This window comes from Amedibacillus sp. YH-ame6, assembly GCF_053848845.1.
Window position 1 is genome coordinate 1 of the sequence record NZ_JBSPEZ010000022.1, and the last position, 46,531, is coordinate 46,531.

47 protein-coding genes and 1 pseudogene are annotated in these 46,531 nt (G+C 35.2%); 37 read left to right on the top strand and 11 right to left on the bottom strand.

Features of this window, described 5'->3' with window-relative positions; translation table 11 throughout:
- Window positions 1-307: 307 nt before the first annotated feature.
- Window positions 308-1,585, top strand: a complete 1,278-nt coding sequence (locus ACWG0P_RS12750; protein ID WP_455802037.1) for an ISL3 family transposase — start codon at window positions 308-310, stop codon at window positions 1,583-1,585.
- A gap of 497 nt (window positions 1,586-2,082) precedes the next feature.
- Here ACWG0P_RS12750 and ACWG0P_RS12755 read toward each other — a convergent pair whose 3' ends face one another.
- The gene (locus ACWG0P_RS12755) at window positions 2,083-2,883 is read right to left on the bottom strand and encodes a hypothetical protein (protein WP_455802038.1); all 801 of its coding nucleotides are present in this window, start codon (window positions 2,881-2,883) and stop codon (window positions 2,083-2,085) included.
- 109 nt (window positions 2,884-2,992) lie between these two features.
- On the opposite strand from ACWG0P_RS12755, the gene ACWG0P_RS12760 reads away from it, so the two are divergent.
- From ACWG0P_RS12760 to ACWG0P_RS12780, 5 genes are all read left to right on the top strand, one after another.
- Window positions 2,993-3,958, top strand: a complete 966-nt coding sequence (locus ACWG0P_RS12760; RefSeq protein WP_455802039.1) for a P1 family peptidase — start codon at window positions 2,993-2,995, stop codon at window positions 3,956-3,958.
- Between the two features lie 191 nt (window positions 3,959-4,149).
- On the top strand, window positions 4,150-4,773 hold the full coding sequence (locus ACWG0P_RS12765) for an ECF transporter S component (RefSeq protein WP_455802040.1): 624 nt from the start codon (window positions 4,150-4,152) through the stop codon (window positions 4,771-4,773).
- 104 nt (window positions 4,774-4,877) lie between these two features.
- A complete protein-coding gene (locus ACWG0P_RS12770; RefSeq protein ID WP_455802041.1) occupies window positions 4,878-5,432 on the top strand; it encodes a DUF1836 domain-containing protein in 555 nt (184 codons plus the stop codon).
- A gap of 64 nt (window positions 5,433-5,496) precedes the next feature.
- The gene (locus ACWG0P_RS12775) at window positions 5,497-6,120 is read left to right on the top strand and encodes an ABC transporter ATP-binding protein (protein WP_455802042.1); all 624 of its coding nucleotides are present in this window, start codon (window positions 5,497-5,499) and stop codon (window positions 6,118-6,120) included.
- Window positions 6,117-6,890, top strand: a complete 774-nt coding sequence (locus ACWG0P_RS12780) for an ABC transporter permease (protein ID WP_455802043.1) — start codon at window positions 6,117-6,119, stop codon at window positions 6,888-6,890. The genes ACWG0P_RS12775 and ACWG0P_RS12780 overlap by 4 nt, the downstream gene beginning before the upstream one ends.
- Here ACWG0P_RS12780 and ACWG0P_RS12785 read toward each other — a convergent pair.
- Window positions 6,887-7,165: a hypothetical protein gene (locus tag ACWG0P_RS12785; RefSeq protein ID WP_455802044.1), complete on the bottom strand. Its 279-nt coding sequence runs from the start codon at window positions 7,163-7,165 to the stop codon at window positions 6,887-6,889. The genes ACWG0P_RS12780 and ACWG0P_RS12785 overlap by 4 nt on opposite strands.
- A gap of 168 nt (window positions 7,166-7,333) precedes the next feature.
- Between ACWG0P_RS12785 and ACWG0P_RS12790 the strand changes: the two genes are divergently transcribed.
- The 6 genes and pseudogenes from ACWG0P_RS12790 (at window position 7,334) to ACWG0P_RS12815 (ending at window position 14,656) form a co-directional block, all read left to right on the top strand.
- The gene (locus ACWG0P_RS12790) at window positions 7,334-8,047 is read left to right on the top strand and encodes a TMEM164 family acyltransferase (protein ID WP_455802045.1); all 714 of its coding nucleotides are present in this window, start codon (window positions 7,334-7,336) and stop codon (window positions 8,045-8,047) included.
- 239 nt (window positions 8,048-8,286) lie between these two features.
- Window positions 8,287-10,734: a hypothetical protein gene (locus ACWG0P_RS12795; RefSeq protein ID WP_455802046.1), complete on the top strand. Its 2,448-nt coding sequence runs from the start codon at window positions 8,287-8,289 to the stop codon at window positions 10,732-10,734.
- A 21-nt stretch (window positions 10,735-10,755) separates the two neighbouring features.
- The gene (locus ACWG0P_RS12800; RefSeq protein ID WP_455802047.1) at window positions 10,756-11,961 is read left to right on the top strand and encodes an RsmF rRNA methyltransferase first C-terminal domain-containing protein; all 1,206 of its coding nucleotides are present in this window, start codon (window positions 10,756-10,758) and stop codon (window positions 11,959-11,961) included.
- A 21-nt stretch (window positions 11,962-11,982) separates the two neighbouring features.
- Window positions 11,983-12,090 (top strand): annotated as a pseudogene (locus ACWG0P_RS12805) (methyltransferase RsmF C-terminal domain-like protein); the annotation flags it as partial.
- Window positions 12,091-12,148: 58 nt separating this feature from the next.
- Complete coding sequence (locus ACWG0P_RS12810; protein WP_455802048.1) at window positions 12,149-13,900, top strand: ABC-F family ATP-binding cassette domain-containing protein; 1,752 nt, start codon at window positions 12,149-12,151, stop codon at window positions 13,898-13,900.
- Window positions 13,901-13,987: 87 nt separating this feature from the next.
- The gene (locus ACWG0P_RS12815; RefSeq protein WP_455802049.1) at window positions 13,988-14,656 is read left to right on the top strand and encodes a uracil-DNA glycosylase; all 669 of its coding nucleotides are present in this window, start codon (window positions 13,988-13,990) and stop codon (window positions 14,654-14,656) included.
- 37 nt (window positions 14,657-14,693) lie between these two features.
- Here ACWG0P_RS12815 and ACWG0P_RS12820 read toward each other — a convergent pair whose 3' ends face one another.
- On the bottom strand, window positions 14,694-15,890 hold the full coding sequence (locus ACWG0P_RS12820; protein ID WP_455802050.1) for an MFS transporter: 1,197 nt from the start codon (window positions 15,888-15,890) through the stop codon (window positions 14,694-14,696).
- Window positions 15,891-16,350: 460 nt separating this feature from the next.
- Between ACWG0P_RS12820 and ACWG0P_RS12825 the strand changes: the two genes are divergently transcribed.
- Window positions 16,351-17,226 (top strand): helix-turn-helix domain-containing protein, encoded by an 876-nt coding sequence (locus tag ACWG0P_RS12825; RefSeq protein WP_455802051.1) that lies wholly within the window; start codon window positions 16,351-16,353, stop codon window positions 17,224-17,226.
- 53 nt (window positions 17,227-17,279) lie between these two features.
- Here the strand turns inward: ACWG0P_RS12825 and ACWG0P_RS12830 are convergent, their stop codons facing one another.
- Genes ACWG0P_RS12830 through ACWG0P_RS12840 form a run of 3 tightly spaced genes read right to left on the bottom strand, consistent with a single transcriptional unit; the run spans window position 17,280 to window position 22,097 of the window.
- On the bottom strand, window positions 17,280-18,578 hold the full coding sequence (locus ACWG0P_RS12830; RefSeq protein ID WP_455802052.1) for a 2-hydroxyglutaryl-CoA dehydratase: 1,299 nt from the start codon (window positions 18,576-18,578) through the stop codon (window positions 17,280-17,282).
- Complete coding sequence (locus ACWG0P_RS12835) at window positions 18,575-21,514, bottom strand: acyl-CoA dehydratase activase-related protein (RefSeq protein WP_455802053.1); 2,940 nt, start codon at window positions 21,512-21,514, stop codon at window positions 18,575-18,577. The genes ACWG0P_RS12830 and ACWG0P_RS12835 overlap by 4 nt, the downstream gene beginning before the upstream one ends.
- The gene (locus ACWG0P_RS12840; protein ID WP_455802054.1) at window positions 21,504-22,097 is read right to left on the bottom strand and encodes a TetR/AcrR family transcriptional regulator; all 594 of its coding nucleotides are present in this window, start codon (window positions 22,095-22,097) and stop codon (window positions 21,504-21,506) included. Before ACWG0P_RS12840 ends, ACWG0P_RS12835 begins: the two co-directional genes overlap by 11 nt.
- 228 nt (window positions 22,098-22,325) lie before the next feature.
- On the opposite strand from ACWG0P_RS12840, the gene ACWG0P_RS12845 reads away from it, so the two are divergent.
- From ACWG0P_RS12845 to ACWG0P_RS12860, 4 genes are all read left to right on the top strand, one after another.
- Window positions 22,326-22,946: a DUF4004 family protein gene (locus tag ACWG0P_RS12845; RefSeq protein ID WP_455802055.1), complete on the top strand. Its 621-nt coding sequence runs from the start codon at window positions 22,326-22,328 to the stop codon at window positions 22,944-22,946.
- A 12-nt stretch (window positions 22,947-22,958) separates the two neighbouring features.
- Window positions 22,959-23,324, top strand: a complete 366-nt coding sequence (locus tag ACWG0P_RS12850) for a LiaF transmembrane domain-containing protein (protein WP_455802056.1) — start codon at window positions 22,959-22,961, stop codon at window positions 23,322-23,324.
- Window positions 23,308-23,934 carry a polymer-forming cytoskeletal protein gene (locus ACWG0P_RS12855; protein WP_455802057.1) on the top strand — a complete coding sequence of 209 codons (627 nt, stop codon included), beginning with the start codon at window positions 23,308-23,310 and terminating at the stop codon, window positions 23,932-23,934. The genes ACWG0P_RS12850 and ACWG0P_RS12855 overlap by 17 nt, the downstream gene beginning before the upstream one ends.
- A 75-nt stretch (window positions 23,935-24,009) precedes the next feature.
- Window positions 24,010-24,876: a YitT family protein gene (locus tag ACWG0P_RS12860; RefSeq protein WP_455802058.1), complete on the top strand. Its 867-nt coding sequence runs from the start codon at window positions 24,010-24,012 to the stop codon at window positions 24,874-24,876.
- Window positions 24,877-24,901: 25 nt separating this feature from the next.
- Here the strand turns inward: ACWG0P_RS12860 and ACWG0P_RS12865 are convergent, their stop codons facing one another.
- The 3 genes from ACWG0P_RS12865 to coaBC all read right to left on the bottom strand — a co-directional run bounded on the left by ACWG0P_RS12865 (window position 24,902) and on the right by coaBC (window position 27,690).
- Complete coding sequence (locus ACWG0P_RS12865; RefSeq protein WP_455802059.1) at window positions 24,902-25,588, bottom strand: hypothetical protein; 687 nt, start codon at window positions 25,586-25,588, stop codon at window positions 24,902-24,904.
- A 111-nt stretch (window positions 25,589-25,699) separates the two neighbouring features.
- Window positions 25,700-26,485: a type III pantothenate kinase gene (locus ACWG0P_RS12870; protein WP_455790246.1), complete on the bottom strand. Its 786-nt coding sequence runs from the start codon at window positions 26,483-26,485 to the stop codon at window positions 25,700-25,702.
- Window positions 26,479-27,690 (bottom strand): bifunctional phosphopantothenoylcysteine decarboxylase/phosphopantothenate--cysteine ligase CoaBC, encoded by a 1,212-nt coding sequence (coaBC, locus tag ACWG0P_RS12875; protein WP_455802060.1) that lies wholly within the window; start codon window positions 27,688-27,690, stop codon window positions 26,479-26,481. The genes ACWG0P_RS12870 and coaBC overlap by 7 nt, the downstream gene beginning before the upstream one ends.
- A 180-nt stretch (window positions 27,691-27,870) precedes the next feature.
- On the opposite strand from coaBC, the gene ACWG0P_RS12880 reads away from it, so the two are divergent.
- The 5 genes from ACWG0P_RS12880 (at window position 27,871) to ACWG0P_RS12900 (ending at window position 31,745) form a co-directional block, all read left to right on the top strand.
- Window positions 27,871-29,394 carry an NAD(P)H-hydrate dehydratase gene (locus ACWG0P_RS12880; protein WP_455802061.1) on the top strand — a complete coding sequence of 508 codons (1,524 nt, stop codon included), beginning with the start codon at window positions 27,871-27,873 and terminating at the stop codon, window positions 29,392-29,394.
- Between the two features lie 15 nt (window positions 29,395-29,409).
- Window positions 29,410-30,078, top strand: coding sequence for a suppressor of fused domain protein (locus tag ACWG0P_RS12885; protein WP_455802062.1), 669 nt, complete (start codon window positions 29,410-29,412; stop codon window positions 30,076-30,078).
- A 64-nt stretch (window positions 30,079-30,142) separates the two neighbouring features.
- The gene (locus ACWG0P_RS12890; RefSeq protein WP_455802063.1) at window positions 30,143-30,625 is read left to right on the top strand and encodes a hypothetical protein; all 483 of its coding nucleotides are present in this window, start codon (window positions 30,143-30,145) and stop codon (window positions 30,623-30,625) included.
- 23 nt (window positions 30,626-30,648) lie between these two features.
- Window positions 30,649-31,140 carry a hypothetical protein gene (locus ACWG0P_RS12895; protein ID WP_455802064.1) on the top strand — a complete coding sequence of 164 codons (492 nt, stop codon included), beginning with the start codon at window positions 30,649-30,651 and terminating at the stop codon, window positions 31,138-31,140.
- Window positions 31,137-31,745: a hypothetical protein gene (locus tag ACWG0P_RS12900; protein ID WP_455802065.1), complete on the top strand. Its 609-nt coding sequence runs from the start codon at window positions 31,137-31,139 to the stop codon at window positions 31,743-31,745. The genes ACWG0P_RS12895 and ACWG0P_RS12900 overlap by 4 nt, the downstream gene beginning before the upstream one ends.
- A 57-nt stretch (window positions 31,746-31,802) precedes the next feature.
- On the opposite strand, the gene hflX is transcribed toward ACWG0P_RS12900, so the two are convergent.
- Together hflX and ACWG0P_RS12910 are read right to left on the bottom strand one after the other, a co-directional pair.
- Window positions 31,803-33,056, bottom strand: coding sequence for a GTPase HflX (gene hflX / locus ACWG0P_RS12905; protein WP_455802066.1), 1,254 nt, complete (start codon window positions 33,054-33,056; stop codon window positions 31,803-31,805).
- Between the two features lie 448 nt (window positions 33,057-33,504).
- Window positions 33,505-34,062, bottom strand: coding sequence for a biotin transporter BioY (locus ACWG0P_RS12910; protein WP_455802067.1), 558 nt, complete (start codon window positions 34,060-34,062; stop codon window positions 33,505-33,507).
- 332 nt (window positions 34,063-34,394) lie between these two features.
- Between ACWG0P_RS12910 and ACWG0P_RS12915 the strand changes: the two genes are divergently transcribed.
- From ACWG0P_RS12915 to ACWG0P_RS12985, 15 genes are read left to right on the top strand one after another with little or no spacing between them, the layout of a single operon-like run.
- Window positions 34,395-34,619, top strand: a complete 225-nt coding sequence (locus ACWG0P_RS12915; protein ID WP_455802068.1) for an acyl carrier protein — start codon at window positions 34,395-34,397, stop codon at window positions 34,617-34,619.
- 55 nt (window positions 34,620-34,674) lie between these two features.
- Window positions 34,675-35,130 (top strand): acetyl-CoA carboxylase biotin carboxyl carrier protein, encoded by a 456-nt coding sequence (accB, locus tag ACWG0P_RS12920; RefSeq protein ID WP_455802069.1) that lies wholly within the window; start codon window positions 34,675-34,677, stop codon window positions 35,128-35,130.
- Window positions 35,123-36,490 carry an acetyl-CoA carboxylase biotin carboxylase subunit gene (gene accC / locus ACWG0P_RS12925; RefSeq protein WP_455802070.1) on the top strand — a complete coding sequence of 456 codons (1,368 nt, stop codon included), beginning with the start codon at window positions 35,123-35,125 and terminating at the stop codon, window positions 36,488-36,490. The genes accB and accC overlap by 8 nt, the downstream gene beginning before the upstream one ends.
- The gene (gene accD, locus ACWG0P_RS12930; RefSeq protein ID WP_455792887.1) at window positions 36,474-37,343 is read left to right on the top strand and encodes an acetyl-CoA carboxylase, carboxyltransferase subunit beta; all 870 of its coding nucleotides are present in this window, start codon (window positions 36,474-36,476) and stop codon (window positions 37,341-37,343) included. The genes accC and accD overlap by 17 nt, the downstream gene beginning before the upstream one ends.
- Window positions 37,340-38,275 (top strand): acetyl-CoA carboxylase carboxyltransferase subunit alpha, encoded by a 936-nt coding sequence (locus tag ACWG0P_RS12935; protein WP_455802071.1) that lies wholly within the window; start codon window positions 37,340-37,342, stop codon window positions 38,273-38,275. Before accD ends, ACWG0P_RS12935 begins: the two co-directional genes overlap by 4 nt.
- Window positions 38,232-39,236, top strand: coding sequence for a beta-ketoacyl-ACP synthase III (locus tag ACWG0P_RS12940; RefSeq protein WP_455802072.1), 1,005 nt, complete (start codon window positions 38,232-38,234; stop codon window positions 39,234-39,236). The genes ACWG0P_RS12935 and ACWG0P_RS12940 overlap by 44 nt, the downstream gene beginning before the upstream one ends.
- Window positions 39,237-39,249: 13 nt before the next feature.
- A complete protein-coding gene (locus ACWG0P_RS12945; RefSeq protein WP_455802073.1) occupies window positions 39,250-40,203 on the top strand; it encodes a DUF561 domain-containing protein in 954 nt (317 codons plus the stop codon).
- A complete protein-coding gene (locus ACWG0P_RS12950) occupies window positions 40,193-41,248 on the top strand; it encodes an NAD(P)H-dependent flavin oxidoreductase (protein WP_455802074.1) in 1,056 nt (351 codons plus the stop codon). The genes ACWG0P_RS12945 and ACWG0P_RS12950 overlap by 11 nt, the downstream gene beginning before the upstream one ends.
- A 10-nt stretch (window positions 41,249-41,258) precedes the next feature.
- On the top strand, window positions 41,259-42,185 hold the full coding sequence (gene fabD / locus ACWG0P_RS12955; protein ID WP_455802075.1) for an ACP S-malonyltransferase: 927 nt from the start codon (window positions 41,259-41,261) through the stop codon (window positions 42,183-42,185).
- A 5-nt stretch (window positions 42,186-42,190) separates the two neighbouring features.
- On the top strand, window positions 42,191-42,922 hold the full coding sequence (gene fabG, locus ACWG0P_RS12960) for a 3-oxoacyl-[acyl-carrier-protein] reductase (protein ID WP_455792878.1): 732 nt from the start codon (window positions 42,191-42,193) through the stop codon (window positions 42,920-42,922).
- Between the two features lies 1 nt (window position 42,923).
- Complete coding sequence (fabF, locus tag ACWG0P_RS12965; RefSeq protein ID WP_455802076.1) at window positions 42,924-44,162, top strand: beta-ketoacyl-ACP synthase II; 1,239 nt, start codon at window positions 42,924-42,926, stop codon at window positions 44,160-44,162.
- 3 nt (window positions 44,163-44,165) lie between these two features.
- Window positions 44,166-44,594: a 3-hydroxyacyl-ACP dehydratase FabZ gene (gene fabZ / locus ACWG0P_RS12970; RefSeq protein ID WP_455802077.1), complete on the top strand. Its 429-nt coding sequence runs from the start codon at window positions 44,166-44,168 to the stop codon at window positions 44,592-44,594.
- Complete coding sequence (locus tag ACWG0P_RS12975; protein ID WP_455802078.1) at window positions 44,584-45,249, top strand: biotin--[acetyl-CoA-carboxylase] ligase; 666 nt, start codon at window positions 44,584-44,586, stop codon at window positions 45,247-45,249. Before fabZ ends, ACWG0P_RS12975 begins: the two co-directional genes overlap by 11 nt.
- A 12-nt stretch (window positions 45,250-45,261) precedes the next feature.
- Window positions 45,262-45,603 (top strand): holo-ACP synthase, encoded by a 342-nt coding sequence (acpS, locus tag ACWG0P_RS12980; RefSeq protein ID WP_455792871.1) that lies wholly within the window; start codon window positions 45,262-45,264, stop codon window positions 45,601-45,603.
- 5 nt (window positions 45,604-45,608) lie between these two features.
- A complete protein-coding gene (locus tag ACWG0P_RS12985; protein WP_455802079.1) occupies window positions 45,609-46,304 on the top strand; it encodes a lysophospholipid acyltransferase family protein in 696 nt (231 codons plus the stop codon).
- Window positions 46,305-46,531: the final 227 nt, after the last annotated feature.

Here is a 46,531-nt window from a genome sequence, read left to right on the forward strand (position 1 = left end):
GAAAGCGCTCAGTATAAAAAGCAAATGGAAGTACGCAATAAATGTTACGAGAGGAGTTCATTTAATCCGTGATGCGAGTAAAAGAAAAGGTGGAATACCACCTAATCTGGATGAATTAATTCGGCGTATATAAATACTTGTGTGTTTGAGTGTGTCCTATAAACAATCATGTTGATAATATATTCAGTGGCTTCCATATAAATTATTATGTGGATAGCCTTTTATTTTTCATGTGGTTTCTATTCAAAAAAAGCCCTTTCTTTTATAATTGATTTTGCCGATCATTTAAAAAGAAAGGAGGGCGTATATGCCCAATACTAAGTTTATCACAGACATACTCAATTTAGAAGAATCACTCATTGATAAATGCGATTCTTTTAAATCTGATGACGGAACAATTACTTTCATTATCAAGTTACGTAACACAACGTTTGCTTGTCCATTATGTGGGAGTGAATCTATTGTCTCGAATGGATTCTATAAAAAGAAACTAAATCATTCTACTTTGAAAAATAGGAAGTGTTTCATACTTTACTATGCACATCGTTTCAAATGTAGGGATTGTTCTTCCTCTTTCTCAGAATTAAATCCATTTGCTTCGCTAAACTCCAACATGACTACGGAAACTATTATAAACGTTCTAATTGACTTAAAGAGTATTCGTTCTACTTATTCTTCAGTTGCCCAAAGACATGATCTTTCTTGTACTCAAGTTCTACATATTTTTGACGCTTACGTTTCTATCGAACGAAAAAAGCTTCCCAAGATTCTTTCAATGGATGAGTTCTATTTTCCTTCATCCAACTATGATTCCCTTTATGCCTGTTTGCTACTTGACTTTGAATCTGGTGTTGTTGTAGATGTTCTTCCAGATCGTACTAAAAACTATCTACATCATTACTTTCAAGCATTTGATAAGAGTGAGCTTTCTAGTGTTGAATACGTTTCTATCGACATGTATGAACCATATAAAATCATTGCTACGTATTATTTAAAAAATGCTATTATTGGTGTAGACTCTTTTCATGTCATTAAACACATTACTGAACAGTTTAATAAAATCAGACTACGTGTTAGAAGAAATACTAAAGACGATGAACTTGTCTATCTCTTATCAAAATTTCGAAATATTTTATTTCGTAAGAATATCAATTTAGATAATGAGGCCAAATACAATAAACGATTATGCCGCTACTTGAACTTACGCCAAATCTTAAATCTAATCTTTGATAAATCTCCAGAAATAAAAATTGCATATGATCTTATGCAAAATTATTTATATTTCAATGAGTCGGCTGCTTTCTCAGATGCAGAAGCTTGGCTTGATGGTATAATTAATCAATTTATAGAATCTCAAATTCCTGAATTTGAAGAAATCCATATGATGTTGCAAAATTGGAAACAGGAAATTCTAAATTCATTTATAAAAAATGAAGGCAAACGTATTTCTAATGGACCGATTGAAGCAAAAAACCGATTAATAAAGGTATTAGTTTTCAATGCAAATGGATTTACTAATTTTACACGTTTTAGAAATAGAATCATGTATTGTCTTAACAAAAATGATACATTCAAATTAAAATAATCAAGTATTATTTGATCGGCACAAAGGCGCGCAATCTTATGACTACACGCCTTTTTAAACACATAATTTTTCATAGCAATTCCACACTATTTTTTAAAGACTAAACACTTAAACATTTATAGTCTTTCCACACATTTTTTATAGCATATCCTCACAATTTTTTATAGACCCTTAATTCGTAGTGAGCTTTTGCCAATACGTCCTGACCGACATGTTGAGCGAAAGATGAAAACTAAGAGCTACATACGATTTAATTATCGCTTCTCGTAACGACATTTGTATTATAGCACATATTTGAAAAAAAGTTCATCATCAGAACTTCTTTTCATTGTATCTAATTCTAATTAACTAACTAAAACTATTCATCGTTTTACATTTTTCATGATTTGATGTAACCCTATGTTCTATTAACTTAATGGCATTGTCAAAATGGCATGTTTTTTTACGATCCTCTTATGTAGAACTCTTATGAAGCAAAGTAATTCGATTTCTTTTCATTATTTTATAAACATGACTACGTTCGTATATGGTAAATAATACACACGAATTAGTTTAGGTTTGTTCTCTACAAAAGGCTGTGCAGGTTCATAATCAAGTTTGAAGGAAACTTCATTACCATTTGTATCGAATCCATCTAAATTGTAATAAAATTTAGAACGGAAAGAATTTCCTCTATATATTTTATAGGATGTAAGTGTAAGTTCTCTAGGATGTTGCAAATATTGAGAATCCATAATTGCGCGATAGGAATTATAAATCCCACCCCATCCAAGTGCCAACGTGAGAATCCAAGCACCTAACATAATTATGCTGTAGGAGTCAGCCATCTTTACTTTATGAGTACGACAATATGTATAAAACTTACGCATTAGGAAGAAAATTCCTACCCAAATACAAATACCCAGTAATACTGTAAATGTACTTCTTTCCTCCATGACTATGAATGCTAGTCCAAAAAGTGCTAGATAAAACACGATTATATGTACAATGCAATGTAGTAGTACACGAAATAACCATTGTCTTTGTTTTTTCTTATTACGCTTACTAAGTTTTTTGTTTCTATTAAAAAAAGGGAAGTCCATAATGGTGATAAAGCATAAAAAAGGAAGTATCAATGCGCATACAGAGAATAAGATAACTGCCAAACTAATGACCATTCGATACCCATGTTCGCCCATTTTATCCCCAGGAAATAAAGATAGGATACCTCCTATAAATCCAACCATACAAAGGATACACCATCCACCAATTAGTATGCAAAGGAAACGATTTGGATTGGTTGCTTTTTCTACTAGCATATATGTATTCCTCCTGTGTATGTATAGTATAACAGATTTGTATGTTCTGGTACGTTTTCTCTGTATTTTGTGTATTGTTTACGATACAATTAGAGGAGAGGTGATCATTGTGAAAGAAATAAAGATTACAGATATAAAGGGAATACAGATTGGACAAGCGCAAGATAACATTGGGGGAAGTGGATGCAGTGTTGTGTTATGTAAAGATGGTGCTGTTGCGGGTGTGGATGTAAGAGGGGGCGGTCCAGCAACAAGAGAAACGGATTTATTGAATCCTATTAATATGGTAGAGAAAATCCATGCAGTGATGTTGTCTGGAGGAAGTGCTTTTGGGTTAGATGCGGCAAGTGGTGCTATGCAATATTTAGAGGAGCATAAATGTGGGTTTGATATGAAAGTAGCATATATTCCTATTGTATGTGGAGCGTCTTTGTTCGATCTTTCTGTAGGAGATCCAAAGTGTCGCCCCGATAAAGCTATGGGGTATCAAGCTTGTGTGAATAGTGAACAAAACATTGTACGAGAAGGAAATTATGGAGCAGGAACTGGTGCAAGTGTTGGAAAAGTCATGGGATTTGATCATGCGATGAAAAGTGGACAAGGCAGTTGTGGAATACAAGTTGGAAATGTACAAGTGGCAGCACTTGTTGCGGTAAATGCATGTGGTAATGTTGTGGATTATCAAAGTAATGAACAATTGGCTGGGATTTATGACGCAACTAATAAACAGATTCTCCCTGCAGAAGAAGTTATTTATGCACAAATTGAACAAATGGCGTCTATCACAAATACCAATACTACCATTGGTGTAATCGTGACAAATGCCATACTTAATAAAGCACAATGTACAAAGATTGCTGGAATTGCGCATAATGGATATGCACGTTCGATTCATCCTGTACATACGATGAGTGATGGAGATACTATCTTTGTAGTTAGTACAGGAGAAGTAGAGGCAAATCTTGATGCAATTGGTGTGATGGCATGTGATGTAATGGCAAAGGCTGTCAATCGTGCAGTAAAAGAAACAACAGGGGCGTACGGGCTATTATCGTATCAAGATTTATATAAGTAAGTGAATGAAATCGCTTACTTTATTTTTTTGCTCAAAAAATATATTCATTAGGAAAAAACTGTAATATAATGATACCGTCCGAGTAAGAAGAAGATGTTTTAAAGTGATCGATCGACGCTTATAAAAACGGGACGCTTACGATAGACACCAAGAAAGACATCGCATCCTAAGTGAGCGATAGTGGAGGAAAAATGAAAACAAAGAAAACGCAGTACATGTCTTTTATGGCACTTTTTTTAGCCATACAGGTAGTATTGGTGGTAACACCACTTGGCTATCTAGCAATTGGACCATTGAGTTTAACAACGATGCACATTCCTGTCATCATTGCGGCAATCTTATTTGGTAAGAAAGCTGGAGCACAACTTGGTTTTGTATTTGGATTAACCAGTGTTATTAACGCAACATTACGTCCTGGAATTACATCCTTTGTATTCTCACCATTTATAACCGTTGGAACTATGAGTGGAAATTGGACAAGCTTGTTAATCGCATTTGTCCCTAGAATTCTGTTAGGTTTTCTAGCAGGATGGATGTTTGAAATATTACAAAAGAAAAAAGTTAACGATCATGTAAGTGTAGTAGCAGGAGCATTAACAGGCGCAATTACCAATACGGTACTTGTATTATTAGGAATCTATGTGTTCTTTGGGGCACCCTATGCACAAGCGGTAGGGATTTCTTATACGGCTTTAGTAGGTGTATTATTGGGAGTTGTTACTACCAATGGAATTGCCGAAGCAATACTTGGTGCATTATCTTGTTTACTCGTATGTAATGCATTGAAACCATTCATGAAAAAATATAAACGATAAGACTGTTCGCAGTCTTTTTTTGTGCTTGTTGTATGCGTGAATTTCCTTGAGGTAATCTTCATAATATTATATACTAATATTAGAAACCGAAAGAAGTTGAGAACATGACGAGTTTAAAGAAGGATCTTGAGATATGGAGTGATACACTCCTAGAGTTTCATTTGCCACGATGGGAAGAATTACCAAGCTTTGATTTATATTTGGATCAGGTAATTACGTTGATAGAAGGATATGTACATAGCTTGTTCGATGATAAAGAAGACACGATTTTAACGAGCGCAATGATCAATAACTATGTAAAGCTTAAACTTATACCAAAAGCAGAAAAGAAACGTTATAATAAAATACATCTTGCGTATTTAATTGCAATCACCTTATTGAAACAAGTATTAACGATTACAGAAGTAAAGGAAGGAATTGAATATCAATCTAATATTAATGGATTGAAAGAGGCCTTTAATCTATTTTGTGAGGAACAAGAAGCAGCGATGAAAGCAGTTGCGATACATTTGAAAAATGGAGAAGGAACTCTCATGTTAGAGGGAATTACATTACAAAATACGGCAATTAAAATGGCAACTATGTCTTTTGCGGGAAAATTGGTTGCGGAAAAAATGGTCCATTTACAAAATTGTTATCATCAAAAAGAAGAGAAGTAAAATTATGACTTGTATATACGTTCTTGTGATGATATCATGAGTTCGTATTTTTAGGAGAAGAGAAATGGAAATTTTACGAATGCAACAGGTGATGTTTGCTAATCGAATCAAATATCCAAATATCAATATAAAAGAACATGAAATAGCTTTTATAAGTGGAGATAGTGGTTGTGGAAAGACAACGTTATTTAAATTGTTGAATGGCACTGTGAAACAAAGCAGTGGAGATATTTATTATCGTGATAAAAACTTACATACTATGGACAAGATACAGTTGAGAAGAGATGTACTTATGGTTTCTCAAGTACCGTACTTATTTTCAGATACGATTGTAGATAACTTTAAGCAATTCCATGACTATCATGAAAGTGAATGCCCAAAGGAAGAAGAAATAAAAGAATACTTAGAGATTTGTTGTTTCAAAGGAACCTTAGACACCTGTTGTGATACGATGTCTGGTGGAGAACGTCAACGCATATTTCAAAGCATTGCCTTAAGTTTAAAACCAAAGGTATTATTGTTGGATGAACCTACTTCTGCTTTACAAGCAGAGTTATCAATAGAAGTCATGCACAATATTGTACACTACGTACAAGAACATAACATGACATTGGTAGTAATCAGTCATGATGCGTCCTTAATCAAAACCTTCGCGCAAAATCATATAGAATTGAGGGCATGTAAATGAGAACGGCAGCGCAGATTAATATCGCAAACTTCTTCTTAATTTATGTCTTATTACTTATTGTGTTAGGTATTATGAAGAAGTGTAAAATCCAACAAAGTAAATTGCTATTGTTGGGTAGTATACGAATGAGTATACAGTTGATGCTTGCGGGTTTTGTTTTGATGTATATATTCGAACACGATCATCCTATATTTACATTTTTGTACATTGTGGTGATGGTAGGGTTTGCGATACATCGCGTACTCTCAAGAAATCCACAATTGAACAAGCGTTTTAAAATCATTATTGCACTATCTTTGGCATGTTCAGGATTGGGTGTTGTCATATTTTTTATTACTTGTATTATACAAGAAAATTTATGGGATCCTCAATATGCAATCCCATTGAGTGGAATGATCTTCGGTAATGTCATGACAGGACTAAATTTAGGTTTAAAAACCTTTAGCGAGTCGCTAAAGGCAAATACAAAACAAGTGGAAGCTTTATTGAATTTTGGCGCAAGACCTCAAGCAATTATGCAACCTTTTGTCGCACAAGCCTTAGAAACTGCACTTTTACCTACACTTAATTCTATGATTGGTATGGGGATAGTTTCTTTACCAGGTATGATGACTGGACAAATATTATCAGGAACACTTCCTACAACAGCTATCCTATATCAAATCGCAATTATGATCGCGATTTGTACGGTAGTATGTTTATCTGTCTTTTGCTCCTTATATTATGGACATAAAACAATGTTTAATGAAGATGAACAAATTGAGTTTTAATGATGATTGTGCAAACTATGAGGAGCGGCTGTTCGTGCATACTCCTCTATAATTACTTTAATAGTTTGAAAACGAGAAAAATTTGGATCTTGTTTTAGAATATCTTCGATTGCAGATAAACGCTTATTTCCATCACTGCATACATAACCATCTTGGTGCATTCGTACACGAATTGGAAAATTCAATCCAATACGTTTTAAACTTTCCAACAAAGCAGGAGAATACTCTTGCTTTTTATATGTGATTTCATCCATTCTGATATGATCGATTCTCATAAAGATACCTCTTTTTCCTAATGCTCGTTTAATTATAACAGATAGATAGGACATAGCTCAAGTTCTATTAAAAGACGGAGTTCAAGAAATAAAAAAGCATATTATGTAAAAATATGGTAAACTAATTGTGGTGATGGCATGAAGGACTTTTTTACATTTTACGAAAACATGAAGGAACTAAAGAATGCATTTTTATCATTCTCACTTTATCATGTTCTATATTTAGGATTGGTTGTAGCTTTGATAGTTTTTTTATATCGCTTTTATAATCATCAAAACGAAGAGAAAAAGCATAAATTCTTAACGTATATGGCATGCTATTTTTTAATTGAGGAAGCCATATATACAATGTGGTTAGTGTTCAACTGCACCCATGATGTCTGGATTCAGATTTTACCACTTGAATTGTGTTCTTTATGTGCATACATGAATGCACTTGCAATATTTACGAAAAAGGAATCTTTGCGCTTCTTTGGAGGTGTAGTTGGTTTGGTAGCAGGTTGTGTTGCGATGATATACCCTGCAAATATTTCTGAATTATATCCAGCCTTCTCTTATCGTGTAATCAATTTCTATTGTTTGCATGGTTCCTTTGTTTTATTTGCGCTCATACAATTAAAGGATCAAAGACTATTGTCCTACGTACATTTAAAAAAGAATACGATTCTTATATGTAGTATGTTTACCATTGCATTCTTTGTAAATGTTGGCTTAAAAACCCAATTTATGTTTGTTGGCGCTCCTCCAAAAATCAGTTTTATTTATGCTTTATATAAAATGACTGGAATTGTATTATTTCTACCCGTTGTCTTAATTGTGTTAGTGCTATTACAGTTTATCGTACTTTTTATACTCCGAAAGCTTTATCGAGTATCCACATAGGGTATTAGAAAAGCTTTTTTTGTTGAGTAAACGATTTTGTTTGGTTATATGCAAATAATCTATATAGAACTTCCTCATACAAGAGTGAAAAATATATAGCTTTGATTGTGTTTATCTTCTACAACACCCGGAAACATGGTAAAATAAGCAAGTAGATTTCTAACATCTTTCTTACAATCGCATCGATTGGATTGACAAAGATAATCATTAAGATTAGCCTTATGGTAAGGAGTGATGCTATGCTTAAAGTAGAAGGTTTGTACATTCACGATGAAAAACAACGTACGCTGTTGAAAGGTGCATCTTTTTCGCTACCAAATCAAGGTATCGTATGTATCCATACAGACTCAACTTCTTTGCACCATGCATTGGCACAAGTATTATCTGGCATTCAACAACCTGAAGGGGGTACACTTCACTATAACAATCAATCTATGCAAAGCTTCAGTGAAGAAGAAAGAAGTGTTTATCGCTCCACTTTTGTAAGTTCACTCTTTCATAATTTTCAAATATTAAAAGACAAAAGTGTTTATTATAATGTAACAATGGGGTTAGAATATCCTAGTGATAAGATGGAACAAGAACTTATAAACTGGGGACTGTATGATAAACAAAATATCCTTGCGGAAGATTTAACAACCAAAGAACAATGGAAAATGGTGTTGCTTCGATGTGTACTTCGACAACCGATGATGTTGGTGTTTGATACACAGAGTTGTCCTTTGTCATCTCAGGAATTAGAATCCTTTTATCCATTACTTGAAGAAGTAAGAAGTCAAATGCTTGTCATTGTGATTGGAGATCAGCGTTGTTATCCTTTTAGTAATCGTATTATAGAAATAGAACATGGTTATATTCTTTCTGATTCTATTGCTAAGGAAGAGGATTTTATACAAATCAATCATAATCGGGATATATTTCAATTAACCCGTTCAAATATTACAGATTTACAAGAACGTATGCATACCTTTATTCGTTGGAAACTTCGTTGTGTATCCGTGTTGGGAATTGTAGCTTTTATTTGTCTTTCTACCGCAATCTTTTCTACTACATTAAATATCATTGATATTCAAACACGACTAATGAAAGAAAAAGGTTCTAGTATTGTGGCAGTGGAAAAAGTCGCAAAATCCAACGATAATATTATAAAGAATAATTTTTATGCGACTTTGAATCAAGACGATATATCAGTCTTAAAAGAAAAATTAGGAGATCAATTAGTTCTTGGCTATTATCCAGTGGATCCTAAAGCATCTATGTTTTTTGCCTATGGTACCACCATTGATACAAGTGTTAAAAATATTTTAGATGAGTATACCATCATAGAGGCAGATAGTCCCTCCAATATTGGGTTAAAGAAAATTGTAGGTCGTTATCCAGAAAACTATAACGAGATTGCCTTATCCTCTTCACAAGCGTATACCATATTAAAAGATTATCTAGGAACATCTTTCCAAAATAGTGAAGAACAAATGGAAGAGATGTTACAATGTAGCGTTTCTTGGTATGGCAATACAATGGATATCACAGGCATATTTCCTTCACAACATGAAGATAATATGAATATGGAATTGGATATGAAAGGATATAATGGAGAGATAGAAACAGGAACTATGATGCAAGATAGTTTTTATGTGAAAAAGGGATTCATTTCTAATTATCGTATCCTTCAAGATCAAGTATTTCAAAAATCATATAAGCGATTGATTTATGGTAATCGTGAATTAAGTGAATTTCAACATATCCTAACCGTAGAACATAATATGTATTATTATGATGGTAAGGAAGTTGTAAATAATCATGATGTTAGTGAAGATGAAGTTATATTGGATTTTGATATGGCTTTAGATATGGGATATCGCAGTCAATATTTATACTTACTCTCCCAGGAGAATGTAACATTTGAAGAGAAGGTACAAGGATTTCAAACGTTCGCGAATGAATGGATCGGAAAAAAGATAAATATGCAAGCATACACAGTAAACAATAATCCCATTAGCACCAATATTATGAGTGTTAATAAAAAAATCAAGGGCTTTGTAATTCCAGTGAGTTATGATTATGTAGAGGAATATGCGAATAATCGCCAAATGGGAACTGCCTATGTGAATCCTAAAGCAATCGAATCATACAATAGTGATAACGTGTATGTCAAAGAAGTGTTTTTTCATACGGATGATGAAACAACGATGAAAAAAGCACTTTCTTATTTGAATAAGGAACCATCGTATAATGCATTCTTGTATAATTCAACATTGTTAAAATTCTTCGTTGTGGACTTAAAGAATTTAGATGCATTGTTGTTTGCTATGGGGGGAATATCACTTCTTGTCTTCATAGGTATTTTTGTGTTCTTATTAAAATCAAGCATTGGATTTATGCGCAATGAATGTACGATTTATTATCTTTTTGGAGAGAGAAAATCAGCTCTTAAGAAAATGATGATTCAATACTTCACGTCCATCTTATGGATGCGAGCATTGTTTGGATGGTTATGTGGAACCTTAGCATTAGGTACCTTTATTTTGATTATATATTTGTCGTTGGCGGCATCCTCAACGATTTTGTATGCGTTAGCTTTACCTCTGTTATTGTTGTTGGTAGTTGTCATGGTGTTGAAATTAGCATTTCATAGAACTATTAAGAAAAGCAATGTAATTGAAGAGGAATTTATGGATGTGGAATAGTGATTGGAAAGAGGAAATGGTATGAAGGAACAATTTTTAAACAGAATGAAAGAATATTTGCATGAGGAATATGAAGCCTATGTACAAAGTCTTGATAAAGAAGTATATCGAGGGTTGCGAGTAAATACATCCAAAATAAGCATTGAAGATTTTCAATCGTTGGATGTATGTGAATTATCTCCCTCTTCAATCTGTACGCAATCGTTCTATATACCATCGAATACACGAGCGCTTGGAAATCATCCAGCACACCTTGCAGGTCTTTGTTACTTACAGGAACCTAGCGCAAGCTCTGCTGTGGAAGTATTAAATGTCCAAAAAGGAGATTGGGTATTGGACTTGTGTGCTGCCCCTGGTGGAAAGAGCACACAGATTGCGACTCAATTAAATCATAGTGGATTCTTAGTAAGTAATGAAATTGAACCAAAAAGAGCGCAGATATTGTTGAGTAATATGGAACGCCTAGGATTTAGCGAATGCATGATTACCAATGCTCATCCTGAAGTATTGTGTAAAGAGATGAAAGGTTGTTTTGATCGTGTTTTGGTAGATGCACCATGTAGTGGTGAAGGCATGTTCAAAAAACATAGTAAAGCGATGGAAGATTGGAGCGTTGAACATGTGCATGCATGTGCCATGCGTCAGTTACATATTTTAGATAGTGCATATATGGCACTCAAGGGAGATGGCATCTTGGTGTACTCCACTTGTACCTATGCAATGGAAGAAAATGAAGAAGTCATTGCACAGTTTCTAAAGAACTATCCAGATATGCAACTTATAGATCCAGAGGTTTCCTTTGGAAGGTCAGGGTTAGCATATGAAGATTTAGACACAAAAAAATTGATTCGAATCTTACCAATGGATAAAGGGGAAGGTCATTTTGTTGCCAAACTAAAAAAGAAAGGCAAAAGTGAATCTACAAAATTACAAGTTGCCTCCAACGACATTCTTCCACCATATGTAAAAGAATTCCTACAAACGCAGCTCACAAGCATTCCTCCATATCATGTACAATTACGGGATAAATTGTATATCAAACAAAGTCCCTTTGTTCTTTTGAAAAAAACAAAAATCCTTAGACAAGGTACTCTTGTGGGAGAATTAGTAAAAAACCGCATAGAACCACATCAACACTTTTATACTTCTTCTGTTTATGAAGAAGCCTATCAAAATGTGTATGATATGTCAGAAGAAGAATGTTTATCTTACGTAAAAGGAAACTAGCTACAAGTTCCTGGGTATAAAGGATATACTTGTTTAACTTGGAAACACCATCCAATTGCTTATGCAAAGGGTGATGGTATAGTATTAAAGAATAAATATCCAAAGGGTATGAGAGTAAAAGGAATCTAATTCTTTTTCTTTCTTGTCCGCTATGATAAAATAGAACACAGAAATCGAGGATGAATACATGTTAATATCAATGGAACACATAACAAAGCATCAGAATGTAAAATGCATTGTAGATGATATCGATCTTGCGATTGAAGATCATGATAAAATAGCGCTGATTGGAGTCAATGGTACTGGAAAAACAACCTTGCTAAGAATTATAGCGGGTGAAGAAACATATGAAACTGGTACGATTATCAAAAAGAATGGTCTTCGTATTTCATATCTTCCTCAAGCTCCTGTATTTGAAAAAGGATTGGATATCTTACATCAAATTTTAGTATTAGATAAAGAGATACAAGAATTTGAGGCAAAGGCAATCTTAAATAAATTGGGTATGCAAACAATGGAAGCTAAGATTGAAGAATTGTCAGGCGGACAAAAGAAACGCGTTGCTTTGGCAAGGGCTTTATTGAATCCGTGTGATTTGCTCATCTTAGATGAGCCAACCAATCATCTAGACAACGAGATGATTGAATGGTTAGAGAAATATTTGATAAAATCAAATCGTGCATTGTTGATGGTAACGCATGATCGATACTTCTTAGAACGTATATGCGATAAGATTGTAGAAATTGATCAAACGAAACTATATACCTATGAAGCTAACTATTCAACCTTTCTTGAATTAAAGGCACAACGAGAAGAAATGGCTTTATCAAGTGAAAAGAAACGTCAGAATATTTTACGTAAAGAATTGGCTTGGATGAGAGCTGGTGTACAGGCAAGAGGTACAAAGAGTAAAGAGCGTATTGATCGTTTCCATAAACTGAATGATATGGGAAAGATACAAGATCAAAAGAATGTAACACTGGATACCATTACTTCTAGATTAGGAAAGAAAACAATCGAAATAGAAGGAGTTAGTAAATGTTATGGTAAACGTACCTTATTCCATGACTTTTCGTATCAGATGACTCGAAATGATCGTATAGGAATATTGGGTGTGAATGGGTGTGGAAAAAGTACTTTGTTACACATTCTTTCCAAAGAACTACAACCCGATGAAGGGGAAGTTGTACATGGGGAAACCGTGCGTTTAGCATATTTTAAACAAGGACATGAAGACATGGATATGTCAGAGAATGTGATTGATTATATTCGTGATACGAGCAATGAAGTGAAAACTGCAGAGGGAACTTATAGCGCTTCTCAAATGTTAGAACGATTCCTTTTCCCTAAGAAAATGCAATATACTCCTATCGGAAGATTATCTGGAGGAGAAAGAAGAAGACTTTATTTATTAAAGGTATTAATGCAGGCTCCTAATATCTTATTCTTAGATGAACCTACCAATGATTTAGATATTGCGACATTACAAATTTTAGAAGATTACTTGGATGATTTTAATGGAGCTATCATTGTGGTTTCCCATGATCGTTATTTCTTAGATCGTATTTGTGATAAACTCTTTGTGTTTCAAGGAGGAAATATCAAACAGTTCATCGGTGGATATAGTACGTACATTGAGTTGGATCAATCAAACACAACGACTGTAAAGAAAGAAGAAAAACCACGTAGTAATGTAAGTGTTCGTATGTCAACAAAAGAAAAACAAGAATTGGAACATATGGAAAGCAATATCGAGAAAGTACAACAAAACATTGATGAAATCGATGTAGAAATGGCACAATGTGGAGATGATTTTGTGAGGTTACAAAATCTTAGTGAACAACGGATACAACTTGAAGAATCATTGGAAGAAATGATGGATCGCTGGATGTATCTAACGGATTTAAAAGATTCTATAGAAGCCACAAAGCGAAAGTGATGAGAAGACAATCTGTCTTCTTTTTTTATAGTGTTCAAGAAAGAGTAAAAATATGATATGATGAATTCCTAAGATGAGGGTATAGTTATGGTGCAAATTGGAAATGATTGGGACATTATATTAAAAGATGAATTTCAAAAAGAGTATTATTTGAAATTGCGGAATTTTCTAGCTTATGAATATAAGACACAAAGCATCTATCCAAATATGTATGATATTTTTAATGCTTTAAAGTATACTGCGTTTCAAGATGTAAAAGTAGTTATCTTAGGACAAGATCCATATCATGGAGAAGGGCAAGCTCATGGCTTGTGCTTTTCTGTAAAGAAGGATGTGTCTATTCCACCTTCTTTGCTTAATATTTATCAGGAGTTACAGCATGATGTAGGGTGTAATATTCCAAGGCATGGGGAATTGATTAAATGGGCAAAGGAAGGTGTACTTTTACTCAATACGGTTCTAACGGTGCGAAGGGGTGTTGCGAATTTGCATGCCGGTAAGGGATGGGAAATACTAACGTATGAAATCATTCGAAAATTGAATGAGCGAAAAAACCCTTTTGTTTTTATGTTATGGGGAAAACAAGCAAAAGCGAAAGCAGATTTGATTACGAATAAGAATCACCTAATATTAATGTCTTCACATCCTAGTCCTTATAGTGTAGAGTATGGGTTCTTTGGATGTCGTCATTTCTCAAAAGCAAATGCTTTTTTGAAAGATCATGGAAATAAGGAAATAGATTGGCAAATAGAATAAAATGACTGGTTATGCAGTACGCTAACCAGTCATTCTTTCAGTGTTGTGTTAAATATTGAAACTTCCATGCACATATGGATAGTAAAACAACCATGCTTCCTGTTACAATTAGAATAAGAGGAATGGATATTTGATCACCTAGAGGACCAAATATCATCATACCAAAGGGAAGTGCACAAGAGGTCGCAATTTGCATAAAGGAAAAGATTCTTCCTTGCATTTGGGGTTCGACTTCCTGTTGTATTGTTACACTAATTGGTGCGTTATAGCAAGGGGATGTTATTCCAATGAGGGTATTGCATACAAGGTACATGAGAAAGATGGGAGAACCACCTAATCCAATCATGAAAGCTCCATACATACCTCCCGCAAGAAGGGTTGTTTTTAGTTTTTGTTTAAAACCACCCCAAGAGGCTATCAAAACACCTCCTAAAATCATTCCTAAACTATATGTCATTTCACTTGCGGTCAATCTCCACAATTCACTACTAAAGCTTCTACTTACCATAAGTGGTGTTAAAAAGGCAGAGGGGCTAATCAAGATTAAAATGATGATTTGAAAAAGAAGCAATCTTTTTATGAAACGATTCGTTTTTAGATATAAGAAGCCATTCTTGATATCTTCGATATATGTATTCTTTGTTTCCGTTTGTTTTTTGTAGGGTGTGTATTTGATTGTGATGGTAATCCCTACCGCAATACACGCAGTAACCACATCAATGAGTAAGGTGACTTCTAATGAGGTTACAGAAAGAATGGCACCCGCAATAGCTGGAGATAGAAACATCATCATAGAAGAGAGTGTAGATTGTATTCCTTGAACTCTCATGAGGTGTTCCTGGGGAACGATTTGAGGAATAAATGCATTTACTGCAGGTGTTTGTATTCCAGTACCCGCAGAGCGTATCATAAGTACAGTGAGTAATAGATACATGTTTTGATATCCTGCTAAGAAAAGTAGAGCTAATAAAAGAGTAGATAGGGCAATGATACTATCTGATAATTGAATCAATGTTTTTCGATTATACGTATCAATCCAAACACCAGCAAATAAAGATATTACTATCTGAGGTAGAAACCCACATAAGGTGGATAGCATAAGCATTGTACCTGAGGATGTGGTTAGAGTGATGTGCCAAACAATTGCATATTGTACAATGGAAGATCCAAAAAGGGATATAGTTTGAGCACTTAAAAATTTGATAATGGAAGATTTCCAATGGGTTGCATTCATAATATATAGTTCCTTTCAAATATAAGTTGACGTATTTATAATACAAAATAAAAGCTGTAGTACACACTGTACACAGCCTAAAAGAAACATCCTACACAAAACAAGCAAAAAGATATCCTACTATAATAGGATGAAGTATGCTCGTTTCGATGAAGTTAGAATCTATTTTGCTCTATACAATGTTTCATCGTTACCAAATGCATAGAGCAGCTTCGTCTTCTCATTTTATCAAGGATGATGGTATTCATAATCAAAATCTCCTTTTATTACAAAACAATCCTATCATATTGGAAAATTGAAGTCAATCTGTTAGAACTATTAAAAATATGATAAGATATAGTGCATACAGCGATAAATAAGGCATATGCAACGCAAAGTTGACATAAAATTACATAAGTGCAAACGTAGGTTGGTAGTGATTAAAGGGTAAAATAGGTACGATATTGGTGAGGTGAAAAAGATGAAATTTGAGGAAAATTTAAGAGAATTAAGAAAACAGAATGGCTATTCACAAGAGGAGCTAGCAGATAAACTAAACGTATCTAGACAAGCTGTTAGCAAGTGGGAGAATGGAAGTGGGTATCCAGAATTGGATAAACTGATGGCTTTATGTGATTTGTTTCGTACAAGTTTGGATGAGTTATTAAAAGGGGATGTGAGCGAAAGAGATATGGTAGGCATACAAAAGTATGATTTGCATTGTAATCGTATGGCAAAGGCAATCTCTTTTGGAGTTTTCATGGTATTGTTGGGGATTGTGTCTGGGGCATTTTTAGAACCATATTTTGTAGGTGAACAGGAAGAAATATTAGGAATTACTTTCTTTGTATGTGTTGCGATTGGGGTATTGGTGTTTATTTATTATGGTATGCAATCCGATGCTTTCCAAAAGAAATATCCAAAAAAACCACAGAATATTTATACGGAAGAAGAGATTGAAGAAAATGAGCGTAAGTATCGCATCTCTATGGTTGTAGGGGTTGGTATTATTTTGATATCCTTTGCTGTTCAAATACTGTTGGATTTGATGGTGGCTGAAAATATTGCAAATGGAGTTTGGATGTTCATGATTGATATTGCGGTTGTGAACTTTGTATACTTCGGTATGATGAAGTCAAAGTTTACAGATACCATTCCTAAAAGTGAAGAAGAACTTGCGAAGGCAAAGAGGGAAAGCAAGGTTGGAAAATGGTGTGGGTGCATTATGATTGGCGCAGTGATTGTGTATCTTACATGGAGTTTTATGGGGGATAGTTGGGATCGTTCTTGGCTAGTCTTCCCAATTGCTGGGTTGTTATGTGGTATTGCAAGTATCGTATTATCAAAAGAGGAATAAATTAAGAAAAGAAATAGACACCATCTCATAATCGAAATGGTGTCTGTTTTGTTTTATCTTGATTCATATGCATACGCATGTGCATTATCATGTTCTAGTTTTACTTCATCGCTTCCATAAAATTGTTCATTCATACGTGCGTTAGATAACATAAGCTTTAAACGATTTTCTTGATTCACCTTGGTGGCGCTTGGATCATAATCAACCGCAACGATGTTTGCATTTGGATAAATTGTTTTTAGTTTTCTTGTCATTCCTTTAGCGACAATATGATTCGGTAGACAGCCAAATGGTTGACAACATACAATATTATTGATTCCTTGTTTGATAAGCGCAACCATTTCACTTGTTAATAGCCAACCTTCTCCCATCTTATTTCCACGATTTATAATACCTTCACTACAAGCAATAACTTCTTTGAAGGTATCTGGTTCACGAAAAACACCTTGTTCTTTGATGGTGATATTGGCAGAACTTTGTAAATGTTGAATATACGTATTTGCTAATCGTATGAACACATGACTCCATTTATGGTGGTTGTAGTATTCATGGTCAATACAGGAATTTTCTAAACAGTATAATGCAAAATCCATGACTCCAGAAAGGACAGGTTCACATCCTTCTTTGATAAGGAAATCTTCTAAGTCTCCATTTCCAAGTGGAGCGTATTTCATATAGATTTCACCAACAATGCCAACTTGAATCTTTGGTTTTGTACTACGTTCAATGGAAGCAAAATCATGAAGCATTTCTCTATAATTTTTCTTCAAACGTAGAAACTGAAAGGTATCAAATTGCGCAGTGATTGTTTCCACCCATGTTGTAACAAGCGCATCTGCACTTCCTTTGATAACTTCATAAGGTTTACATTGGTTTTTAATCCACATCAACATATCAGAATATAAAAAGGCATATATGATGCGTAATAAAATTTTTGGAGTTAGTTTAAATCCACTGTTCTTTTCTAGATTGGAAAAGTTAACGGAGATAACTGGTACGTGTGCAAAGCCAGCTTGTATCAATGCTTTACGAAGAAGGTGGATGTAATTTGATGCACGGCATCCTCCACCTGTTTGCGTAATTGCAAGGGCTACATGATCCACATCATATGCTCCACTTTTTAGCGCATCAATCATTTGACCAATGACCAATAAGGCAGGGTAACATGTATCATTATGAACATTTTTTAAACCTTCATCAATGATTTGTTGTCCTTCTGTTTTTAGTATTTCTACTTTATAACCATCTTTTTGTAAGATGTTTTGTAGGAATGCAAAATGAATAGGTAACATCATGGGAACCAAAATAGTATGTGTTTTTTTCATTTCTTTTGTAAATTCTACACGATTCATTTTTCATCACCCTTCCTTTCATCCATTGCGGCTAATAGGGAACGACAACGGATCTTTACAGCTCCTAAATTATCTACTTCATCTATTTTTATTTGGGTATATAATTTGTTGTTGTCTCTTAATAAATCTTTGACTTCATCTGATGTAATGGAATCAATTCCACACCCAAAGCTAACGAGTTGAATGAGTTCCATATTCTCTTGGGTTGTGACAAATTGTGCAGCGTTATACATGCGAGAGTGGAAGGTCCATTGATTTAACGTATGTAGTTTTGGCATGGTTGGTTGTTTTTCAATACAATCTTCACTTAGTACTACACAGCCAAGATCACTTAATAAGCGATGAATTCCATGATTTACTTGTGGATCAATATGGTAAGGTCTTCCTGCTAATAGAATCATATCTCTACCATGCTCTTTTGCATACTGAATAGCACGTGTTCCTTCTTCTTTTACTTTATCTTTATATGCATCATAGGCAAGATAGGCGTGGGTGCTAGCTGCACGTACTTCTTGATAGGATATTCCCATTTGTTTTTGTTGGAAGTAAGCAAACAATTTTTTATCAAATGTGGATTTATCGTCCATGTATACATATGGATATAGGAAGTTTGTAGTTTGTAAATCCATATTTCCTTCGATTACTTCTGGATAATAGGCAACGACAGGGCAATTATAGTGATTATCACCCATACCTTCGTTTACGTTATAACTCATACAAGGATAGAAGATTGTAGAGATACCTTTATTGATTAGGGATTGGATATGTCCATGTACTAGTTTTGCAGGATAACAAATGGTATCGGAAGATATCGTGTGTTGTCCCATAGCATATAAAGCCTTACTTGAACGATCACTTAATACGACTTCATATCCAAGATTGGTAAAGAAAGAATGCCAGAATGGTAAGTTGTCATACATATTGAGTACCATCGGGATGCCAATCTTTCCACGAACTCCAGGATAGCCTTTTAATTTCATAAGTTCTTCATATTTAAATTCATATAAGTTTGGAAGCTTTTCACTGTTTCCTTTTCCTGTAATTGGACGTTCACACTTATTTCCTGCAATGTGTTTAGAACCATCATAGAACGTGTTCACTGTTAAATTACAACGATTGGTACACAAACCACAATGAATGGCTTTGGAAGTGTGTGTAAAGTTTTTGATGTCTTCATGAGAAAGGATTGTACTTGTTTCTTTGTGTTTTTCTTTCGCAAGTAAGGCAGCTCCATAAGCTCCCATTAAATGGGCAATGCTAGGACGTATCACTTGTCTGCCTAATTCAATCTCAAAACTTCGTAGTACGGTATCATTTAGGAACGTTCCACCTTGTACAACAATTTCTTTTCCAATATCATCTGCACTCTTGGCACGGATGACTTTATATAGGGCGTTCTTTACGACACTCATACATAAACCAGCAGATATATCTTCCATAGAAGCACCATTTTTCTGTGCTTGTTTTACAGAAGAATTCATAAATACAGTACAACGTGTTCCTAAATCAACAGGGTGTTTTCCCATAAGCCCCATTTGTGCAAAAGCTTGAATATCATGCCCCATGCTTTTCGCAAAGGTTTCAATGAAACTTCCACAACCACTCGAACAAGCTTCGTTTAGTAAAATATCATCGATGGAATTATCTTTGATTCGAAAGCACTTCATATCTTGTCCACCAATATCGATAATGAAATCAACATTTGGATTAAAATGTTTAGCAGCCGTATAGTGTGCAATGGTTTCCACGATACCGATATCTAAATGAAAAGCACGTTTGATTAGTTCTTCTCCATATCCAGTCACAGCACTTTGTGTAATCTTGATACGATCTTCTATTTGTTCATAGATGTTTAAGAGTTCTTGTTTTATAACATCTACAGGATTTCCTTGGTTGCTTGTATAACTTTCATATAAAATTTTACAATCTTCATCAATCAAAACAAGCTTTGTAGTTGTACTTCCTGCATCAATACCAAGATAAGCATTTCCTATATAGGTATGAATATCTGCTTTTTTTACTTTCGCATGATGATGGCGATTTATAAAATCAAGGTATTCTTCATCGTTTTCAAATAGGGTAGGTAATCCAGCGGTTTCTACTTTCTTAACAGACATTTCTTGCATACGTTTTAAAATTTCATCATAACGGTATGTCTTAGATTCACTTCCTGCATACACAGCACTTCCTAAAGCAACGAAATAAGGGGATAATTCAGGAAAGTTTGCTTGTGTATCATCTAGATGTAAAGTTTCCATGAAACGCTCTTGTAGTCCCTTCATAAAATGAAGGGGTCCACCTAAAAATAAAACATTTCCTTCAATGTTACGTCCTTGGGCCAAACCCGCAATGCTTTGATCCACTACGGCTTGAAAAATACTTGCGGCTAAATTACTTTTTTCACACCCTTGATTGATTAAGGGTTGTACATCACTTTTCGCAAATACTCCACAACGAGAAGCAATTGGATACAAGGTTGTATGTTGCAAAGATAGTGTATCCATAGTTTCTAAATCAACATTCAACAAGGTAGCCATCTGGTCGATAAACGCTCCTGTTCCACCAGCACAAGTAGAATTCATACGTTCTTCTAAAGCGCCTCTTAAAAAGATGATTTTGGCATCTTCTCCACCTAGTTCAATTACGACATCAGTTTGTGGATAATATTTCTTTACAGCTTGTGCACTAGCAAACACTTCTTGTACAAAAGGGAAGTTGGCATCATTTGCGATACCCAATCCAGCACTCCCTGTAATAGCTAAGGTGATTTCTTGTCCTTCAAGTAACTCTCTTAACTCTTGAATTTTTGTAACACTCATTTCTCTTACTTTGGATTTATGACGCTCATAACTTTTGTATATGATATCATCATGATCATTTAAGACCACAGCTTTTAATGTTGTAGATCCAACATCGATTCCTAATTTATAACTCACGAATATCCACCTCACTATCCATAATGCATTTTGCTACACGTTTTACTTCAGGTAATAAATTTTCTAATATATCTGGGTGATCAAAGGATAGGGCATTGTAACAAATAACACTTACAATTTCCATTAACAACATCATACGATTCAATGTCATACGATCTTCTTCACCTTCACGTTTCCATAGACTCAAGAATTCTTCAAGGCGTTCTACTTCTTTAAAGACAATACTTCTATGTTCTTCTGTATCTAATATATAAGGCATATTTTTTTGAATGGTCTTTAATAACAAAGGATCACAACGATGATTTTGAATCAATTCTTCTACAAAGGTTTGTTTCCAACAAGATCCTTGTTTCTTTGATTTCTCATACGATCTATTGACTATCTCATTGATTAAGGTTCCATGTTGTTTTGTTAGAATTTGCGAAATCAAAGCACTCTTATCTTTGTAATACAAATAGAATGTTCCTTTTGCTACATTGGCTCTTTTTACGATTTCATTAACAGAAGTAGACTCTACGCCTTGTTCCTTGAAGAGGGCGATCGCAGCTTGTTGAATACGTGCGGATTTATCTAGTGTCTCCATAAAAAGTACCTCCTTAATCATTACATTGTATTAGTTTAAACCTAAAATGACCACCGGTCAATAACTTTGTGGTAATTTTTACCTAGCTTTTTTCGAATGCTTTTATTATCCGATAAGTGAAAACGGTTTCGTATAAAATAAAAAAAATTATACAAATCTATTTACAATGTAACAATGTTATGCTAATATATGAGTGTAACAAAACATTGTTACGTTAGAAGGTGACTTATGGAGATATCAAAGAAAGATTTATTGGAAGAAACAAAAATCTCTTATGGACAACTATATCGTTGGAAACGCGAAGGTTTGATTCCAGAGGAATGGTTTGAAAAACGTTCTTCTTACACAGGACAGGAAACGTATTTTCCTAGGGAAGAGATTTTAAAGAGAATTGAAATGATTCAACAATTGAAAGATGTATACTCGTTAGACGAATTATCCAAGATGTTAAATCCTACACACAGTAGTGAAACATTCGATGAAGAGGCACTAGAACAAATCAAAGAATTGGATGATCAAGTTGTCGCTGGATTTATGGATAGTTTACAAAAAGATGAATTTAGTTATAGTGAAGTGATTTTAATGGTTGCCTATAGCAAATGTGTGGAAGAATATACATTGGATGAAACAACGATTAAAGATTTAATAACGTATATGACAATGAATTTACAAGGATTGAACAGTATTGATTATACCTTATTGCTTATCAAAGTGAAGGAAGACTACTATATGATACTCGTACAAGATAAAAATACAAAGTTCTTGGATAAACGTATACAAGTAATGAAAGAAATAAGTTTACAAGATATCAGTAGCGCTATCAAGCTAAAGTATCAAAGTACATTTTAGGAGGATAAAAGAATGATAGGACGTTTAAGTTTTCGCACCAAACAAATATTGATTGGTTTGATCTTTATTGAAATCGGTGTTGGATATTTGGGAGACCAAATGAAATGGTGGGAGTTTACAATTTTCTTTCCAGGTTGGTGGACTATGTTTTTGATCATACCTGCGATTATCGGTATAATTGATTATGGATTCTATATCGCAAATATGGGTATGTTATTATTTGGATGTTACTTCTTAGCAAATGCGAATGGATGGATTGATTATAAATTGAGTTTTCCGATTTTCGTGGCAATCGGATGTATATGTATTGGAATACGCTTATTATTTAGAAAGAGAGTGAAATGGTATGACTACACAGCAAATGGATATAAAGATTGAGGGATTAGGGACGATCAGTGAAGGAAGTTATGGTCGTATAAAAGTAGAGGGTGTTGGGAAAATTAGAGGGAATGTAGAATTTGAAACTATGGAAATAGAAGGTACGTGTAATGCGGATCAAAATTTAAAGGGCGGTCTTTTAAATATTGAAGGTATGTTCAAAGTAAAAGGGGATATACGCGTAAAACAACTTAACATCGAAGGTATGTTGAGAACAGAAGATCGTAAAATCTATGCGAATGAAATTCGTGTAGAAGGAATGTTGAAAAATAGTGGAGAAGTGAATGCTGATCGAGTAATCATTGAAGGATGTGCAAGTATCAATGATTTATTCGGTGACGAGATTACAATAGACTATGGGTATATTGGAGTTAGAGGCCTCTTTCATTTTGGACACAATAAGTTGTTTGAAAAAATGAATCGTGCGAACAACATTGAATGTAGTAAGCTAACTGCACAAAATTTAACATGCCATTCTATTAGCGCAACAGACATTGTCTTGAGTAGCCACTGTGTTGTAGATACTATTTATTGTAATGGAACCTTACGCTATGATAGTACTTGTAGAATCAAACATATTGAAGGGGATTGTATCCAACAAGGGAAATAAAAAGAAAGTCGATGAGTGCTTGCACTGGTCGACTTTTATGTTATAATTTTAGCGTTTAATACAGGGAGAATATTTATGAATACAAAGAATAAAGAATATATAAAGTATGCGTACGTAATTTTTGGAGGATTTATATTTGCAGCTGGTGTAAACCTATTTATTGTACCTCTTAATTTATATACAGGAGGAGTGATTGGTATTGCGCAAATCATTCGTTCTGTTTTATCCCAATATGCACATTTAGATTTTGGTGGTTTTGATATTGCGGGTATTATTAACTTTGCGATGAATGTACCGCTCTTTATTATGGCATATCGTAGTATCTCAAGACGTTTCTTTATAAAGACGTTATTATGTGTACTTGCTCAAACACTTGCATTCACTGTCGTGATGATTCCATCTAAACCTATTATTGATGATGTACTAGCAGCTTGTTTAATTGGTGGATTGATTGGTGGTTTTGGTATTGGGTTGGCACTTAGAAGTGGGGGAAGTGGAGGAGGATTGGATATCCTTGGTGTATACTTCGCTAAGAAATCGAATTTCTCTGTTGGAAAATTATCCATTGTTGTAAATGCTTTGATTTATGTGTGTTGTGCATTATTATTTACTATATCCACTGCTATATATTCCATTATTTATACGGCATGTATGTATATGATGGTAGATAAGATTCATTATCAAAACATCAATATGACCGCAATGATTTTTACAAAGAATGATAAAGTTCAAGAATCTATTTTGAAAGAGACAAGACGAGGGGTTACCTATTGGAAAGGCGCTGGTGCCTATACCAAAACGGATACCTTTGTATTGATGACTGTTATCAATAAATATGAAGTATCACAATTGAAAAAAATTATCTTATCAATTGATCCTAATGCGTTTATTATCTTTAATGAAGGTATGAGTATTAGTGGTAACTTTGAAAAGAGGTTATAAAAAAATACAGTTTAGCTGTATTTTTTTATGCTTTTCCTCTTTGAATTCGACTTCCTATAATCTTCTCTGCTTCTCCATTAAGTCCTTCTAATACAATTCCACGTATATCCGTTATGTAGTAGGTAGGATCATTCTTTGTACGTAAGCGAATATGGATTTCACTAATCGCACCAACAATAGGTGGATTGGTAAAGTAGTTGCGAAAGAGCTCTGCATCCTCAGGATGTACAATTTCATGTTGAATTGATTCTTCTACAAATTGGTGAGCATTCCCAACTGCATGCCAATTCAATGAATCACAAATCGTATCATTAACAAAGTTATACTCAAAGATAATCAATCCAGTAATATCCGCAATTTTTCGATAACGATATTCAAAGGTATCCAAATTTAATTCATCTTGTTTTAGTTGTTGATTGAATTGATCCAATAAACTTTCACAGTTCCTTAACGTATGTTCATTTTCATCGTATTCAAAATCATATTGATCACATAAATCTTGCATTTTTCGATTCAATCTAGATTTCTGTTGGTACACCTTCATTTTATCAATACTCCATAAAATAACCACAACAGAGAATAAAAGTATTAATACATATGGAATTTCTTTCACGACAACATTCCCCATGTGTTTTTCGTGTTCATATATCAAAATCCCATAAATACTAATGAAACATAAAATACTAATCAATTCTTTCCAAATTTTTCGCATATTCCCAGCCCCTTTCTTTATCTATATTATAGATTATAACAAATTTCACAATATTTTTATAGCTTTGAGCATCAAAGCATGAAGAAAAAGACATGAGTGTTCATGCCTTTATTACTTACGATTTACTTTATCTGCAGTATACTTCTCATAAATACATTTTAATCCTTTAAATGTCAAATCACGATCATATACATCAATTTCATCCGTGTTCTTATAAATAATCTTTCCAAGACCTCCAGTCGCAATAACTTTCATATTACTTCCAATAGCCTCTTTGAATTTCTTAATGATGTATTCACTTTGTCCAATATAACCATAGATAAGTCCAGCTTGCATACTTGTAGTTGTTGTTTTATTCAAAATGGATTTTGGTTTCTTGATTTCAATTTCAGGAAGTTTTGCGGCTTGTGTCCACATGGCTTGCGCACTTGTTTCTAGTCCTAACGTAATGACACCAAATTCAAAGTTTCCACGTTCATCTACGTAGTCATAGGTAGTTGCTGTTCCAAAATCTACAACAAGACAAGGACCACCATATTCATGATAAGCACCAGCAGCATCTACGATTCGATCAGATCCTACTGCTTTTGGATTTTCTGCATTTACAGAAATACCAGTTTTGATACCAGGTCCTACAATGATTGGTTCTTTGTTCATATATTTACGAATACTATTGATAAAAGAGTGCATGATCATAGGGACAACACTACTAATAATGACATCTTGAATATCTTTTATTTCTACTTTTGAAGCAGATAAGAAGTTCATGATCATAAATCCATATTCATCACTTGTTCTCTTCAATTTTGTAGTCAAACGATAGTTTCCTATCAAACGATCTTCTTTATAAATACCAACCGTTATATTTGTATTTCCTATATCGATAACAACTAGCATGAACCTTTTCCTTCTTTCTCATTGTGAATTTCTAACAGACGGTGCAATATAGCTACTCCAATGTCATATTTACTCATACGTGTAAAGTCTGTATGTTTTTCTTTTTCAATCATCGTCACTACATTGGTATCATGCTGGAAACCAGCTCCTTCTACTAATAGATTGTTCGCAATGATCATATCGCAATGTTTCTTTTCTAATTTTGCTTTGGCGTTTTGTAATAAATCTTGTGTTTCCATCGCAAACCCACATAACAGTTGATGATTTTTTTTATGTTCTCCAAGGTAGGCAAGGATATCAGGATTTTTTATAAATTCGATGTTTAAGGTGTCACCTTGTTTTTTTATTTTATTATCTGCGATGCTTTGGGCACGATAATCACCAACCGCTGCAGCTTTGATGATAAAGTCTTGAGTTGCATATAAATCTTGTACGGCTTCCATCATATCCATCGCACTTTTAATATGTATTACATTGATATCAAGGGGAGGTTGTAAATTACAAGGTCCAGAAATAAGCGTTACTTCCGCTCCCATATTTCTTGCGGCACGCGCAATTTCATACCCCATCTTTCCAGAGGAATGATTGGAAATAAAACGCACAGGATCCAATGCTTCTTGTGTAGGACCGGCAGTTACTAGAACACGTTTTCCTTGTAAAATATCACTTGTATCTAAGGCATGTTCAATATGTTCCATAATGGTTTCAAGATCCGCTAGTTTTCCTTTGCCAACATCTCCACACGCTAACAAACCAGTAGCAGGTTCGATTAACTCATATCCTAAAGATAAGCAGGCTGCTAGATTACTTTGCGTAACCGGATTTTCATACATATTGGTATTCATTGCAGGACAAATCATTTTCTTACAAGAAGCAGCTAGAAAAGTTGTTGTTAACATATCATCCGCTATTCCATGAACAACTTTCGCAATGACATTCGCACTCGCTGGTACAATGACAAAGAGATCTGCACGTTGTGCAATGGATATATGTTTTACGCTACGATCTGCTACCTTTTCAAAGGTAGAAACCATAACATTATGTTTGGTAAGAGATTCAAATGTTAATGGGGAAATGAACTCAGTTGCATTTTGCGTCATTATGACTTCAACATCATACCCCTTTTTGATTAAATCACTGGTCAACTGTGCAGCTTTGAAAGCGGCGATTCCACCACTGACTCCCAATACAATTGTTTTTTTCATAATAACCTCCCATAAGGAATGCTTTTAGCTATCTTATTATAACGCAACTGTACTGCCTTGACAAGTTGAAGAAAAGAAAATGTTAAATATTTCACAAGCAAATAAATTACGATGAAAAAACTTCTTTTTCAAAATCATGAAAAGCGTATTATAATAAGAATATAGAAATGAGGAATGAGTATGTTTATTGTGTCTACGAAGGATATGCGTGCATTAGATCAAATTGCTATTTCAGACTATCATATTCCGTCTTTACAATTGATGAAACAAGCAGCATGTACTTTAAAAACATATATTGATGAAAACTATCATAAGGAAGATTGTATTTGTATTGTATGTGGACCTGGCAATAACGGAGGAGATGGATTTGCTTTGGCAAGCATATTACAAGAAGATGGCTATGCTCATGTACGTGTGTTATGCAATGTAGAAGAAACATCCTTGTCACAAGACGCAATGGTGTATGCCCAACGTTGGAGAAAAATAGGAAATACGATAGAAAAAGAAATGGAAATAGAGCACCTATGTTCTTTACTAGCTCGTCAAGATTTGATTGTAGATGCCTTATATGGGACGGGTCTTTCGCGTCCAATCCAAGGTAAGGATGCCACGATGATACAAGCAATTACAGAAAGTGGAGTTGCTGTGTTATCAGTAGATATTCCAAGCGGTATTCATTCAGATACAGGAGAAGTGATGGGGTGTGCAATAAAAGCAACCACAACCATTACCTTTGCATGCGCAACACTTGGTCAATTTATTTATCCTGGTTCTCAACATTGTGGTACTATGTATATTAAATCGATTGGGATACCTTCACAAGCTTTACAAAAAATCACAACCTATTCCATCTTGGAGGATAGCCTAGCAAAAGAGATGTTACCAATACGTAAAGCTCATTCTCATAAAGGTAGTTATGGAAAAGTATTGTTAATTGGAGGAAGTGTTTCCATGCATGGAGCATTGACTTTGTGTGCAAAAAGTATGTTACGAAGTGGCGTTGGAATGTTGACATTATTCCTTCCAGATGTTATCGTTTCAGTTTTATCACAGAAGATAGAAGAATGTATGCTTGTATCTGTACCATCCAACGATGGATTCTTTGCGCCTAATGCCATTGATAGATTAAAAGAATGTATACAGGATTATGATATGATTGTGATAGGAAATGGTATGGGAAGAGGAAAGAATGTAGAATCCTTAGTTTCCTATGTTCTACAACAAGAACTACCATGTGTAATAGATGGAGATGCTATCTATGAATGTGCAAAACATTTAGATTTACTCAAACAAAGAAGTGCACCAACGATCTTAACGCCACATCCCAAAGAGATGAGCTATTTAACAAATTTGGTCGTACAAGATATTGTAAAAGATCCATTCACCATTGTGAAACAATTTGCCAATGAATACCATGCGGTAGTAGCATTAAAGGATCAATACACCTATATCAGTGATGGAAAAGAACTTTATGTAAATACGGCAGGAAATCATAGTTTGGCAAAAGGTGGAAGTGGAGATGTCTTATGTGGCATCATTGCGGGTCTTTTTGCCCAATCGAAACAAGCACTTCCTGCTTGTGCCTGTGGCGTATATGTACATGCAAAATGTGCAGATGAATTGTTGAAACGGGAAGATGGAAATAGTATTTTACCATCTGATTTAATAGATGAATTATCAAGCGTTTATCAATCGTTACGATAAAGAAAGGAAACCTATATGGGAGTATTTGATAAATTAAAAAAGAAACAAAGTGAAGCTGTAGAAGAACAAAAAGAGGAATTACATGTCGGTTGGGACGCTATCGAGAAAGCATTCCTTAAAACATATCCAGAACAAATAAATCCCAAGCATTATGCTACTTTAATCAAATGGCGTTTGGGTGGAAAAGATCCATTAGATGGTATTAGTATTTATGAATCAAAAGAGTATTGGCACTTCGTTACGTTTGGGTTAAGCGAACTTTATGAAAAAGAGAGTGAGAACTTAGAATATAGTGGATATGGTATGGAATTTACATTCAAGTTAAAGAAAGATACGTATAGCGATGAAGAAGGAGAAATTCGTTGTATTTGTGGTATTTTACAATCCATTGCGAGAGTTACTTTTCAAAACGGGGAACTATTTCAACCTTATGAATATCTGTATACAGGGCAAACACAGGGCATTGATAGTGAGATGAAATCCAATATCACTGGCTTTATAAGTGTGCCTGATCAAGAGGTAGAAGGTATCGATACACCTTTTGGTCGTGTTGACTTCATACAATTCATCGGTGTAACAAACGAAGAAATCACTGCAGTTAAAAATAAAGAAATCACAGTAAAAGAATTGTTTGAAAGACTTGGAAGTGATATCACCAATTATCATCGCAAGTCTATTCTCTAAGAACTAATATAAGAAGAACTCTTCATATCTAGCATATGAATACATAAGATAGGAGTGATGAGATATGGATTCTATCGAAAAGGATATTGCAAATTTATACAATAAAGACGCAAACAGTGCATATGCATCTTTGAAACGATTATTACAGGTAGTGGAACAATCCAATCTTGCGTATGCTTATATGGAAACCTTCTATGAAATGATGGAACATGAAAACTCTTATGTTCGAACAAGAGGGATTATATTACTAGCCCTCCATGCAAAGTGGGATACAAAGAATTATGTAGATCGATATGTCGATGCCTATATTACGCACATGGAAGATGAAAAAGCTATTACATCAAGAACGTGCATACAACATGCGGTTCATATAGCACGCTATAAACCACAATTGTGCAATATATTATTAGAAGCCTTAGAAGGGGGGACTCGTATATATAGTGAGTCCATGGCTCCTCTTATATATAAAGATCGAAAAAAAGCGATAAAACAAGTACAAGAATGGATGTATATTCATGAAGAACAAAGTGACAAAACAAAAAGGTAGTCACGACGAGAGGAACTCATTACATGAAACAAATGATATTATATGATATTGGAGAGGATGTCTTTCCAATGATGAAACAAGAAAGTTTACTATTTCATGCACTGCCAACGGTCAAGGATTGTGTTGGATGCTTTTCTTGTTGGATAAAAACTCCAGGAAGCTGTTGTATTAAGGATCGTTGTAACGACTTTACGAAAGAATTATCCACCATTGATAAGCTCATCATTATTTCACCAATTACGTATGGCGGATATTCCAGAAACATAAAAGCAGTACTTGATCGTTCTATCGGTTATTTATTGCCATACTTTCGAACATTCCATAAAGAAACACATCATCAAATGCGCTATGATAAACAATTTGCTATGCATGTGTATTTTTATGGACCGTGTGAACAGGATGAAAAAGAAGTTGCGAAACAGTTAGTGGATGCGAATGCATTAAATTTAAATACCAGAGAGCATCATGTTCATTTTTATAACGATGTAAATGATGTATACGAGGTGCTTTTATGAGAATTGCATTATTGAATGGAAGTCCTCGTGGTAAGAATAGTACATCTTATTACCTATTAGAAGAACTCTCTAAATCTCTTCAACATCAAGACGCTACCATATTTACAAAAGCAACCTTACCTTCACTGTGTGATTGTTTAAAAGAGCTCGATGTCCTTGTGCTTGCTTTCCCACTCTATGTGGATTCTATGCCAGCATCCCTCATCGATCTGTTGGATGTTATAAAAAGTACAGGGATACACAATACAAAACTAAAAGTATATGCGATTGTGAACAATGGATTTTATGAAGCTAAACAAAATCATGTGGCAATCTCTATGGTATGGAACTGGTGTAAAACATGTGGGTTTCAAAAAGGATATGCGATTGGTGTTGGAGGGGGCGAAATGGTTCGTTTCGCACCACTAGGACATGGACCAGAAAAAAACTTAGGAAAAGCGATGCAAGAACTAACGAAACACATATGTGAAAAACAATCTGTAATAGATCAATATGTGGAACCTAATTTCCCAAAGTTCCTTTACAAGGTGGCAGCGCATTATAACTGGAAAAAACAAATACGATCAAATGGATTAAAACCAAAAGATATTAAGAGAAAATTATAATCGATTATTAAATTAGGAAGCATTCTACATTAGATATAAGAAAAAAGAGAGTCGAATTTAGGACTCTCTTTCATTTGGATGAAAGACATAATTTTCATATGTTTTAAGAAGGGTTTCATCAAGTTCCACTTCAATATGCATGCCATCTTCTTGATCCTCTCTATTTATAATATATGCATTTTCTTGTAGGTGAGAATACATAGCACTTTTTTCGTAAGGGATACATAAGGAGACTTTTGTTGTTTGAGGGAAGATATGATGGCAGATAGTGTCTATTAGTACTTCAATGCTTTTATCATCTTTCGCACTGATGTGAAGTGAGTGTTCATCTGCATATGGGTACGCAATATCTACTTTATCGCATTGATTGTATACCGTAATCATTTCTATGCTACTAGCATGGATGCGCTCAAGTGTAGCTTTGGTAACTTCCATTTGCTTTGTCACATCCTCACTTGAAACATCAACAATCTGTAAAAGTAAATCCGCAAAGGTAACCTCTTCTAATGTAGAATGGAAGGCTTCAATAAGTTCATGTGGTAAATCACGAACGAATCCTACCGTATCACTTATTAAAAAGGAACGCCCATGAGGAAGGTCAATTCTACGAATGGAAGTATCTAAAGTTGCAAACAGCATATCTTTTTCTAATACTTTTTTTTCATCATCTTGACTCGTATAAGAAAGCAAGGCATTCATAATTGTCGATTTCCCAGCGTTTGTATAACCAACAAGGGAAACCAAAGGAAGTTGAGACTTCTGCCGTGCTTTACGTTGTGTCCCTCGTTGTGCTTTCAACTCTTTTAAATCACGTGTAGTTTGTGCTATACGTGATTTGATTCTTCTTCGATCAAGTTCTAATTGTTTTTCTCCAGCACCTTTGTTTTTACCACTTGCACTTTGTCTACCAAGTTGAGTATTTGCTCCAACTAACCTAGGCAGTTGCTTTTTTAATTGTGCACTTTCAATTTGTAATCGAGCAGTTGGAGACATTGCACGTCTAGAAAATATTTCTAGAATCAAGTCACTACGATCCATAACGGTTACATTCCAATATTCTTCTAAATTTCGTATTTGCATCGGGCTTAAGTTTCTATGGAAAAGTACAATGTTAATTTCATGTTCTTGTAAATATTCAAGTATTTCTTCACATTTTCCTTTTCCTATTAAAGTTCTTAAATGAATCTGTTTTAAAAGCTGTGTAAAAGTCGCATCAACTTCCATATCACAAGCTGCTACGAGTTCCAAAAATTCATTTGTTTCTTCTTCCTTAATTTCATAATCGGCAAATACAACAATAATTTTTTCCATAAGACACATCCTTACTTTCTTATTATGGCAAGTTCTTTCTTAATTATATAGGAAAATGAAGGAGAACAGAAGAGAAATAAATCATGTGTGAAAATGTAAAATAAAAAAATAATTTAGGAATTCTAGATACGTACTCGTATATACATATCGGAGGTGTGTTTATGCACAGAGGAAACGTACTAGACAAGGAGAGGGAATATGCCAGAATTATGTATTTGTATCTTATATTGCTGGTTGTCATACCTTTCTTACAGTGAAATCGTAAGTAGGGGACAATCGCTTTAAGAAAACCTACATAGGCACAAAACTCTTCGTGATTTAGCACCTCTAAAACAAAAAGGGAATGAGTCGGACCTCATTCCCTTTCCTGTCCATAGACAGTCTTGTGATTTAGCAAATACATTATAATATGTACTTATCTAAAACACAATATCATTTATAGTATAGTTTATGCAGAATGTAACATGCGTTCTACAACTGGAATTTGTGCTAATCTTAATCCACATATACATCCAAGAGCAGTACTGATAGAATCACTAATTACAAATGGAGCTGCGCCAATGGAAATAATTCCAATGATGTCTTTTTCAACTCCCATATAGAAGTTTAAAATTCCGTACATGTATGCACAACCAATGAAATAAACAATTAAAATACCAAATAGGCAAACTGGTAATAATTGATAAAAGCTTTGGATGTGAAAACGAGTACGTAATATAGATATTGCACAAGCAGCAACTGGGAAGGATAATAAAAATCCAAAAGATGGCTGTAATACATAAGAAATACCACCACCAGAAGCAAATACAGGTAAGCCTAATAATCCCATAGTTAGGAATAAACCATAAGAAATAATAATATGTTTAGGACTTAGCAATACACCAGCTAGAATAAGAGAACATGTTTGTAAGGTTAATGGAATCAAACCTACCGGGATCACAACTTTAGATGAAATTACAAATAATATGGTAAAAAATGCACATAAAGTTAATTCTTTTGTTTTCATTTTGAATACCTCTTTTCGTTATACGCTAAGTATCATAAACGCTGTATGCATATCTGTCAATAAAAAGATTTGAAGTTCAAACTATAAAAGAATATGTGAAAATGTGTGAAAATATAAATTTGAACATCAAACTATTTACATTTGCAAATGTTCGTACTATAATACCGTTTGAATTTCAAAGTATTGAGATTCTTGGCTTAAAATGAAGTACTTAAAATAAATCAAGTTAGAGTACTAAAAAACCACATCTAGTTTTGAATACTAAAATACTTGACATTGTTTACTAGTAATGATAAGCTTGTATTGTTATGGAAGATAACAGGAGGAACATTATGTTTGAAAAAGTAAAAGAAGTATTAGTTGAAGCAATTAACGTCGATGGAGATATGATTACAATGGAAGCAAACCTGAAAGATGATTTAGGAATTGATTCCTTAGCGGCTGTAGAATTATCATTAGAACTGGAAACAGAATTCGATGTCCGCATTGAAGACGAAGAATTAGCAAAACTAGTTACAGTTGCTGATATCGTTACATTATTAGAAAGCAAAGCGTAAGCTTCATAAGGGCCAAGACATCTTGGCTTTTTTAAAATCCTTGGGAGGAACAAACATGAATACTGAAAATATAAAAGACATCATCAAAGTTTTTGAAGATAGCAAACTTGCGAAAATGGAACTTGAAATTGATGATATGAAAATAAAAATGGAAAAGGCAGTTGGGAATGCTCCAGTACAGGAATATATGATTCCTGCACCACAACCAATGCCTAGTGTTGCACAAACTCCAGTGGAAAGTGCGCCTGTGAAAGAAGAGATGAGTGGGTATTGGGTGAAAGCTCCAATCGTAGGAACGTTCTACAATTCACGTGCACAAGGGTCTGCTCCTTATATTGAAATTGGACAACACGTAAAAAAAGGAGATACACTTTGTATTATTGAAGCTATGAAAGTTATGAATGAAATTCATTCTCCAATGGATGGAATCATTCAAGAAATCTTAGTAACAAACGATGCGATGGTAGAATTTGATCAGGATTTAATCCGTATTGGTGAGGCACATGATTAAGCGATTATTGATTGCCAACCGTGGGGAAATCGCTGTACGTATCATTCGTACATGTAAAGAGATGGGAATTGAAACGGTTGCTGTTTATTCTACCGCAGATCATGAAAGCTTACATGTTCAACTTGCAGATTATGCAGTTTGTATTGGTGGACCTAAATCAAATGATTCTTATTTAAATATGAAGAATATTTTAAGTGCGGCTTGTATGACTGGTTGTGATGCGATTCATCCAGGATTTGGATTTTTGAGTGAGAACGCGAAGTTTGCTCGTCTTGTAATGCAATGCGGGCTTATTTTTGTTGGACCTAATCCAGATGTAATTGATCAAATGGGAGATAAGAACAATGCTCGTCAGAAAATGATGGAAGCTAAGGTTCCTGTTATTCCTGGTTCTAAAGACATCTTACAAAGCGTTGAAGAAGCGAAGAACATGGCGGAGTCTATTGGGTTCCCTGTACTGATTAAAGCTAGCAACGGTGGCGGTGGACGCGGTATGCGTAGAGTAGACGCTATTGAAGAGTTAGAGAATGCATACCAAAGTGCAAAAGCGGAAGCAAAAGCGAATTTTGGTGATGATGCAGTATATATGGAAAAGTTTATTATTGAACCAAAGCATGTGGAAGTACAATTGTTGGCAGATAAGCATGGAAATGTACTTCATTTATTTGAACGTGATTGTTCTTGTCAACGTAGAAATCAAAAATTATTAGAAGAAGCACCATGTCATATTTTACAAGATGAAATTCGACAACAATTGTTATCGGATGCTGTCAAAGCTTGTAAGAGTGTTGGTTATGATAGTGTAGGTACCATTGAGTTTTTATTAGATGCTCGTGGTCAATATTATTTTATGGAAATGAATACCCGTATTCAGGTAGAACATACCATATCAGAAGAAATTACAGGAATTGATTTAATCAAACAACAAATCCTTGTGGCACAAGGATCAAAACTGTCTTTTACACAAGAAGATATTATGAGTCGTGGACATGCGATTGAGTGTCGTATCAATGCAGAAAATATCAAATTGAATTTTGCACCTAGTCCTGGAGAAGTGAAATTTATCAATTTCCCAGGTGGAAGAAGAGTGCGTATTGAAAGTGCTGTATATAATGGCTATAAGATTCCTCCATATTACGATTCTATGATTGCGAAAGTAATCACGTATGCAGATACACGTTTGGAATGTATCAAGCGTATGCGTGTTGCATTAGAAGAATTATTAATTGAAGGCGTTGAAACAAATATCGAATTCCAATATTTATTACTCCATCATCCAACATTTGTCAGTGGCAAATACGACACTGGATTTATGGAAACCTTTATAAAGGAGCTGAAAGAGGATGGAACAATTATTTAATAACAGAAAGAGTCGTCTTGATCTTTTTAAGAAACGTAGAGTCATTGAATTTAAGGCTCCTATTGAAACACCTGAGAACATTTTTCATAGTTGCCCTGGGTGTAAAGAAAGTGTCTTATTTGAAGATTTGATGCATGATTTATATGTATGTCCAAATTGTGGATTTCATATGAAAATAACGGCACATGAAAGAATTCGTCAAATTATTGATGTGAATACGTTTGTAGAATTGGATAAACGTATGGTTTTAAAAGAAGAATCTAATTTTCCAGGATATGAAGAAAAATTAGATAAATTACAAAAAAGTACTGGATTATATGATGCAGTTGTATGTGGTACAGGTAAAATTGGTGGTAAAAAAGTAGCACTTGCGATTATGGATTCTAACTTCTTTATGGGAAGTATGGGACAAATTGTAGGAGAAAAGATTACGCGTTGTATTGAATATGCGACAAAGAAAAGATTGCCTTTGATTATCTTTACAACCAGTGGTGGTGCACGTATGCAGGAGGGGATTTTATCTCTTGTACAAATGGCAAAGACCAGTGCAGCACTTGCGAAGCATAAAGAAGAAGGACTTCTTTATATATCCTATTTAACACATCCAACAACGGGTGGAGTTTCCGCAAGTTTTGCGATGTTAGGTGATTTGATTTTAGCAGAGCCTCAATGTTTAGTTGGGTTTGCGGGAAAACGTGTAATTGAATCTACGGTAAATGAAAAACTACCTGATAATTTTCAAACCGCAGAGTTTATGTTAGAAAAAGGCTTTATCGATAAGATAGTGGAACGTAAGGATTCTAAGGAAACCTTATGCAAATTGATTACCTTCCACGAAAGGAGGGCATCATGAGTTTAAAAGAAAAAGAAGCACGTATTGTAGAACTTGAACATGCCCTAACACAACTTAGTGATGAAGATGTGTATCAAAAAGAAGCAATCGTGAAACAAATAGAAGAAATAAAAAAAGAAGCATATGAAAATTTAGATGCTTGGGATATTGTGTATTTGGCTCGTCATCCAAAACGTCCTAAAGCAAGTGATTATATAGAAGCGTTATTTCCAGATTTTATTGAATTGCATGGAGACCGTGCATTTGGTGATGATGGAGCATGTCAAGGTGGACTGGCTAGTTTTCATGGAATTGGAGTAACGGTACTTGCTCAAAGTAAAGGGAAAACGTTAGAAGAGAATATGAAACGTAACTTCGGGATGTTGAATCCAGAAGGGTATCGAAAAGCACTTCGTTTAGCAAAAGAAGCAGAACGTTTTCATCGTCCTATCATTACATTGGTAGATACTTCTGGGGCATATCCTGGAAAAGGTGCAGAAGAGCGTGGGCAGGCAGAAGCAATTGCCCAATGTCTTGAAGTGTTCTCCAACCTAAAAACACCTGTGATAGCAGTTGTGTTGAGTGAGGGAGGATCTGGAGGTGCTCTTGCATTCTCTGTTGCGGATAAAATCTTTATGTTAGAAAATGCTGTGTATTCTATTTTATCTCCAGAAGGCTTTGCGAGTATCTTATGGAAAGATGGAAGTCGTGCAGCTGAAGCTGCGGCAGTTATGGAACTTACTGCAGCAGATTTAAAACGTAAAGGAATTATCGATGAAATCATACATGAGCCTGTTGGAGGTGCACATGTTTGTTTAGAATATGTCATTGAACAGATGGATGAATTGTTATGGACAACGTTACAAGATTTAAATAAGAAAAAAGATAAAACCTTATTAAGTGAACGATATGAGAAATTCAGAAAGATGGGGACATCTTATGAAATCTTGTAAAATAAAAGGGTTTGGTTATGCGAAAGCAAATCGTAAAGTAACCAATGATGAACTATCTACCTACGTGGATACCAATCATGAATGGATTGAAAGTAGAACGGGAATTTGTTCTCGTTATGTGTCGGAAGAAGAAAATACAAGTGATTTAGGTACTCGTGCAGCAATCATGGCTTTGGAAAATTCAGGTGTTGATCGTAGCGAAGTGGATCTAATTATTTGTGCAACTTTTACTCCAGACTATACAACGCCTAGTGCAGCTTGTCTAATTCAAGAAAAGCTAGGGATGAATGAGCAACGTGTGATGGCATTTGATATCAATGCGGCTTGTTCTGGATTTCTTTATGCCTTAGAAGTAGGTCATTCTTTGATTGCCACAGGGCAGTCTAAGTGTGCATTAATTCTTGGGGCTGAAGTCATTAGTAAGCAATTAAATTGGAATGATCGTGGAACTTGTATCATCTTTGCGGATGGTGCAGGAGCTGCAGTATTACGTGAAGAAAATACGGATTGTCGTATGCTACACTTTGCGAGCAGTATGGGAGATAAGGAAGGTGTTATTCATAGCAGTGCACCGTTACCTAGACCATTATTTAGTGAACAACCATATGATCCTTCTTATGTACACATGGAAGGAAATGCAACCTTCCGCTTTGCGGTTAAGGCGATGCAAGAAAGTATGGAAGATGTGATGCAACAAGCTGGTGTTACTATGGCCGATATCGATTGGGTAGTACCACATCAAGCAAATAAAAGAATTATTACCAATGTATGTAAACGAATGGACATTGATATGGAAAAGGTATACATCAATATCAATGAATATGGAAATACATCCGCCGCTAGTATTCCTTTAGCACTTGGTGAAATGAGTGAAAAAGGAGTGCTTAAAGAAGGAATGAAAATCGTTCTAAGTGGTTTTGGTGCAGGATTTACTTGGGCTGGAGCCTATATAGAACTATAAGGAGACGTAAATTATGTTAATCAATGAAATTTTAGGAATTAAATATCCAATATTCCAGGGAGCGATGGCAAATATCGCTACGCCTGAATTTGCAGCATGTGTATCAAATTGTGGTGGTCTTGGAATTATTGCGACTGGTGCAATGGATGAACATCAAACAAGAGATGCCATCCGTCTTTGCAAGACTTTGACAGAGAAACCTTTTGGAGTAAATGTTATGATGATGAATCCACATACGGAAGAAATCATGAAGGTCATCGTTGATGAAAAAGTTGCAGTAGTAACGACAGGTGCAGGTAATCCTGGACCTTACATTCCTGCATTAAAGGAAAGTGGATGTAAAGTATTCCCAGTGGTTGCTAGTGTTGCTTTGGCTCGTCGTTTAGAACGTGCTGGAGTTGATGGAATCATTGCGGAAGGTGGAGAATCTGGTGGACACGTTGGGGAAACTACCACAATGTCTCTAGTTCCTCAAGTTATTGAGGCTGTTAACATTCCTGTAATCGCTGCTGGTGGTATCGCAAGTGGTGCGCAATTAAATGCGGCATTAAGCTTAGGTGCAATTGGTGTACAAGTAGGGACATGTTTATTAGTATCAACAGAATGTCCAATTCATGAAAACTATAAGAATGCTGTTATTAAGGCAAAAGATATGGATAGTGTAGTAACTGGAAGAAGTGCTGGTGCTCCTGTACGTATTCTAAAAAATCAAATGTCTATCCAATACTTAAAACTAGAACAAGAAAATGCACCACGTGATGAGATGGAAAAATTAACACTTGGTGGACTTCGTCGTGCAGTTTTTGACGGCGATATGAAAAACGGTTCTGTTATGATTGGTCAAGTAGCTGGTATGTGTAGAGAAGTTCGTCCGATGCAAGATATTTTAGATAATTTAATCAAAGAATCTCAAGAAGAAATCGTTTCTCTACAAAATAAAATCAAGGAACTTGTATATGAGAACTAAGATTTCACTAGGAACGAAAATATTAGAGAAACCAATTATACAAGGTGGTATGGGAGTTGGTGTATCTCTATCAGGTCTTGCAGGTGCGGTTATGAAAGAGGGTGCCATGGGAGTCATATCTGCGGCTCATCCAGGCTATCGTCGTGATGATTTTTGGGAAGATAGTGCCAGTGCAAACTGTGCAGCAATAAAAGAAGAAATTCGCAAAGCAAGAGAACTATCTAATGGGTCTGGTCTTTGTGGCGTAAATGTTATGGTTGCCTCTCACCATTATGAAGCATATGTAAAAGCTTCTATTGAAGGTGGCGCAGATGCGATTATTTCAGGAGCAGGAATGCCTATGGATTTACCTTCTATCGAAGGTAGTGAGAAGGTATTACTTGCGCCAATTATATCAAGTGCAAGAGCAGCTCGTTTAATTTTAAAGAGTTGGGATCGTCATTATCATCGTTGTCCTGATTTCATTGTCATTGAAGGCAGTGAAGCGGGGGGGCATTTAGGATTTAAAAAAGAGGATTTATTCAATGGGAATTGTCAAACATTAGATGAAATTCTTCCTGAAGTGCTTGAGGAAGTGAAGCCATATAGTGAATCCTATGGGAAAGATATTCCTGTGTTTGTAGCTGGGGGTATTTATACCAAAGAAGACATCGAACATTATCAGGCATTAGGAGCTGCGGGTGTACAAATGGCTACACGTTTTATCGCAACCTATGAATGTGATGCAGATGAAGCATTTAAACAAAAGATTATTCAAGCAAAGAAAGAAGATATTCAACTGGTAAAAAGTCCAGCAGGACTTCCAGGACGTGCTATATTAACGGATTTCATGAAGAAGAGTGAAGTTGCTCGTATTCCTTCCTCTCATTGTATTTTATGTATGAAACCATGTGTTCCATCGACCACACCATATTGTATTAGTGAAGCATTGATTCATTCCGTACAAGGGGATGTGGAGAATGGGCTTGTCTTTGCAGGTAGCAATGCATATCGTATTGATCGTATGATGAGTGTTCATGATTTAATTGAAGAATTGACGAAGTAGGAGGAAGTATATGAAAACAGCATTTTTATTCTCTGGACAGGGTGCACAATACCCAGGTATGGGAAAAGAATTATATGAAAATTATGCATCAGCAAAAGCAGTGTTCGATAGCATAAACGTAGATTTTGATTTGAAAAACCTTTGTTTTGAAGGTGAAGGTGATGTTTTAAACGATACACAATATACCCAAGCATGTATCTTTGCGGTAAGTATGGCAGCTGCACAAGTGTTGAAAGAACAAGGCATTGAAGCAGATGTTGCGGCAGGATTAAGTCTTGGTGAATATGGAGCTCTAAGTTATGGAGGCGTATTCTCAATTGAAGAGGGTGCACAAATCTTAAGGGAACGTGGAAAATTGATGGCCAATGCTTTGCCAGCTGGGACAAGTGCAATGAGTGCTGTTCTTATGTTGAATAAAGATTCCATCCTTCAAGCATGTGCTTCTGTAAAAGAAATCGGTATTTGTGAGATTGCCAACTATAACTGTCCTGGACAAATCGTTATTACAGGAGAAAAAGCCGCCGTTGAAGCATGTGGTAAAAAGTGTGAAGAATTAGGCGCAAGACGTGTGATTCCTTTACAAGTTTCTGGAGCCTTCCATTGTTCCTTGTTGAACGAAGCAGGAAAACAACTTCATGATGTTTTATCAAAATATGAATTAAAAAAAGCAAGCATTCCTGTATACAATAATATCTCTGGAAAAGTAGAAAATGGACCATTGATGGATGTATTAGCAAAACAAATTTGTAATTCCGTTATGTTGGAAGATACAATTATGAATATGTTAGCAGATGGGGTAGATACCTTTATCGAAGTAGGACCAGGAAAAGCCGTAAGTGGATTTGTAAAGAAATGTGCAAAGGGTGTAGATGTCAAAATCTTGCACGTAGAAGATATCGCAAGTTTAAACGAATGTGTGGATGCACTGAAAGGATAGAACAAATGGAACGTAAAACAGCATTTATCAGTGGAGCTAGCCGAGGAATCGGAGAAGCAATCGCCATTGTCTTATCAAAAGAATATAATGTCGTGATCAATTACGCAAGCAGTGAAGCTGGCGCAAAGGAAGTTCTTTCAAAACTGGATCCTGAAGGAAATCACAAGATGATAAAGTGTGATGTATCCAACAGTGATGAAGTGAAAACAATGATGGAAGAAATCCAAAAAGAATATGGTAGCATTGATGTTGTCGTAAACAATGCAGGTATTACCAAAGATAATTTATTATTACGTATGAGTGAAGAAGAATTTGATGATGTTATCCGTATCAACCTAAAAGGTACGTATAATTGTATTCGTCATGTAGCTCGTATCATGATGAAACAACGTAGTGGAAAAATTGTGAATATGGCAAGTGTTGTTGGGTTATGTGGCAACATGGGGCAAGTAAACTATGCAGCAAGTAAAGGTGGCGTTATTGCGATGACAAAATCAGTTGCGAAAGAGTTGGCTCCTCGCGGTATTAATGTAAATGCCGTAGCACCTGGATTTATTCAGACGGCTATGACAGACAAATTAAGTGAAGAAGTGCAGGCTGCAGCAAAGAGTACCATTCCAATGAATGCTTTTGGAACAGTAGAAGATGTAGCAAATGTAGTGAAGTTCTTGTGCAGTGATGATGCAAAATACATCACAGGACAAACAATAGCCGTTGATGGCGGGATGGTGATGTAGGATGAAAAGAAGAGTCGTTATTACTGGTATGGGTGTTGTTTCCCCAATTGGAAACAATGTTGAAGAAGTATGGACAAGTCTACAAAACAATAGTTGTGGAATTGGACCTATTACGCATTTTGATACGACAGACTTCCGTGCAAAACTTGCAGGTGAAGTGAAAGATTTAGATATGGAACAATACTTTACAAAACGTGATTTAAAATTTAATGATCGTTTTACGCAATTTGCGCGTATTGCGGGAAAACAAGCTTATGAAGATAGTGGATTAGTGGATGCTAATTTTGATCACAATCGTTTTGGTATTATCATTGGTTCTGGTATTGGTGGTATCTCTACAATTGAAGGTGCTAGTACAACGTTAAATGAACGTGGAGCAAGTCGTGTATCTCCATTCTTTATACCGATGGCGTTGATCAATTTGGCACCAGGAAGTGTAGCCATTGATTGTGAAGCACATGGAAATGTTTCTAGTGTTGTAACGGCTTGTGCGGCTGCGACAAATGCAATTGGAGAAGCTTTCCATAGAATTCGTGATGGATATGAAGATATCATTGCGGCAGGTGGAAGTGAAGCAGCAATTACGCCTGTAGCAATTGCTGGATTTGCCTCTATGCGTGCACTTCATGAAGGAGAAAATCCAAATCGTGCATCCATTCCATTTGATGCAAATCGTTCAGGATTTGTAATGGGAGAAGGTGCTGGTATCCTTATGTTAGAGGAACTGGAACATGCCTTAGCTCGTAAAGCACATATCTATGGTGAAGTTGTTGGTTATGGTTCCACTTGTGATGCGAATCATATCACTGCGCCATTAGCGGATGGAAGTAGTGCAGCGCGTGCAATGAAAGAAGCAATCTTTGATGCGGGTCTTACAACATCTGATATTGATTATATCAATGCTCATGGAACAAGTACTCCATTAAATGATGCAAGTGAAACCCTTGCGGTAAAAGTAGCCTTTGGTGAAGATGCAATGAAACCATATATTTCTTCAACAAAATCCATGAGTGGACATTTACTAGGGGCAAGTGGTGCACTTGAAGCTATCATTTCGACGCTATCTGTAAAGAATGGTTATGTACCAGCTTCTATTCATTATGAAGTTGCGGATGAAGCATGTGATTTAAACCTTGTTGTAAATAAAGGTATCTCAAAAGATATCAAAACAGCAATGTCAAACTCTCTTGGATTTGGCGGTCATAATGCGTCCATCATTATCAAGAAATGGGAGGATTAAACTATGATATACAATAGTAACGATATTCAAAAAATCATTCCACACCGTTATCCTTTCCTATTGGTGGATCGTATTGAATCCATTGAAGGTAATGTAGTGGTTGGGACAAAATGCATCAGTGCAAATGAAATGCAATTTTTAGGACATTTTCCTGAAAAACATATTATGCCAGGGGTATTGATGTTAGAGGCAATGGCACAAACCGTTGCGGTTATGTTGTTATCGAAAGAGGAAAACAAAGGAAAGATTGGATTATTTGCAGGTATCAATAAAGCACGTTTTAAACGTCAAGTGATTCCTGGAGATGTATTGCGTATGGAATGTGAAATCACCAATGAGCGTATGGGAATTGCCTTTGTAAAGGCAGTCGCAAGCGTGGAAGGTGAAATTGCAGTACAAGCGGAATTGATGTTTGCTATCGATGAAGCATAAGTTCCATATCCTTAAGTTTTCTACTTTGCCATCAACCAATGATTATGCAAAAGCAAACATGCATACTCTACAGGATAAAGATGTGATTTTATGCAACCAGCAAACAAAGGGAAGAGGTCGCTTTGATCGCATTTGGGAAAGTGGAAAAGATTTAACATTTACGATGGTATCACATAGCGCGGCGAGTCATTCACTCATCGCGCCATGTGCACTTATTGAGGCATTGAAACAATTTCAAATTCACGCATCTATCAAATGGCCTAACGATATCCTTGTGGATGAAAAAAAGGTTTGTGGTATTCTAATTGAAAATGTATTCCTTGGAAATGAACTTGCAGGAGAAGTCATCGGTATAGGAGTTAACTTAAGTCCAATTCCACTGCAACTACAAGAAAAAGCGACGTATCTCAATTTAGATAAGGATATCCTTTTAAATGAAATCCTTTTTCAATATGAAAGATTATCTGCCTTATCAACTAAAAATATACTAACAATATATCGCAAAGCGAACTATTTACAGGGTAGAAAAATACTACTAAATGATGTATTATGGTACGTAGAAGATATTAGTGAAGAAGGATACTTGGTACTTACCAATCAGGAAACAACCAAAGTGTTGAAGAGCGAAGAGGTAAGTCTTTCACATATATATTAGGGAGAATGCCATATGATGATTGGAATTGGGTGCGATATTGTAGAAATCAAACGAATTGCGAAGGCAATGGAAAAAGAAGGGTTCTTGCACATATTAACAAGTAATGAACTTGCACTTTTTCAACACTATAAAGGAAGTAGACGCGCGGAATGGTTAGCGGGGCGTTTCGCTGCGAAAGAAGCGATTTACAAAGCGATTCATAAAGAATATCCCTGTGTGATTTCAGATATTGAAATCCTATGTGATGAAGATGGAGCACCTGTTTGTACCTTTACAAACTGTGATGTTTCCATAAGCATTGCTCATGAACATGAGTACGCAATCGCATATGCAGTAGCGATATCAAAGGAGTAGATAAAATGTATTTGTTACGATGTTTAAAACTAATTTGGATTGTTCCAGGTGCTTGGATTGGTTCTGTTCTGATACGAAAGAAGCCAATGGATGAGCGTTATGCATATCTAGCACGTTGGGCAAAACGTTTGATGGATGCCTTTAAAATACAAGTTCAAATTCATCAAGAGGAAGAACTTCCAAGTGAAGGCCCTATTCTTTTTGTGGGAAATCACCAGAGTGAATTTGATATGTTGATTCAAATGTGTGCAATTAAACGTCCCTTCACCTTTATTTCTAAAGTAGAGAATGAAAAAACTCCCTTTGTTGGAAGTTGGTCAAAGACATTAGATGTACTCTTTTTTGATCGTAATGATCGCTCTAGTGGTATTCATATGCTAAGAGAAGCATCCCGTAGATTAAAGGATCATAAAGATTTGCTTATCTATCCAGAAGGTACAAGATCAAAAGGTAATCAAATGCACGAGATGCAAGCGGGAAGTTTACAACCTGCATTTATGTCCAAAGCATATATTGTACCAGTTGTATTAGAGAATTCTTATCAATATATAGATATCGCAAAGCATAAAGGAACATTCCATATTCATATTCTTCGTCCTATTCCATTTGAGGAATACAAACCTTTAAAAGCAGAAGGATTAATTTCAAAACTACAAAAGGAAATGCAAGATGTGTTGAATCGTAGTACACCTAGTAAATAAAGTGAGGACTTTTATTAGAAGGATAGAGCAAATCTATCTTTTTTTTGTAGGGTAAAGAATAAAAAATAAGAAGTTAGAATAGCAAATGGGAAAAATAGCAATTTAAGGTAAAGTGAAAATGTAAATTCCACAATAAGTATAGAAGAATTAGTACGTGGAATTTATTCTTACAAAAACTTCAATTCAGCTGAACAAGCAAGATTTGGAGTTTTTTTTATAGCCCATTT

Excerpts from the sequence above, each read along its gene's own strand:
- ACWG0P_RS12750 (WP_455802037.1), top strand. The coding sequence starts at position 308 with ATGCCCAATACTAAGTTTATCACAGACATACTCAATTTAGAAGAATCA.
- ACWG0P_RS12755 (WP_455802038.1), bottom strand. The coding sequence starts at position 2,883 with ATGCTAGTAGAAAAAGCAACCAATCCAAATCGTTTCCTTTGCATACTA.
- ACWG0P_RS12765 (WP_455802040.1), top strand. The coding sequence starts at position 4,150 with ATGAAAACAAAGAAAACGCAGTACATGTCTTTTATGGCACTTTTTTTA.
- ACWG0P_RS12770 (WP_455802041.1), top strand. The coding sequence starts at position 4,878 with ATGACGAGTTTAAAGAAGGATCTTGAGATATGGAGTGATACACTCCTA.
- ACWG0P_RS12775 (WP_455802042.1), top strand. The coding sequence starts at position 5,497 with ATGGAAATTTTACGAATGCAACAGGTGATGTTTGCTAATCGAATCAAA.
- ACWG0P_RS12780 (WP_455802043.1), top strand. The coding sequence starts at position 6,117 with ATGAGAACGGCAGCGCAGATTAATATCGCAAACTTCTTCTTAATTTAT.
- ACWG0P_RS12785 (WP_455802044.1), bottom strand. The coding sequence starts at position 7,165 with ATGAGAATCGATCATATCAGAATGGATGAAATCACATATAAAAAGCAA.
- ACWG0P_RS12790 (WP_455802045.1), top strand. The coding sequence starts at position 7,334 with ATGAAGGAACTAAAGAATGCATTTTTATCATTCTCACTTTATCATGTT.
- ACWG0P_RS12795 (WP_455802046.1), top strand. The coding sequence starts at position 8,287 with ATGCTTAAAGTAGAAGGTTTGTACATTCACGATGAAAAACAACGTACG.
- ACWG0P_RS12800 (WP_455802047.1), top strand. The coding sequence starts at position 10,756 with ATGAAGGAACAATTTTTAAACAGAATGAAAGAATATTTGCATGAGGAA.
- ACWG0P_RS12810 (WP_455802048.1), top strand. The coding sequence starts at position 12,149 with ATGTTAATATCAATGGAACACATAACAAAGCATCAGAATGTAAAATGC.
- ACWG0P_RS12815 (WP_455802049.1), top strand. The coding sequence starts at position 13,988 with ATGGTGCAAATTGGAAATGATTGGGACATTATATTAAAAGATGAATTT.
- ACWG0P_RS12820 (WP_455802050.1), bottom strand. The coding sequence starts at position 15,890 with ATGAATGCAACCCATTGGAAATCTTCCATTATCAAATTTTTAAGTGCT.
- ACWG0P_RS12825 (WP_455802051.1), top strand. The coding sequence starts at position 16,351 with ATGAAATTTGAGGAAAATTTAAGAGAATTAAGAAAACAGAATGGCTAT.
- ACWG0P_RS12830 (WP_455802052.1), bottom strand. The coding sequence starts at position 18,578 with ATGAATCGTGTAGAATTTACAAAAGAAATGAAAAAAACACATACTATT.
- ACWG0P_RS12840 (WP_455802054.1), bottom strand. The coding sequence starts at position 22,097 with ATGGAGACACTAGATAAATCCGCACGTATTCAACAAGCTGCGATCGCC.
- ACWG0P_RS12845 (WP_455802055.1), top strand. The coding sequence starts at position 22,326 with ATGGAGATATCAAAGAAAGATTTATTGGAAGAAACAAAAATCTCTTAT.
- ACWG0P_RS12850 (WP_455802056.1), top strand. The coding sequence starts at position 22,959 with ATGATAGGACGTTTAAGTTTTCGCACCAAACAAATATTGATTGGTTTG.
- ACWG0P_RS12855 (WP_455802057.1), top strand. The coding sequence starts at position 23,308 with ATGGATATAAAGATTGAGGGATTAGGGACGATCAGTGAAGGAAGTTAT.
- ACWG0P_RS12860 (WP_455802058.1), top strand. The coding sequence starts at position 24,010 with ATGAATACAAAGAATAAAGAATATATAAAGTATGCGTACGTAATTTTT.
- ACWG0P_RS12865 (WP_455802059.1), bottom strand. The coding sequence starts at position 25,588 with ATGCGAAAAATTTGGAAAGAATTGATTAGTATTTTATGTTTCATTAGT.
- ACWG0P_RS12870 (WP_455790246.1), bottom strand. The coding sequence starts at position 26,485 with ATGCTAGTTGTTATCGATATAGGAAATACAAATATAACGGTTGGTATT.
- coaBC (WP_455802060.1), bottom strand. The coding sequence starts at position 27,690 with ATGAAAAAAACAATTGTATTGGGAGTCAGTGGTGGAATCGCCGCTTTC.
- ACWG0P_RS12880 (WP_455802061.1), top strand. The coding sequence starts at position 27,871 with ATGTTTATTGTGTCTACGAAGGATATGCGTGCATTAGATCAAATTGCT.
- ACWG0P_RS12885 (WP_455802062.1), top strand. The coding sequence starts at position 29,410 with ATGGGAGTATTTGATAAATTAAAAAAGAAACAAAGTGAAGCTGTAGAA.
- ACWG0P_RS12890 (WP_455802063.1), top strand. The coding sequence starts at position 30,143 with ATGGATTCTATCGAAAAGGATATTGCAAATTTATACAATAAAGACGCA.
- ACWG0P_RS12895 (WP_455802064.1), top strand. The coding sequence starts at position 30,649 with ATGAAACAAATGATATTATATGATATTGGAGAGGATGTCTTTCCAATG.
- ACWG0P_RS12900 (WP_455802065.1), top strand. The coding sequence starts at position 31,137 with ATGAGAATTGCATTATTGAATGGAAGTCCTCGTGGTAAGAATAGTACA.
- hflX (WP_455802066.1), bottom strand. The coding sequence starts at position 33,056 with ATGGAAAAAATTATTGTTGTATTTGCCGATTATGAAATTAAGGAAGAA.
- ACWG0P_RS12910 (WP_455802067.1), bottom strand. The coding sequence starts at position 34,062 with ATGAAAACAAAAGAATTAACTTTATGTGCATTTTTTACCATATTATTT.
- ACWG0P_RS12915 (WP_455802068.1), top strand. The coding sequence starts at position 34,395 with ATGTTTGAAAAAGTAAAAGAAGTATTAGTTGAAGCAATTAACGTCGAT.
- accB (WP_455802069.1), top strand. The coding sequence starts at position 34,675 with ATGAATACTGAAAATATAAAAGACATCATCAAAGTTTTTGAAGATAGC.
- accC (WP_455802070.1), top strand. The coding sequence starts at position 35,123 with ATGATTAAGCGATTATTGATTGCCAACCGTGGGGAAATCGCTGTACGT.
- accD (WP_455792887.1), top strand. The coding sequence starts at position 36,474 with ATGGAACAATTATTTAATAACAGAAAGAGTCGTCTTGATCTTTTTAAG.
- ACWG0P_RS12935 (WP_455802071.1), top strand. The coding sequence starts at position 37,340 with ATGAGTTTAAAAGAAAAAGAAGCACGTATTGTAGAACTTGAACATGCC.
- ACWG0P_RS12940 (WP_455802072.1), top strand. The coding sequence starts at position 38,232 with ATGAGAAATTCAGAAAGATGGGGACATCTTATGAAATCTTGTAAAATA.
- ACWG0P_RS12945 (WP_455802073.1), top strand. The coding sequence starts at position 39,250 with ATGTTAATCAATGAAATTTTAGGAATTAAATATCCAATATTCCAGGGA.
- ACWG0P_RS12950 (WP_455802074.1), top strand. The coding sequence starts at position 40,193 with ATGAGAACTAAGATTTCACTAGGAACGAAAATATTAGAGAAACCAATT.
- fabD (WP_455802075.1), top strand. The coding sequence starts at position 41,259 with ATGAAAACAGCATTTTTATTCTCTGGACAGGGTGCACAATACCCAGGT.
- fabG (WP_455792878.1), top strand. The coding sequence starts at position 42,191 with ATGGAACGTAAAACAGCATTTATCAGTGGAGCTAGCCGAGGAATCGGA.
- fabF (WP_455802076.1), top strand. The coding sequence starts at position 42,924 with ATGAAAAGAAGAGTCGTTATTACTGGTATGGGTGTTGTTTCCCCAATT.
- fabZ (WP_455802077.1), top strand. The coding sequence starts at position 44,166 with ATGATATACAATAGTAACGATATTCAAAAAATCATTCCACACCGTTAT.
- ACWG0P_RS12975 (WP_455802078.1), top strand. The coding sequence starts at position 44,584 with ATGAAGCATAAGTTCCATATCCTTAAGTTTTCTACTTTGCCATCAACC.
- acpS (WP_455792871.1), top strand. The coding sequence starts at position 45,262 with ATGATGATTGGAATTGGGTGCGATATTGTAGAAATCAAACGAATTGCG.
- ACWG0P_RS12985 (WP_455802079.1), top strand. The coding sequence starts at position 45,609 with ATGTATTTGTTACGATGTTTAAAACTAATTTGGATTGTTCCAGGTGCT.